The 57,671-nt window shown below is 72.8% G+C and carries 38 protein-coding genes, 1 tRNA gene, 1 rRNA gene and 1 pseudogene (1 of these 41 running past the window's edge); 29 read left to right on the forward strand and 12 right to left on the reverse strand.

Annotation, left to right across the window (positions count from 1 at the left end):
• Positions 1 to 134 precede the first annotated feature (134 nt).
• Together rrf and ACFWI8_RS21750 are read left to right on the forward strand one after the other, a co-directional pair.
• Positions 135 to 251 (forward strand): 5S ribosomal RNA (rrf, locus tag ACFWI8_RS21745).
• Positions 252 to 256: 5 nt separating this feature from the next.
• Positions 257 to 329 (forward strand) — tRNA-Thr (locus tag ACFWI8_RS21750).
• A 53-nt stretch (positions 330 to 382) separates the two neighbouring features.
• Here ACFWI8_RS21750 and ACFWI8_RS21755 read toward each other — a convergent pair.
• Positions 383 to 2,992, reverse strand: coding sequence for a SpoIIE family protein phosphatase (locus ACFWI8_RS21755; RefSeq protein WP_387094068.1), 2,610 nt, complete (start codon positions 2,990 to 2,992; stop codon positions 383 to 385).
• 241 nt (positions 2,993 to 3,233) lie between these two features.
• Here ACFWI8_RS21755 and ACFWI8_RS21760 point away from each other — a divergent pair, with 241 nt between their 5' ends.
• The 8 genes from ACFWI8_RS21760 (at position 3,234) to ACFWI8_RS21795 (ending at position 17,009) form a co-directional block, all read left to right on the forward strand.
• Positions 3,234 to 8,801 (forward strand): HAMP domain-containing protein, encoded by a 5,568-nt coding sequence (locus ACFWI8_RS21760; RefSeq protein WP_387094070.1) that lies wholly within the window; start codon positions 3,234 to 3,236, stop codon positions 8,799 to 8,801.
• A 412-nt stretch (positions 8,802 to 9,213) separates the two neighbouring features.
• Positions 9,214 to 9,888, forward strand: a complete 675-nt coding sequence (locus tag ACFWI8_RS21765; protein WP_387094073.1) for a response regulator — start codon at positions 9,214 to 9,216, stop codon at positions 9,886 to 9,888.
• Positions 9,889 to 9,968: 80 nt separating this feature from the next.
• A complete protein-coding gene (locus ACFWI8_RS21770) occupies positions 9,969 to 12,731 on the forward strand; it encodes a DNA translocase FtsK (RefSeq protein ID WP_387094076.1) in 2,763 nt (920 codons plus the stop codon).
• Positions 12,732 to 12,851: 120 nt separating this feature from the next.
• Positions 12,852 to 13,673, forward strand: a complete 822-nt coding sequence (locus ACFWI8_RS21775; protein ID WP_387094078.1) for a helix-turn-helix domain-containing protein — start codon at positions 12,852 to 12,854, stop codon at positions 13,671 to 13,673.
• Between the two features lie 88 nt (positions 13,674 to 13,761).
• Positions 13,762 to 15,282, forward strand: a complete 1,521-nt coding sequence (gene rimO / locus ACFWI8_RS21780; protein WP_387094081.1) for a 30S ribosomal protein S12 methylthiotransferase RimO — start codon at positions 13,762 to 13,764, stop codon at positions 15,280 to 15,282.
• Positions 15,279 to 15,947 (forward strand): CDP-diacylglycerol--glycerol-3-phosphate 3-phosphatidyltransferase, encoded by a 669-nt coding sequence (pgsA, locus tag ACFWI8_RS21785; protein WP_387094084.1) that lies wholly within the window; start codon positions 15,279 to 15,281, stop codon positions 15,945 to 15,947. The genes rimO and pgsA overlap by 4 nt, the downstream gene beginning before the upstream one ends.
• Positions 15,937 to 16,506, forward strand: coding sequence for a CinA family protein (locus ACFWI8_RS21790; RefSeq protein ID WP_387094087.1), 570 nt, complete (start codon positions 15,937 to 15,939; stop codon positions 16,504 to 16,506). The genes pgsA and ACFWI8_RS21790 overlap by 11 nt, the downstream gene beginning before the upstream one ends.
• Before the next feature lie 95 nt (positions 16,507 to 16,601).
• Positions 16,602 to 17,009 (forward strand): helix-turn-helix domain-containing protein, encoded by a 408-nt coding sequence (locus ACFWI8_RS21795; protein ID WP_387094090.1) that lies wholly within the window; start codon positions 16,602 to 16,604, stop codon positions 17,007 to 17,009.
• Between the two features lie 49 nt (positions 17,010 to 17,058).
• Here the strand turns inward: ACFWI8_RS21795 and ACFWI8_RS21800 are convergent, their stop codons facing one another.
• Positions 17,059 to 21,768: an ATP-dependent helicase gene (locus tag ACFWI8_RS21800; RefSeq protein WP_387094093.1), complete on the reverse strand. Its 4,710-nt coding sequence runs from the start codon at positions 21,766 to 21,768 to the stop codon at positions 17,059 to 17,061.
• Between the two features lie 81 nt (positions 21,769 to 21,849).
• On the opposite strand from ACFWI8_RS21800, the gene ACFWI8_RS21805 reads away from it, so the two are divergent.
• The 3 genes and pseudogenes from ACFWI8_RS21805 to recX form a co-directional block, all read left to right on the forward strand.
• Positions 21,850 to 22,044 (forward strand): DUF3046 domain-containing protein, encoded by a 195-nt coding sequence (locus ACFWI8_RS21805; RefSeq protein ID WP_311600656.1) that lies wholly within the window; start codon positions 21,850 to 21,852, stop codon positions 22,042 to 22,044.
• 176 nt (positions 22,045 to 22,220) lie between these two features.
• Entirely contained in the window at positions 22,221 to 23,357 is a 1,137-nt protein-coding gene (gene recA, locus ACFWI8_RS21810; RefSeq protein ID WP_387094097.1) for a recombinase RecA, read from the forward strand.
• Positions 23,252 to 23,965, forward strand: a pseudogene (gene recX / locus ACFWI8_RS21815) (recombination regulator RecX); the annotation flags it as partial. The gene recA and the pseudogene recX, both read left to right, overlap by 106 nt.
• A gap of 25 nt (positions 23,966 to 23,990) precedes the next feature.
• On the opposite strand, the gene ACFWI8_RS21820 reads toward recX, so the two are convergent.
• The 5 genes from ACFWI8_RS21820 to ACFWI8_RS21840 all read right to left on the reverse strand — a co-directional run bounded on the left by ACFWI8_RS21820 (position 23,991) and on the right by ACFWI8_RS21840 (position 29,029).
• On the reverse strand, positions 23,991 to 25,529 hold the full coding sequence (locus ACFWI8_RS21820) for an FAD-dependent monooxygenase (RefSeq protein WP_387094100.1): 1,539 nt from the start codon (positions 25,527 to 25,529) through the stop codon (positions 23,991 to 23,993).
• Between the two features lie 68 nt (positions 25,530 to 25,597).
• Complete coding sequence (locus tag ACFWI8_RS21825; protein ID WP_387094103.1) at positions 25,598 to 26,569, reverse strand: amino acid ABC transporter permease; 972 nt, start codon at positions 26,567 to 26,569, stop codon at positions 25,598 to 25,600.
• The gene (locus ACFWI8_RS21830) at positions 26,566 to 27,237 is read right to left on the reverse strand and encodes an amino acid ABC transporter permease (protein ID WP_387094106.1); all 672 of its coding nucleotides are present in this window, start codon (positions 27,235 to 27,237) and stop codon (positions 26,566 to 26,568) included. The genes ACFWI8_RS21825 and ACFWI8_RS21830 overlap by 4 nt, the downstream gene beginning before the upstream one ends.
• A gap of 84 nt (positions 27,238 to 27,321) precedes the next feature.
• Entirely contained in the window at positions 27,322 to 28,164 is an 843-nt protein-coding gene (locus ACFWI8_RS21835) for a glutamate ABC transporter substrate-binding protein (RefSeq protein WP_387094109.1), read from the reverse strand.
• Positions 28,165 to 28,240: 76 nt separating this feature from the next.
• Positions 28,241 to 29,029, reverse strand: coding sequence for an amino acid ABC transporter ATP-binding protein (locus tag ACFWI8_RS21840; RefSeq protein WP_311600669.1), 789 nt, complete (start codon positions 29,027 to 29,029; stop codon positions 28,241 to 28,243).
• A 250-nt stretch (positions 29,030 to 29,279) separates the two neighbouring features.
• On the opposite strand from ACFWI8_RS21840, the gene ACFWI8_RS21845 reads away from it, so the two are divergent.
• Both ACFWI8_RS21845 and ACFWI8_RS21850 read left to right on the forward strand, forming a co-directional pair.
• The gene (locus tag ACFWI8_RS21845) at positions 29,280 to 29,972 is read left to right on the forward strand and encodes a response regulator transcription factor (protein WP_387094113.1); all 693 of its coding nucleotides are present in this window, start codon (positions 29,280 to 29,282) and stop codon (positions 29,970 to 29,972) included.
• An 18-nt stretch (positions 29,973 to 29,990) separates the two neighbouring features.
• Complete coding sequence (locus ACFWI8_RS21850; RefSeq protein ID WP_387094116.1) at positions 29,991 to 31,430, forward strand: sensor histidine kinase; 1,440 nt, start codon at positions 29,991 to 29,993, stop codon at positions 31,428 to 31,430.
• Here ACFWI8_RS21850 and ACFWI8_RS21855 read toward each other — a convergent pair.
• Together ACFWI8_RS21855 and ACFWI8_RS21860 are read right to left on the reverse strand one after the other, a co-directional pair.
• Positions 31,396 to 34,464, reverse strand: coding sequence for an alpha-mannosidase (locus tag ACFWI8_RS21855; RefSeq protein WP_387094119.1), 3,069 nt, complete (start codon positions 34,462 to 34,464; stop codon positions 31,396 to 31,398). The two genes, ACFWI8_RS21850 and ACFWI8_RS21855, sit on opposite strands and share 35 nt — an antisense overlap.
• A gap of 76 nt (positions 34,465 to 34,540) precedes the next feature.
• Positions 34,541 to 35,530: a TAXI family TRAP transporter solute-binding subunit gene (locus ACFWI8_RS21860; protein WP_387094211.1), complete on the reverse strand. Its 990-nt coding sequence runs from the start codon at positions 35,528 to 35,530 to the stop codon at positions 34,541 to 34,543.
• 114 nt (positions 35,531 to 35,644) lie between these two features.
• Here ACFWI8_RS21860 and miaB point away from each other — a divergent pair, with 114 nt between their 5' ends.
• The gene (miaB, locus tag ACFWI8_RS21865; RefSeq protein WP_387094122.1) at positions 35,645 to 37,141 is read left to right on the forward strand and encodes a tRNA (N6-isopentenyl adenosine(37)-C2)-methylthiotransferase MiaB; all 1,497 of its coding nucleotides are present in this window, start codon (positions 35,645 to 35,647) and stop codon (positions 37,139 to 37,141) included.
• A gap of 34 nt (positions 37,142 to 37,175) precedes the next feature.
• Positions 37,176 to 37,901 (forward strand): hypothetical protein, encoded by a 726-nt coding sequence (locus ACFWI8_RS21870; protein ID WP_387094125.1) that lies wholly within the window; start codon positions 37,176 to 37,178, stop codon positions 37,899 to 37,901.
• Positions 37,902 to 37,929: 28 nt separating this feature from the next.
• Here the strand turns inward: ACFWI8_RS21870 and ACFWI8_RS21875 are convergent, their stop codons facing one another.
• Entirely contained in the window at positions 37,930 to 38,130 is a 201-nt protein-coding gene (locus tag ACFWI8_RS21875) for a hypothetical protein (protein WP_387094128.1), read from the reverse strand.
• Between the two features lie 142 nt (positions 38,131 to 38,272).
• On the opposite strand from ACFWI8_RS21875, the gene miaA reads away from it, so the two are divergent.
• From miaA to panD, 6 genes are all read left to right on the forward strand, one after another.
• Positions 38,273 to 39,220 (forward strand): tRNA (adenosine(37)-N6)-dimethylallyltransferase MiaA, encoded by a 948-nt coding sequence (gene miaA, locus ACFWI8_RS21880; RefSeq protein ID WP_387094131.1) that lies wholly within the window; start codon positions 38,273 to 38,275, stop codon positions 39,218 to 39,220.
• A 117-nt stretch (positions 39,221 to 39,337) separates the two neighbouring features.
• A complete protein-coding gene (locus tag ACFWI8_RS21885) occupies positions 39,338 to 39,838 on the forward strand; it encodes a hypothetical protein (RefSeq protein ID WP_387094213.1) in 501 nt (166 codons plus the stop codon).
• Between the two features lie 20 nt (positions 39,839 to 39,858).
• On the forward strand, positions 39,859 to 40,758 hold the full coding sequence (gene dapF / locus ACFWI8_RS21890) for a diaminopimelate epimerase (RefSeq protein WP_387094134.1): 900 nt from the start codon (positions 39,859 to 39,861) through the stop codon (positions 40,756 to 40,758).
• Positions 40,759 to 41,029: 271 nt separating this feature from the next.
• A complete protein-coding gene (locus tag ACFWI8_RS21895; protein WP_387094136.1) occupies positions 41,030 to 43,156 on the forward strand; it encodes a RelA/SpoT family protein in 2,127 nt (708 codons plus the stop codon).
• A 144-nt stretch (positions 43,157 to 43,300) separates the two neighbouring features.
• The gene (gene hflX / locus ACFWI8_RS21900) at positions 43,301 to 44,794 is read left to right on the forward strand and encodes a GTPase HflX (protein WP_387094139.1); all 1,494 of its coding nucleotides are present in this window, start codon (positions 43,301 to 43,303) and stop codon (positions 44,792 to 44,794) included.
• Positions 44,795 to 44,890: 96 nt separating this feature from the next.
• Positions 44,891 to 45,316, forward strand: a complete 426-nt coding sequence (gene panD, locus ACFWI8_RS21905; RefSeq protein WP_387094142.1) for an aspartate 1-decarboxylase — start codon at positions 44,891 to 44,893, stop codon at positions 45,314 to 45,316.
• 66 nt (positions 45,317 to 45,382) lie between these two features.
• Here the strand turns inward: panD and ACFWI8_RS21910 are convergent, their stop codons facing one another.
• A complete protein-coding gene (locus tag ACFWI8_RS21910) occupies positions 45,383 to 46,609 on the reverse strand; it encodes a trypsin-like serine peptidase (RefSeq protein WP_387094145.1) in 1,227 nt (408 codons plus the stop codon).
• 274 nt (positions 46,610 to 46,883) lie between these two features.
• Here ACFWI8_RS21910 and ACFWI8_RS21915 point away from each other — a divergent pair, with 274 nt between their 5' ends.
• The 4 genes from ACFWI8_RS21915 to ACFWI8_RS21930 are packed head-to-tail and all read left to right on the forward strand — an operon-like array spanning position 46,884 to position 53,350.
• Positions 46,884 to 48,818: an IucA/IucC family protein gene (locus ACFWI8_RS21915; protein WP_387094148.1), complete on the forward strand. Its 1,935-nt coding sequence runs from the start codon at positions 46,884 to 46,886 to the stop codon at positions 48,816 to 48,818.
• A 10-nt stretch (positions 48,819 to 48,828) separates the two neighbouring features.
• Positions 48,829 to 49,473, forward strand: coding sequence for a GNAT family N-acetyltransferase (locus ACFWI8_RS21920; RefSeq protein ID WP_387094150.1), 645 nt, complete (start codon positions 48,829 to 48,831; stop codon positions 49,471 to 49,473).
• A gap of 51 nt (positions 49,474 to 49,524) precedes the next feature.
• Positions 49,525 to 51,294, forward strand: coding sequence for an IucA/IucC family protein (locus tag ACFWI8_RS21925; protein WP_387094153.1), 1,770 nt, complete (start codon positions 49,525 to 49,527; stop codon positions 51,292 to 51,294).
• 43 nt (positions 51,295 to 51,337) lie between these two features.
• Entirely contained in the window at positions 51,338 to 53,350 is a 2,013-nt protein-coding gene (locus ACFWI8_RS21930; protein WP_387094155.1) for an ATP-dependent DNA helicase, read from the forward strand.
• A gap of 58 nt (positions 53,351 to 53,408) precedes the next feature.
• On the opposite strand, the gene lexA is transcribed toward ACFWI8_RS21930, so the two are convergent.
• Positions 53,409 to 54,152: a transcriptional repressor LexA gene (gene lexA / locus ACFWI8_RS21935; protein ID WP_387094158.1), complete on the reverse strand. Its 744-nt coding sequence runs from the start codon at positions 54,150 to 54,152 to the stop codon at positions 53,409 to 53,411.
• Positions 54,153 to 54,644: 492 nt separating this feature from the next.
• On the opposite strand from lexA, the gene nrdR reads away from it, so the two are divergent.
• A complete protein-coding gene (gene nrdR, locus ACFWI8_RS21940; RefSeq protein WP_387094160.1) occupies positions 54,645 to 55,160 on the forward strand; it encodes a transcriptional regulator NrdR in 516 nt (171 codons plus the stop codon).
• Between the two features lie 174 nt (positions 55,161 to 55,334).
• Positions 55,335 to 57,671, forward strand: partial view of a vitamin B12-dependent ribonucleotide reductase gene (locus ACFWI8_RS21945; protein ID WP_387094163.1) — the 5' portion only. The gene runs 561 nt beyond the window's last position; 2,337 of the gene's 2,898 nt are visible here — the first part of the coding sequence; its start codon is at positions 55,335 to 55,337; its stop codon lies beyond the right edge, outside the window.

The raw sequence follows: 57,671 nt of genomic DNA on the forward strand, positions 1-57,671 counted from the left end.
GTTGATAGGCCGGAGATGGAAGCCTTGTGAGAGGTGGAGTTGACCGGTACTAATAGGCCGAGGGCTTGTCCATAGATGCTCGCGTCCACTGTGAAATTCGCTGTATGACCAGCGTGAAGGTGCCCTTGTAGGGTTCCGGTGGTCATGGCGGTGGGGAAACGCCCGGTTACATTCCGAACCCGGAAGCTAAGCCTGCCAGCGCCGATGGTACTGCATGGGGGACCGTGTGGGAGAGTAGGTCGCCGCCGGACATATCGCCCCAATAGCTCAGTCGGCAGAGCGTCTCCATGGTAAGGAGAAGGTCAACGGTTCGATTCCGTTTTGGGGCTCCGCAGTACTGAATCATCAGAAAGGCCTCCGCCATTCGGCGGGGGCCTTTCTGCTATTCCGGGATCCGCAGGGTCAGGATGGCCATGTCGTCCGAGGGCGGGTTGGGGGCGAATCGCTCGACGGCGCGCAGCACCCGCGCGGCCACCGCGCCGGCGGTGAGACCGGTGCAGGGGGCGAGCACGTCCGCGAGGCCGTCGTCGCCCAACATCCGCGTGCCCTCCCGGCGTTCGGTGACGCCGTCCGTGACGCACAGCAGCACGTCACCCGGGTCGAGGGTGATGCTCTGCTCGAACAACTCCAGGTCGTCCATGACCCCCAGCAGCGGCTGCGGGCTGGCGGCCGGCTCCACGCGGCCGTCCGGGGTGAGCCGCAGCGGCAGCGGGTGGCCCGCGCAGACCATCTTGAGGAGCGCGCCGCCCTCGGGCTTCGGCCACAGTTCGCCGTAGAGCAGCGTCAGAAAGCGGCCGCGCGGCCCCTCTTCGAGAATGGCGGTGTTGAGCCGCTCCAGAACGGCGGGACCGCCGAGCCCCTCCCGGGCCAGCAGCCGCAGCGCGTGCCGGGCGAGGCCGGTGACCGACGCGGCCAGCGGCCCCGTGCCGCAGACGTCCCCGATGGCGAAGCCGTAGGCGCCCTCGCGGATGGGGAAGACGTCGTAGAAGTCGCCGCCCACCTCGTTGCCCTCGCCGGCGGCGCGGTAGATGACCTCCACGTCGACGCCGTCGATCTCCGGCAACTCCGGGGGCAGCAGGCTGCGTTGCAGGGACTGGCTGATGGCGGTGCGCTCGCTGTAGAGCCGGGCGTTGTCCAGCGCGAGGGCCGCACGCCGTGACAGGTCCTCGGCGAGCTCCAGGATGTCCTGGCGGAACCGTTCGTCGGTGGGCTTGCCGAGGGCCAGCAGGCCGATGACCCGGTTGCGGGCGATCAGCGGCAGCAGGATGGTCTCGCCGCCCACGGCCGCCGCGGTGCTCAGGCTGATGCCGGGCGGCTCGGACTCCGAGGGGAGCCGCCCCAGGCCGAGGCTGCGGAGCGAGGTGCGCAGCGCGGTGCTGCGTGCCGCCTCGGAGGGCGCCTGCCAGGGGCGCACGCCGAGCGCGATGTCCGGGTCGGGCGGCTCGACGCGCTCCAGGAGCGCCTTGATGCCGTCGATGCGGTCCTCGTCCTCGTGCAGCACGTAGGAGAGCACGGGCTCCGAGCCGGGCTCGGGGACGGTGTAGACGGCGCACCAGGTGGCCAGCGTGGGCACGGTCATCTGGGCCATCAGGGCCAGGGTCTGGTTGCGGTCGAGGGTGCCGGCGAGGAGTTCCGAGGCCTCGACGAGGAAGGCGAGCGAGCCGCGGCGCAGCCGCTCGAGCTCGGTCAGACGGGCGGACTCGACGGCCAGCGCGATCCGGTCGGCGGCGAACTGGAGGCGCAGCGCCTCCTCGTTGCTGTAGCGGCCGGGCGTCTCGGAGGCGACACCGAGCGAACCGGTCAGCCGGCCCTCGACCTTGAGGGGGACGGTGACCACGGCGTGCATGCCGGTGCCGGTGAGGAGCGGGACGGCGCCGGGGGCGCCGACCAGGTCGTCGTGGACGGAGGGCATGCGGGCGGATCCGTAGCGCCCGCTGCCGGTCTCGACGGGGACGCGGGCGAAGCGCTGCCGGGCGGACGGGAGGCCCGTGGTGGCGCGCACCTCGAGCTCGGTCTCGTCGTCGGTGGCGAGCAGCAGGAAGGCGGCGTCGCCGTCGAGCATGTCCCTGGCGCGCTCGACGGTGCGCTGGAGCAGGCTGTCGAGGTCGTCGGGGGGCGGGGAGCCGATGAGTGCGTCGAGCGGGTCGCCGTGGCCGCGGTCGAGGCCCTCGCCGCCGGACTGCAGGGGCAGCCGGATGGGGCTCTGCAGGATGGCGCGTTCCTGGTCGCGGACGATCAGACAGACGGTCGAGGGGTCGCCCTTGGCGTCGCGGACGCGCAGGTGGCAGGCGTAGACGGGGACGGTGCGGCCCTCGGAGTCGCGCAGCCCGTAGCTGCCCTCCCAGCGGGAGAGCGCCAGCGCCTCGGCGATGCCGGTGCCGGTGCCCGGCGTCTGGGGCCAGGCGGCGAGGTCGGCGAGCGGCTTGCCGACGACCTGGTCGGCCCGGTAGCCGAAGAGCTCGGCGGCGTCCTCGTTCCAGACGGTGATGGTGTCGGTGCGGTCGACCTGGACGACGCCGACCCGGACCCTCGTCTCGCTGACGGGCAGGGCCTCGTCGGGGAGCACGGGGCCGGCCGAGCGGGTGCCGACGGGCAGCACCTGCTGGTCGAGACGGAACCACACGCACTTCTCGGACGGCGTGTAGTCGACGCCCCAGCGGGCGGCGAGCGCGGCGCACAGCAGCAGGCCGCGGCCGCCCTCGCTGTTGAGGTCGAGCTGGCCCCGGGAGACCTCGGCCATCGGCAGCTCGCGCTCGGGGTGGCGGTCGACGACCTCGATGCGGACGCCTTCCTTGTCGCGCAGGCAGCGGACCTCGGCGGTCGTGCCCGCGTGGACCACGGCGTTGGTGACCAACTCGCTGGTGAGCACCACGGCGTCCTCGATGAGGTCGGCCAGGCCCCACCCCTGGAGGGTGTCCCGGACGAAGCCCCGCGCGGTCGCGACCGAGCGTCCAACCGGCTCGAAGGTGGCCGCAGCTCGCGCGGTGATCACGTCACTCCCCCAAAGAAGCTTGCTCGTTTCTGGCCTGGCGCCGCATGGCCGGCCGGAAGCCAGGTTACTGACGTCGGCGGCCACCTTGGACGGCGCATCCGATGATTTCCCCCGGACCGGGAAAACAGTGCTATGCGATGCTGCCGAACTGTTATCGCCCGGTCCGTGGAGAGTGAAACACTGGGATGGCCCGACGCGAAAGCCCGGGTGGAACGGTCGATCCTGCGGGAGGGACACAGTGGTGTCTGAGGGAGCAGCGGCGCGCGCCGGCACGCGTGCGCGAACGAGGAGGTCGCGGGGCAGCGGAACGGTCGAAGTCGACGCCGTGGCCCTGAACCGGCTGCTCTCGGCCTTGGAGGCCATGCGAGACGGCAATCTGCGCAAGCGGTTGACGGTCACGGGCGACGGGCCGATGGCCGAGATCGCCGCGGTGTACAACGAGGTGGCGGACCGGGGGCTGCACGTCACGGGTCAGCTGGCCGGGGTGCGCCGGATGGTCGGCCGGGAGGGCCGGCTGACCGAGCGGCTGGAGCCGGGCGTCTGCGAGGGCGCCTGGGGCAAGGCCATCGACGATGTGAACGGCCTGGTGGAGGACGTCACGGGGCCGCTGTCCGAGGTGGGCCGGGTGCTCTCGGCCGTGGAGGACGGCGATCTCGGGCAGCGGATGGAGCTGCGGGTGCCGGGGGACCGGCAGGGCACGTGGCGGCCGTTGCGCGGCGAGTTCCTGAAGACGAGCCGCACGGTCAACGGGCTCGTCGACCAGCTTTCCGCGTTCCACGACGAGGTCACGCGGATCGCGCGCGAGGTCGGCACCGAGGGCAAGCTGGGCGGTCAGGCCGAGGACCGCGGGATGTTCGGGCCGTGGCGGGAGCTGACGGACTCGGTCAACACGATGGCGTTGCGGTTGACTGCGCAGCTGCGTGACATCACCCAGGTGACCAAGGCGGTGGCCAACGGCGACCTGTCGCGCAAGGTGACGGTGCACGTCGCCGGCGAGATGCAGGAGCTGAAGGACACCGTGAACGGCATGGTGGACCAGCTCTCTTCGTTCCAGGAGGAGGTGACCCGGGTCGCCCGCGAGGTGGGCACCGAGGGTGTGTTCGGCGGGCAGGCGCGGGTGGACGGGGTGGACGGGGTCTGGAAGGACCTCACCGACTCGGTGAACTCGATGGCCGCGAACCTGACGGCGCAGGTGCGTGAGATCGCGCACGTGACGACGGCGGTGGCCAACGGTGACCTGACGCAGCGGATCACGGTGCGGGCGCGCGGCGAGTTCGCCCAGCTCGCGGACACGATCAACGGCATGACCGAGACGCTGCGCGCGTTCGCGGACGAGGTGACGCGCACGGCGACGGAGATCGGCACCGAGGGCGCCCTGGGGGGCCAGGCGCGGGTGCAGGGCGTCGCCGGCACGTGGAAGGACCTGACGGACTCGGTCAACACGGCGTTCCGCAACCTCACGGCGCAGGTTCGGGACATCGCGCAGGTCACCTCGGCGGTGGCCAACGGCGACCTGTCGCGCAAGGTGACCGTCGACGTCCGTGGCGAGATGCTGGAGTTGAAGAACACCGTCAACCGGACGGTGGACCAGCTGTCGTCGTTCCAGTCCGAGGTCACCCGGGTGGCGCGGGAGATCGGCGACGAGGGCGTGCTGGGCGGTCAGGCGTCGGTGCTGGGGGTGGCCGGGGCCTGGAAGGACCTGACGGACTCGGTGAACACCGCGTTCCGCAACCTGACGGAGCAGGTCCGCAACATCGCGCAGGTGACGACGGCGGTGGCCAACGGCGACCTCTCGCAGAAGGTCACCGTGGACGTGTCCGGCGAGATGCTGGAGCTGAAGAGCACGGTCAACCGGATGGTCCAGCAACTGTCGTCGTTCGCGGACCAGGTGACGCGGGTGGCCACCGAGGTGGGCATCGAGGGCCGTCTTGGCGGTCAGGCGCAGGTCGAGGGCGTCTCCGGCACCTGGAAGGCGCTGACCGACTCGGTGAACGAGATGGCGTCGAACCTGACGCGGCAGGTGCGGAACATCGCGCAGGTGACGACGGCGGTGGCGCGGGGCGATCTCTCGCAGAAGATCGACGTCGACGCGCGGGGCGAGATCCTCGAGCTCAAGAACACCGTGAACACGATGGTGGACCAGCTGTCCTCGTTCGCCGAGCAGGTGACGCGGGTGGCCCGCGAGGTGGGAACCGACGGGCGGCTCGGCGGCCAGGCACAGGTGTCCGGGGTGGCGGGCACGTGGCGCGCGTTGACGGACTCGGTGAACGGCATGGCCTCCAACCTGACCGACCAGGTGCGGGCGATCGCCCAGGTCGCGACGGCGGTGGCGCGCGGTGACCTGTCGCAGAAGATCACGGTGGACGCCAAGGGCGAGATCCTGGAGCTGAAGGACACCCTCAACACGATGGTGGACCAGCTGTCGTCCTTCGCCGAGGAGGTGACCCGGGTCGCCCGCGAGGTGGGCACCGAGGGCCGACTGGGTGGCCAGGCGAAGGTGGACGGCGTGGCCGGCACCTGGAAGGACCTCACCCAGTCCGTCAACGGCATGGCCAACAACCTGACGCTGCAGGTGCGTCAGATCGCGGACGTCACGACCGCGGTGGCCGAGGGCGACCTGACCAGGAAGATCACGGTCGACGCCCAGGGCGAGATCCTGGTGCTGGTCAACACGGTGAACACGATGGTGGACCAGCTGTCCTCGTTCGCGGACCAGGTGACGCGGGTGGCGCGCGAGGTGGGCACCGAGGGCCGGCTCGGCGGTCAGGCGCAGGTGCGGGGCGTCTCTGGCACGTGGAAGGACCTGACCGACAACGTCAACCTGATGGCGGCCAACCTGACCAGTCAGGTGCGGAACATCTCCGAGGTCGCCATGGCCGTGGCCGACGGCGAGCTGACCAAGAAGGTCACCGTGGAGGCCAGCGGCGAGGTGGCGCAGCTCGCGGACACCGTCAACCGGATGGTGGACCAGCTGTCGTCGTTCGCGGCCGAGGTGACGCGGGTGGCGCGCGAGGTGGGCACCGAGGGCCAGCTCGGCGGCCAGGCCGAGGTGCCCGGGGTCTCCGGCACCTGGCGGGACCTGACCGACTCCGTGAACGAGATGGCGTCCAACCTCACGGGGCAGGTCCGCAACATCACGATGGTCACCATGGCCATCGCGCAGGGCGATCTGACGAAGAAGATCGACATCGACGCGCGCGGGGAGATCCTGGAGCTCAAGGAGACCCTGAACACGATGGTCGACCAGCTGTCGCTCTTCGCCGACCAGGTCACCAAGGTGGCCCGTGAGGTGGGCATCGAGGGGCAGTTGGGCGGTCAGGCGCTGGTGCCTGGCGTGGCGGGGACCTGGAAGGACCTCACGGACTCGGTGAACGAGATGGCGGGGAACCTCACCCGTCAGGTGCGGGGCATCGCCCGGGTGGCGAACTTCGTGACCAGGGGCGACCACAGCGTGCGGATCGACACGGACGCGGCCGGCGAGATCCTGGTGGTGCAGGAGAACATCAACCGGATGGTGACCGACCTGCGCGACACCACGCTGAAGACCAAGGAACAGGACTGGCTCAAGAGCAACCTGGCCCGGATCTCGGCGCTGATGCAGGGGCGGCGCGACCTGAAGGACGTGGCCAGCCTGATCATGAGCGAGCTGGTGCCGACGGTCACGGCGCAGCACGGCGCGTTCTTCCTCTCGGTGCCGGCCGACGGTGACCTGGACGTGGTGGCGGGGCCGGTCGAGGACGGCAGCTACGAGCTGCGGATGATCGGTTCCTACGGCTACGCGGCCGGCGCGCACGGGATGTCGTTCCGGCCGGGCGAGTCGCTGGTGGGCACGGCGGCCGAGGAACGTCGGATGATCCTGTTCGGGCCGACGCCCGAGGGCTATCTGAAGATCTCCTCGGGGCTGGGCGAGGCACCGCCGGTGCACGGGGTGGTGCTGCCGGTGCAGTTCACCGACCGGGTGCTCGGCGTGCTCGAACTCGCGTCGTTCAAGCCGTTCACGCAGATCGAGCGGGACTTCCTCGAGCAGATGGCCGAGATGATCGCGACGAGCGTCAACACCATCAGCGTGAACACCCGGACGGAGATGCTGCTGAAGCAGTCGCAGGAGTTGGCCGAGCGGCTCCAGGAGCAGACCGGCGAGCTGGAGGAGCAGCGCAAGGAGCTCCAGGACCGGAACGCGGAGCTGCGCGAGAAGGCGGACCTGCTGGCGGAGACCAACCGGCGTATCGAGGTGAAGAACTCGGAGATCGAGGAGGCCAGGCGCGGACTGCAGGAGCGCGCCGAGCAGTTGGCCGTCTCGATGCGGTACAAGTCCGAGTTCCTGGCGAACATGTCGCACGAGCTGCGGACGCCGTTGAACTCGCTGCTGATCCTGGCGAAGCTGCTGGCGGACAACGCGGAGTCGAACCTGTCGCCAAAGCAGGTGGAGTTCGCGGAGACGATCCACGGGGCGGGCTCCGACCTGTTGCAGCTGATCAACGACATCCTCGACCTGTCGAAGGTCGAGGCGGGGAAGATGGACGTGAGTCCGACCCGGATCGCCCTGGTGCAGCTGGTGGACTACATCGAGGCGTCGTTCCGGCCGTTGACGGCGGAGAAGAACCTGGAGTTCTCGGTGCGGGTGTCGCCGGAGCTGCCGGCGACGCTGCACACGGACGAGCAGCGCCTGTTGCAGGTGTTGCGGAACCTGCTGTCGAACGCGGTGAAGTTCACCGACACCGGCTCGGTGGAACTGGTGATCCGGCCGGCGGGCGGCGAGGTGCCGGACGAGATCCGGCAGCAGATGCTGGAGAACGGCTCGGTGTTGACGGCGGACGCGCCGCTGGTGGCGTTCGCGGTCTCGGACACCGGGATCGGCATCGCGGCCAGCAAGATGCGGGTGATCTTCGAGGCGTTCAAGCAGGCGGACGGCACGACCAGCCGGAAGTACGGGGGCACGGGGCTCGGCCTGTCGATCTCCCGGGAGTTCGCTCGGCTGCTGGGCGGGGAGATCCACGCGGCGAGCGAGCCGGGGCGTGGTTCGACGTTCACGCTGTTCCTGCCGTTGCAGCCGACGGAGCTGCCGCCGCCCGGCTACGGGCAGTTGACGCCGGGGACGCTGGCGGCCGCGGAGCCGCGGGTCGAGTCGTCCGAGGAGGACGCGGCGGCCGAGGCGGCGCCCGAAGGCGGCGGTGCCGAGGGGCCGCGGGCGTTGCCGCCCGGTCCCTCCGCCGGGGGCGGCGCCGTGTTCGGCACGGCGGCCGACCGGGAGCGGGAGAGCCGCAAGGCGTCGATCGCGGCGGAGCGGGCGGCCGAGTCGCTGACCCGGCGGCACCGCGAGCGGTTCGCGGAGAACGGCGCGCAGGCCGCGGAGCGGCGGGACCGGCAGGAGGCGGTGGCCGAGGCGGCGGGTGACCAGGAGCAGGCGCGGCGCCACGCCTTCCGGGACTTCCGGGGCCGGAAGGTGCTGATCGTCGACGACGACGTGCGCAACGTGTTCGCGCTGACCAGTGTGTTGGAGCAGAACGGGCTGCGGGTGCTGTACGCCGAGAACGGGCGGGAGGGCATCGAGGTCCTGGAGTCCAACGAGGACATCGCGCTGGTCCTGATGGACATCATGATGCCGGAGATGGACGGTTATGCGACGACGGCGGCGATCCGGCGGATGCCGCAGTTCTCGGGGCTGCCGATCATCGCGCTGACGGCGAAGGCGATGAAGGGCGACGAGGAGAAGAGCATGGAGGCCGGCGCGTCCGCCCACGTCACCAAGCCTGTCGACACCGACCACCTGTTGGGCGTCATGAGCGAGTGGATGGAGGGGCCGGCCTGATCCGCGCCCCGCGCGGGCCGGCGGGAACTCCCCGGCTCGCGCGGGCGTTTCGGGTATGGGCGTGGCGGATCACAGGGGTGGCCCGTCGCGGCCGGACGGGTTCGCCGGTCTCGGGTGTGCGTGGTATCGTGACGCAGCGCAATGCGCTGATCACTGGGCGCCTTGCGTTTCTGGCCGCTGGACGAGTGGCCGGAGGGTTTCCTGGTGAAGCGGGGGTTGGGCCGGAGGGGTTCGGCTTCTCGCAACGACGCGAGGGCCCCCGGAATCCACCGCGTGCAGTGCGCGGCGGGCCGGGCTCGCTGGCATCGATGCCGGCGTGGATGCCAACATGTCCGGCATAGGACCGGGCGGCTGAGGTTGCCGTCCACAACGGCGACGCTCGGCGGCGTCGCAGGGGCGAGGAGGACGGGCCATGGTGCAGAAGGCCAAGATCCTCCTGGTCGATGACCGGCCCGAGAATCTGCTGGCGCTCGAGGCGATTCTCTCGGCGCTCGATCAGACGCTGGTCCGGGCATCGTCAGGGGAGGAAGCGCTCAAGGCGCTGCTCACAGAGGACTTCGCGGTGATCCTGCTTGACGTCCAGATGCCTGGCATGGACGGCTTCGAGACCGCGGCACACATCAAGCGGCGTGAGCGCACTCGCGACATCCCCATCATCTTTCTCACGGCCATCAACCACGGCCCGCACCACACCTTCCGCGGCTATGCGGCGGGCGCGGTGGACTACATCTCCAAGCCGTTCGACCCGTGGGTGCTGCGCGCCAAGGTGTCGGTCTTCGTCGACCTGCACATGAAGAACGTGCAGCTGCGCGAGCAGGCGGCACTGCTGCGCCTCGAGTTGGACGGCGGGCAGGCGCAGTCCGACTCCGAGCGGGGGTCGGGCGGTCTCCTCCCGGAGCTGTCGGCGCGGCTGGCCGCGGTGGAGGAGCAGGCCGAGGTGCTGTCCAAGGAACTGGCCGAGTCCGGTGGCGGGGCCGCGGTGTCGACGGCCGCCCACCTGGAGCGGAAGCTGGCCGGTCTGCGGAGCGCGCTCGACGCGTTGCAGCCGGGAGCAGGTGGGGCGGCGCCGGGCGACCCTTCGGCGTAGGGGCGATGGCGGGTCTGACGGCGTCTCAGGGGCGCGTGGGGTCCGTGCCCCGGCGGTGAGAGCCGGGTAACCTCACCCTCATGGCCTCACGTACGTCCGGCAAGGGTCCCCAGAACGCGCGCGCCGGGCAGAGCGGCGGGGGAGCGGCCAGGAAGTCGGCGCCGGCCAAGCGGGCGCCGGCGAAGAAGGCCGCGGCGCGGAAGCCGCCGGCGAAGAAGGCCGCGGCCAAGCCACCGGCGCCGGCGCCCAATATCGTGGTGCGTGTGCTGCGCGGCGTGTGGCTGGGCATCGCGCACCCGGTCGGCGCGCTGCTGCGTGGCATAGGGCGGGGCGCCAAGGGGCTCGACCCCGCCCACCGCAAGGACGGCCTCGCGCTGCTGCTGCTCGGCCTCACGCTGGTGATCGCGGCCGGCACCTGGTCGAACCTCCGAGGTCCGGTCGGCGAGCTGGTCACGATGCTGGTCACCGGCGCGCTCGGCCGGCTCGACCTGGTCTTCCCGCTGGTGCTCGGATACATCGCCGTGCGGCTGATCAGGCATCCGGAGAAGGAGGAGGCCAACGGGCGGATCGTGATCGGGCTCAGCGCGCTGCTGCTCGGCGTGCTCGGCCTGGTGCACGTCGCCGCCGGCGCCCCGGGCGCCAGCGAGGGCGAGCAGGCGGTGCGGAACGCCGGCGGTCAGCTCGGTCTGATCGCCTCCCGGCCGCTGATCCTGGCCATGGGTGAGCCGCTGGCCGTGGCCCTGCTGGTGCTGCTGACGGTCTTCGGGCTGCTCGTGGTCACCGCGACGCCGGTCAACGCGATCCCCAGGAGGCTGCGCGAGGGCGCCATCCGCCTCGGCCTGCTGACGGACGACCGGCCGCGGCACGAGCGTGGCGGCGACGACGGCTTCACCCCCGAGCGTTACTGGGACGACGACGAGCGGCCGGCCGCCCGAGGCGTCCCCGCCCCCGAGGAGGACGGTCAGGAGCGGGCCGAGCGGGCCGCGCTCGAGTCCCGGCGGCGCTCGCGGCGGTCCACCGGCCGCTCGTCCGAGGGGGCCGACCCGGTCGACGTGGCGGCCGCTGCCGCCGCCTCGCTGGACGGTGCGGTGCTGCACGGGGTGCAGCCCTCGCCGCTGGTCGCCGACCTCAGCAGCCGTGTCTCGGCCGGCGCGCGCCGCTCCCGGGCGAAGGGCGAGGAGCGCGACGACCACGCCGACGGCGAGCCGGCGGACGAGGCGTCCCAGGCGGTCGTGGAGCCGGTGGCGCCCCGGAAGGCCGGTCCGGGCGCGCCGGCCGGTGGGAGCACCGTCCCCGACCTGACCAAGAGCACGCCGGCGCCGGCTGAGCCGCTGCCGCCGCGCGCCGAACAGCTCCAGCTCTCCGGCGACATCACCTACGCGCTGCCCTCGCTCGAACTGCTGCGGCGCGGTGGCCCGGGTCGCAGCCGCAGCGCCGCGAACGACGCCGTGGTGGAGTCGTTGACCACCGTCTTCACCGAGTTCAAGGTGGACGCCCGGGTCACCGGTTTCACCCGGGGGCCGACGGTCACCCGCTACGAGGTGGAGCTCGGCCCCGCGGTGAAGGTCGAGAAGATCACGGCGCTGGCCAGGAACATCGCCTACGCGGTGGCCAGCCCCGACGTCCGTATCATCAGCCCGATCCCCGGCAAGTCGGCCGTGGGCATCGAGATCCCCAACAGCGACCGCGAGATGGTCAACCTGGGGGACGTGCTGCGCACCGCGGACGCGGTCGGCGAGGACCACCCGCTGGTGGTCGGGCTCGGCAAGGACGTCGAGGGTGGCTATGTGACGGCCGATCTGGCCAAGATGCCGCACCTGCTGGTGGCCGGCGCCACCGGCTCTGGCAAGTCGTCCTGCGTCAACTGCCTGATCACCTCGGTGATGATGCGGGCGACCCCGGAGGACGTGCGTCTGGTGCTGGTCGACCCCAAGCGGGTGGAGCTGACGGCGTACGAGGGCATCCCGCACCTGATCACCCCGATCATCACCAACCCCAAGCGGGCCGCCGAGGCGTTGCAGTGGGTGGTGCGCGAGATGGACCTGCGCTACGACGACCTGGCCGCGTTCGGCTACCGGCACATCGACGACTTCAACGCGGCGGTGCGCGCCGGCAAGGTCACGGCGCCGCCCGGCAGCGAGCGCGAGCTGGCGCCCTACCCGTACCTGCTGGTCATCGTGGACGAGCTGGCCGACCTGATGATGGTGGCCCCGCGCGACGTGGAGGACGCGATCGTCCGGATCACCCAGCTCGCCAGGGCCGCCGGGATCCACCTGGTGCTGGCCACCCAGCGGCCGAGCGTGGACGTGGTCACCGGTCTGATCAAGGCGAACGTGCCGTCGCGGCTGGCGTTCGCCACCTCCTCGCTCGCCGACAGCCGCGTCATCCTCGACCAGGCGGGCGCCGAGAAGCTGATCGGCAAGGGCGACGGTCTCTTCCTGCCGATGGGCGCGAGCAAGGCCGTCCGGATGCAGGGCGCGTTCGTCACCGAGGAGGAGGTGGCGGCGGTCGTCGCGCACTGCAAGGAGCAGATGGCGCCGGTCTTCCGGGACGACGTCACGGTCTCCTCGGGCAGGAAGCGGGAGATCGACGAGGACATCGGGGACGATCTCGACCTGCTGTGCCAGGCGGCCGAGCTGGTCGTCTCCACGCAGTTCGGCTCGACCTCGATGCTGCAGCGGAAGCTGCGGGTGGGCTTCGCCAAGGCGGGGCGGCTGATGGACCTGATGGAGTCGCGTGGCGTGGTGGGCCCGAGCGAGGGATCGAAGGCCAGGGACGTGCTGGTCAAGCCGGACGAGCTGGATGGCGTGCTCGCGCTGATCCGGGGGGAGACTCCCGGCTAGGTGGCGGCAAGAGGACCATCCTGTTGGCCCACAATTCAGGTCGGCCCGGTTGCTCGTTCCCTTTGCGCCGCCCCTAGACTTATAAGCACAGCACGTGGCTCACGCTCGAAAGGCGCCCCCGTGTCCAATGGCAACCCCTCAGCCGAGGACCGGCCTTCCGTCGGTCGTACCCTCCAACAGGCGCGCGTCGACGCGAAACTGACCGTGGACGAGGTCAGCGCGGCCACGCGTGTGCGTATCCCCATCGTGCAGGCCATCGAACGGGACGACTTCTCCCGATGTGGTGGCGACGTCTACGCACGCGGGCACATTCGCACATTCGCGCGAGCGGTGGGTCTCGATCCGGCTGAGGTGATCGCGCTCTACAACGAGCAGCAGGGCGAGCAGCCGCCGCCCACGCTCTCGTCCGGGCCGCTGTTCGAGGCCGAGCGGATCCGTCCCGAGCCGCGCCGGCCTAACTGGACGGCCGCCATGGTGGCCGCGATCGTCGCGGTCATCGGCTTCGTGGGCTTCACCTTCTTCAGCGGGAGCGACCAGGCCGACCCCGGCGCGGTGGCGGAGGGCGCCTCGACGCCCGGCGCCTCGCCCGAGGAGGAGCCCGAGCCCGGCGGCGAGCCGCAGGAGGAGGTCACGGAGGAGGAGCCCGATCCGTCGGAGAGCGCGGTGGCGGCCGCGCCCGACGACAAGGTGACGGTCCAGGCCACCGTCGAGGGCGGCTCCAGCTGGGTTTCGGCCAAGAACGGAAACGGTGAACTGATCTTCGAGGGCGTCCTCCAGGACGGGGACTCGCAGATCTTCACCGACGACGAGCAGATCGACGTGGTGCTCGGCAACGCCGGGGTCGTCTCGCTGCGCGTCAACGGCAAGGACATCGACAGTGACTTCGAGACGGGCCAGGTCCAGCGCCTGACCTACACCCCGGGCGACCCCGAGGAGGGGTGAGGCCCCCGCCGGCGCGGCCGGCCCGGGCCCAGGGCCGGGAAGCCCGGCCCCGGCGGGCGGCGTGGCCGGGACAAAGTAGGCTGACCCCATGTCCGATCGCCGTACCGTCGCCCTGGTCACCCTTGGTTGCGCCCGTAATGAGGTGGACTCGGAAGAGCTGGCGGGGCGCCTGGCCGCGGACGGCTGGGAGCTGGTGGACGACGCCGCCGACGCCGAGGTCGCCGTCGTCAACACCTGCGGCTTCGTGGAGGCCGCCAAGAAGGACTCCGTCGACGCCCTGCTCGAGGCCAGCGAGCTCAAGTCAGCGCCCGGCGAGGGCGCCGGGCGCACCCGCGCGGTGGTGGCCGTCGGCTGCATGGCGGAACGGTACGGCAAGGAGCTGGCCGAGGCGCTGCCCGAAGCCGACGCGGTGCTGGGCTTCGACGACTACGCCGACATCTCCGAGCGCCTGCGCACCATCCTCTCCGGCGGCGTGCACGCCCCGCACGTCCCGCGCGACCGGCGCAAGCTGCTGCCCATCAGCCCCGCCGAGCGGCAGAGCGCGGACGTCGCCCTGCCCGGCCACGGCACGGCCGCCATCGCCGACCTGCCGGTCGGGGTCGCCCCCGCGTCCGGGCCGCGGGCCCCGCTGCGGCGGCGCCTGGGCGGCGGGCCCGTGGCGTCCGTGAAGCTCGCCTCCGGGTGCGACCGGCGGTGCACCTTCTGCGCCATCCCGTCCTTCCGCGGCTCATTCATCTCACGGCGGCCCTCCGACGTGCTGGGCGAGGTCCGTTGGCTGGCCGAGCAGGGCGTCAGAGAGATCATGCTGGTCTCCGAGAACAACACCTCCTACGGCAAGGACCTCGGCGACATCCGCCTGCTGGAGACGCTGCTGCCCGAACTGGCCGCCGTCGACGGCGTCGAGCGGATCCGGGTGAGCTACCTGCAGCCGGCCGAGATGCGGCCCGGGCTGATCGACGTGCTCACCGGCACCGAGAAGGTCGCCCCGTACTTCGACCTGTCCTTCCAGCACTCGGCGCCCGGCGTGCTGCGCGCCATGCGGCGCTTCGGCGACACCGAGCGCTTCCTCGACCTGCTGGACACCATCCGGAGCAAGGCACCGCTGGCCGGCGTGCGCTCCAACTTCATCGTCGGCTTCCCCGGCGAGACCGAGGACGACCTCGCGGAGCTCGAACGCTTCCTCACCGCGGCCAGACTCGATGCCATCGGCGTCTTCGGCTACTCGGACGAGGAGGGCACAGAGGCGGCCGGCTACGCCGAGAAGAACCCGCCCGAGGTGGTGGCCGAGCGGCTGGCCCACGTCACCCAGCTGGCTGAGGAGCTGATCGGGCAGCGCGCCGAGGAGCGGGTGGGCGAGCGGTCCCGCGTCCTGATCGAGTCCGTGGAGCCGGAGGACGGCGTCGAGGGGGACGTGGTCGCGGTGGGGCGCGGCGAGCACCAGGCGCCCGAGACGGACGGCCAGATCCTGGTCACCGCCCCGGAGGCGGGCGCGGTCACGCCCAGGGTCGGGGACTTCGTGGACACCGAGATCGTCACCGCGCAGGGCGTGGATCTCGTCGCCGTGGCGCTGCCGGCCGTCGTCGGCACCGCCGCGGAGGGCGGAAGATGACGGACACGCCGACCTCGGCCGCCGGCAAGGGCCGTGCGGTCGACCCCCGCCAGGGCCCGCCGGCGCCCGGCGGTCGCCCGGGGCAGCCGGCGGCGAGCCTGTGGAACATCGCCAACGTGCTCACCATGGTGCGGCTGCTGCTGGTGCCCGGCTTCGTGCTGCTGATGCTGGCCGACGGCGGGCACGACCCGGCCTGGCGGTCGCTGGCCTGGGCCGCCTTCACCGTGGCCATGATCACCGACCTCTTCGACGGGGAGCTCGCCAGGCGGCACAACCTGGTCACCGACTTCGGCAAGATCGCCGACCCGATCGCGGACAAGGCGATCATGGGCGCGGCGCTGATCTGCCTGTCGGTGCTGTCCGACCTGCCCTGGTGGGTGACGGTGGTGATCCTGGTGCGCGAGCTGGGGATCACGGCGCTGCGGTTCTGGGTGATCAGACACGGGGTGATCCCGGCCAGCCGGGGCGGCAAGCTTAAGACCCTGGCCCAGGGGGTGGCGGTCGGGATGTACATCCTGTCGCTGACCGGGCCGCTGGCCACCCTGCGCTGGTGGGCGATGGCGGCGGCCGTCGCGCTGACCGTGGTCACCGGCCTCGACTACGTGCGGCAGGCGGTCGTGCTGCGCCGGGCCGGGCTCGCCAGGGAGCGCTCCGGTGGGCAGTGACCTCTCGGCCGTGGAGCCGGCCGTCGCCGAGCAGGTGCTCGAGCTGCTGAACCGCCGTGGGGAGACGGTCGCGGCCGCCGAGTCGCTGACCGGCGGCCTCGTCGCGGCGGCGCTGACCGCGGCGCCCGGCGCCTCGCGGTCCTTCATCGGCTCCGTGACGGCCTACGCCACGGCCGTCAAACGCGAGGTGCTCGGGGTGGCCGGCGACCTGCTCGCCGAGCGCGGCGCCGTGGACGCCGAGGTGGCCAGGCAGCTGGCCAGCGGGGTGCGGGGGCTGCTCGGCGCCGACTGGGGCGTCGCGACCACGGGGGTGGCCGGCCCCGAGCCGCAGGACGGCCAGCCCGTGGGAACCGTCTATGTGGCGGTTTCGGCGCCCGGAACCGGGGGAGTCGTGGCCCAACGGCTCAACCTGCGGGGGGACAGGTCGACGATCCGCGCGGAGAGCGTGCGGGCGGCCCTCGTCCTGCTGCGGAACGAGCTGGTTCAGCACGGGCACCGGGGCCCGCGGGCGGCACAGGATACGGAACAGAACGGAGACGATGGATGTTTGCAGCCCTGAGTGAACAAGACATCGCTCCCCGCGCGGTTGGAGTCCGAGGCGGTACGGTGGGGCATGAAGCAAGCGAGGCCAACGGTCCGAGGAGGGAGCCACCGATGATCCTGCTCCGTCGCCTGTTGGGTGACGTGCTGCGTCGGCAGCGCCAACATCAGGGCCGCACCCTGCGCGAAGTGTCCTCCTCAGCCCGGGTCTCGCTCGGATACCTCTCCGAGGTGGAGCGTGGGCAGAAGGAGGCTTCATCCGAGCTGCTGGCCGCCATCTGCGACGCGTTGGACCTGCGGATGTCGGAGCTGATGCGGGAGGTCAGCGACGAGCTGGCACTCGCGGAGCTGGCCCAGTCCGCCGCGAGCGACACGGTGCCGTCCCTCGGGGTGCCCTCTGGCCGGAGTCTGGCCGAGCGCCCCATGCTCAACCCGGTGCGGGTCACCTCCGTGACCCACCGTCCCGACGACCGCGTCACGATCAAGGCCCCGGCCGAGGCCGTGGACGTCGTCGCCGCCTGATCCATCACCCGGCCCGTCGCCCGCACCGGCGGGCCGGTCGAGTATTTCCCTATGCCCGCAGACGCAGCCCCTTGGGCGTCGCGTGGAAGCCGGCGCTCTCGAGCAGCCGGACCCAGAGCGGCTCGGAGAGTGCGGGGGAGCCGTTGACCCGCTCCACCGTCAGCGTGCCGAGCGCGCCCTCGCGCGCCGCCGCGGCCAGCACCTCGGCGGCCGGCCGCAGCGCCTCCTCGACGACCTCCGCCGGGCCCTCGGGCGCCCAGGCGAGCATCGACCGCCCGCCGCGCTCCAGGTAGAGCGCGAGCTCGCCCGCCACCAGCACGACGAGCGCGCCCGCCTTGCGGCCCGGCTTGTGCCCGGCGCCCCGCGGCGGCTCGGGCCAGGGCAGCGCGGCCCCGTAGGCGTTCGCCGGGTCGGCGGCGGCCAGCAGCACCGCGCGCCGGCCGCCGGCGGTGGGGGCGGCGGACTCGGCTGCCGAGCCGATCGCCCGCAGCCGGTCCACCGCGCCGTCCATCGCGAACTGGGCCGCGCCGAGCCCCTCGACCACGTAGCCGCGCCTGGCCTGGCCGCTCTCCTCGAAGGCGGCGAGCACCCGGTAGGCGGCCGCGAAGCCGCCCGGCACGCCCTCGGCCGCCACGGCGCCGCGCGTCACCACCCCGTGCCGGTCGAGCAGGGTGCGGGCCAGCGCGTGGGCGCGCAGCGTCGGGTCCTCCTCACGCGGCGGCAGCAGCGACCAGCGGCCCGAGACGGTCGGCGGCCCGCTCCTGGACGCCGTGGGGCGCCGCGCGTGGCCGGTGCCGACGGCAAGGGCGCCGTAGCGGCCGCGGGGGGTGGCCCGGCGGGCGCGGTGCGCGGTGGCGCCGGCGGTGCGGCCCGAGCCGAGCAGCGCGCGCAGCGGTCCTATGGTGTCGTTGGTCAGCCGCCCCGACCAGGCCAGGTCCCAGAGGGCGTCGGCCAGGGCGGCGTCCGACGCCTCCTCGCCGGCCGCCAGGACCTGCTCGGCGATCTGCCGGAAGAACAGCCCGTAGCCGCCGGCCAGCGTGGCGAGGACGGCGCGGTGCAGGGGGCCGAGCTCCAGCGGCAGCGGGGGCGGCAGCAGCAGTGGGGCGGCGTCCGCCGTGTAGAGCGAGACCCAGCCGTCCTTGCCGGGCAGCGCCCCGGCACCGGCCCACACCACCTCGCCGGAGGCCGTCAGCTCGTCGAGCAGCGGCGCGGCGAACCCCCGCACCCGGAAGGGCAGCACCAGGCGCTCGAGCGCCGACGCCGGCACCGGGGCGCCCTGCAGCTGCTCGACGGCCCGCACCAGGCCGTCGATGCCGCGCAGCTCGCCGGCTCCGCCCGGCCCGGCGAGGTGCTGCCAACGCGGCAGGAAGGCCGCCAGAGCGGCCGGCGGGACCGGCTCGACCTCCTGCCGCAGGGCGGCCAGGGAACGGCGCCGCAGGCGCCGTAGCACGCCGGGCTCGCACCATTCCTGGCCGGCCTCGCCCGGCCTGAACTCGCCCTGCACCAGACGGCCCGCCGCGGCCAGCCGGTGCAGCGCGCCGTCCGCCACGGCCGTGCCGAGCCCGAAGCGGGCGGCGGCCTGGGCCGAGGTGAAGGGGCCGTGGGTGCGGGCGTACCGGGACAGCAGGTCGCCCAGCGGATCGGCCACCGGCTCGGTGAAGGCCTCCGGCACCCCCACCGGCAGCGCGGCGCCCAGCGCGTCCCGCAGCCGGCCGGCGTCCTCGATGGCGCACCAGTGCTCCTCGCCGGCGATCCGCACCCGCAGCGCGCGCCGGGCGGCGGCGAGCTCCGCCGCCCACTCGGGGCGGGCGCCCCGGACGGTCAGCTCGGCGTCCGTCAGCGGGCCGAGCACCCGCAGCAGGTCGGCGACGCCCTCCACGCCGGAGATCCGGCGCTCCTCGGTCAGCCAGCCCAGCTCCCGCTCCAGCTCGGCGAGCACCTCGGGGTCGAGCAGCTCGCGCAGCTCGGCCCGCCCCAACAGCTCGGCCAGCAGCCGTGAGTCCAGGGAGAGTGCCGCGGCGCGCCGCTCGGCCAGCGGGGAGTCTCCCTCGTAGAGGTACTGGGCGACGTAGCCGAACAGCAGGGAGCGGGCGAAGGGCGAGGGCTCGCGGGTGGTGACCTCGACGAGCCGCACCCGGCGGGCCTGGATGTCCCCCATCAGCTGGGCGAGGCCCGGCACGTCGAACACGTCCTGCAGGCACTCGCGGACCGCCTCGAGCACGATCGGGAAGGACCCGAACTCGGAGGCCACGGAGAGCAGCTGGGCCGCCCGCTGGCGCTGCTGCCACAGCGGGGTGCGCCGACCGGGGTCGCGCCTGGGGAGCAGCAGCGCGCGGGCCGCGCACTCGCGGAACCGCGAGGCGAACAGGGCGGAGCCGCCCACCTGGTCGGTGACGAGGTCGTCGACCTCGCTCCGGTCGAACAGCACGTCCCCCGCGCCGACCGGGGCCTGGCCGTCGTCGAACGCCGCGTCCCCGGCCCCCGAGACCGGGCCCCCCGGGTCGAGGCCGGCCTCGGCGGCCAGCATTTCGGCGTCGGGCAGCCGCAGCACGATCCCGTCGTCCGCGTGCAGCACCTGGGCGTCCATGCCGAAGCGCTCACCGAGCCGCGCGCCGAGCGCCAGGGCCCACGGGGCGTGCACCTGGGCGCCGAAGGGGGAGTGCACCACGACGCGCCAGTCGCCCAGCTCGTCCCTGAACCGCTCGACGACGATGGTGCGGTCGTCCGGGACATGTCCGCAGGCCTGGCGCTGCTCGCCGAGATAGCCCAGCACGTTGTCCACGGCCCAGTCGTCGAGACCGGCGGCGGCCAGCCGCTCCCTGGCGGCCTCCGGGGACAGGGCGCCGAGCTCGCGCACGAACGCGCCGATCGCGCGGCCGAGCTCCAGCGGACGGCCCAACTGGTCGCCCTTCCAGAACGGCAGCCGGCCTGGCACCCCGGGAGCCGGCGTGACCAGCACCCGGTCCCGGGTGATGTCCTCGATGCGCCAGGACGTGGTGCCGAGGGTGAAGACGTCCCCCACCCGGGACTCGTAGACCATCTCCTCGTCGAGCTCGCCGACCCGGCCACCGCCCCGGCGCGGGTCGGCGCCGGCCAGGAACACCCCGAACAGACCGCGGTCGGGGATGGTGCCGCCCGAGGTGACGGCCAGCCGCTGGGCCCCCGGGCGGCCGGCGACGGTGTGTGCCACCCGGTCCCAGACGAGCCGGGGACGCAGCTCGGCGAAGGCGTCCGACGGGTAGCGACCGGCCAACATGTCGAGCACCGCGTGGTAGGCGGACTCCGGCAGCGCCGCGAACGGCGCCGCGCGCCGCACCAGGGCCAGCAGCTCGTCCACGTCCCAGGTGTCCATCGCGGTGATCGCGACCAACTGCTGGGCCAGCACGTCCAGCGGGTTGGCCGGGATCCGCAGCGCCTCGATGGCGCCGGCCCGCATCCGCTCGGTGACCACGGCCGACTGCACGAGATCGCCCCGGTACTTGGGGAAGACCACGCCGGCCGAGACGGCGCCCACCTGGTGGCCCGCGCGGCCGACCCGCTGGAGCCCGGAGGCCACCGAGGGCGGGGACTCGACCTGGATCACCAGGTCCACCGAGCCCATGTCGATGCCGAGCTCCAGGCTCGAGGTGGCGACCACGGCCGGCAGCCGGCCCGCCTTCAGGTCCTCCTCGATCAGGGCGCGCTGCTCCTTGGAGACCGAGCCGTGGTGCGCCCTGGCCAGGACCGCGGGGGCGCCCCTGGCGGCCCCCGAGCCGCCCATGAGCGCGGCGGGGGAGTGCTCCTCGGGCAGCGGCTCGCCGGTGGCGCGCTCGTGCGCGATCTCGTTCATCCGGTTGCACAGGCGCTCGGCGAGGCGGCGGGAGTTGGCGAAGACGATGGTGGAGCGGTGGGCGAGCACCAGGTCGACGATGCGCTCCTCGACGGAGGGCCAGATGGACGGCGGGCCGCCGGGGCCGCCGCCGGGGCCCGGGGCGTCGGGCACGGGGGAGCCGCCGAGCTCGCCCATGTCGGCGACGGGCACCACCACCGAGAGCTGGAACTCCTTGCCGGACGGCGGCTGGACGATCCTCGCCTTGCGCTGCGGCGAGAGGAACCTGGCCACCTCGTCCACCGGCCGGACCGTGGCGGAGAGCCCGATCCGCCGGGCCGGCCTGGGCAGCAGCGCGTCGAGCCGCTCAAGGGAGAGGGCCAGGTGCGCGCCGCGCTTGGTGCCGGCGACGGCGTGCACCTCGTCCAGGATCACGGTCTCGACGCCGGCCAGCGCCTCGCGGCTGGCCGAGGTGAGCATGAGGAACAGCGACTCCGGGGTGGTGATCAGGATGTCGGGCGGCCGGCGGGCCAGGGCGCGGCGGTCGGCCGCCGGGGTGTCGCCGGTGCGGATGCCGACCCGGATATCCGGCTCGGGGAGGCCGAGGCGGACCGACTCCTGCCGGATGCCGGTGAGCGGGCTGCGGAGATTCCGCTCCACGTCGACGGCGAGCGCCTTGAGCGGGGAGACGTACAGCACCCGGCAGCGCTTCAGCGGCTCGGCGGGCGGCGGGGTGGCCGCCAGCCGGTCGAGCGAGGCGAGGAAGGCGGCCAGCGTCTTGCCCGAGCCGGTCGGCGCGACGACCAGGGCGTCCGACTCCTCGGCGATCGCCTGCCAGGCTCCCACCTGCGCCGCCGTGGGCGCGTGGAAGGCTCGGCCGAACCACGCCCTGGTGGCCGGCGAGAACCCGTCGAGCGCCGCCTCCGCCCCCGATGCCGCATGTCCGTCCATGTCCCTCATCGTGACACCCGGCACCGACAGTCGGTCCCGGGGACCTTCGGGCACCCTCGGCGCCGGCGGGATACTGGGGGTATGCGGTTGACGGACTTCTGGCAGCGGATGGCGGAGCAGTTCGGTCCTGCCTACGCGGACTCCTTCGCTCGGGACCACGTGATGGCCGAGCTCGGGGGAAAGACGGTGAACGAGGCGCTGGCCGCCGGCTGGAGCGCCAAGGAGGTCTGGCGGGGAGTCTGCGTGGCCATGGACGTGCCCTCGCACCTGCGGTGATGGCGCTGAACAGGCATTTTCCCGGTTGTCCACAGACCGGGCCGGTCGCTTGACACGAAAATCGAACAGCCATTCTTATGGGGGTGCGGAACGGCGTCCCGGTCCTCGATTGTCAGTGGCGGGCGCTAGCGTCCGTGGATGTGAAGCGATCGAATCAGACGGACCGGGTGGCACCCATGGCAGGTACGGACCGCGAGAAGGCGTTGGACGCCGCTCTCGCACAGATTGAGCGGCAGTTCGGAAAAGGCGCCGTGATGCGCCTGGGCGAGCGTCCTGACGAACCGGTCGAGGTCATCCCCACCGGTTCCACCGCCCTCGACGTGGCCCTCGGCGTGGGCGGGCTGCCGCGCGGCCGGGTGGTCGAGGTGTTCGGCCCGGAGTCCTCGGGAAAGACGACCCTGACCCTGCACGCGGTGGCGAACGCGCAGCGCGCCGGCGGCACGGTCGCCTTCGTGGACGCCGAGCACGCGCTCGACCCGGAGTACGCCAAGAAGCTGGGCGTGGACGTGGACCAGCTGATCCTCTCCCAGCCGGACAACGGCGAGCAGGCGCTCGAGATCACCGACATGCTGATCCGCTCCGGCGCTCTCGACCTGATCGTCATCGACTCGGTGGCGGCCCTGGTGCCGCGCGCCGAGATCGAGGGCGAGATGGGCGACTCCCACGTCGGCCTCCAGGCCCGACTGATGAGCCAGGCCCTGCGGAAGATCACCGGTGCGCTCAACCAGTCGAAGACCACGGCCGTCTTCATCAACCAGCTCCGCGAGAAGGTCGGCGTGATGTTCGGCTCGCCCGAGACGACCACGGGCGGCCGGGCGCTGAAGTTCTACGCCTCGGTGCGGCTCGACATCCGCCGCATCGAGACCCTGAAGGACGGCACCGACGCGGTGGGCAACCGCACCCGGGTCAAGGTCGTCAAGAACAAGGTGGCCCCGCCCTTCAAGCAGGCCGAGTTCGACATCCTCTACGGCATCGGCATCAGCCGCGAGGGCGGCCTGATCGACATGGGCGTCGAGCACGGCTTCATCCGCAAGTCCGGCGCCTGGTACACCTACGAGGGCGACCAGCTGGGGCAGGGCAAGGAGAACGCGCGGAACTTCCTGCGTGACAACCCCGACCTGGCCAACGAGATCGAGAAGAAGATCAAGGAGAAGCTGGGCATCGGGCCCAGGACCGAGGTGCCCGAGGGCGAGCCCGGCAAGGACGCGGCGGGCACCGCGGCCGCTCCGGCCGCCGCCCCGGCCGCCGTCGCCTCGCCCACGCCCGCCAAGGGTGGGAAGGCCAAGCCCGCGGCCGCCGCGGCCAAGAGCTGACGGTGACCCGGCGCACCGACTGGCCGGAGGGCGCGGGAGAAGAAGACGGCGGTGGCCCTGCCGCGTCGAGGGCCGGGGCAGGGCCACCGCACCCCCCGAGGAGCCCGGAGGAGCGGGCGCGGGCGATCTGCCTGCGGTTGCTCACCGGGACTCCGCGGACACGGCGGGAGCTGGCCGACGCGCTCCGCGCCGGGGAGGTGCCCGAGGAGGTGTCGGCGGCGGTCCTCGACCGGTTCGAGGAGGTGGGGCTGATCGACGACGCCGCCTTCGCGGCGGCCTGGGTGGAGTCAAGGCACCACGGGCGGGGGCTCGCCCGGCGGGCCCTGGCGCGTGAGCTGCGCACCAAGGGGGTGGCCTCCCCCTCCATCGACGAGGCGATCGGTCGACTTGACGCCGAGCGCGAGGAGGAGACGGCCCGGGCGTTGGTGGAGCGCCGGCTGCGGGCCACCCGGGGCCTCGACCGCGACCGGCGGCTGCGGCGCCTCGTCGGGGTGCTGGCCCGCAAGGGCTACCCGGAGGGCATGGCCCTGCGGGTGGTCAGGGAGGCCCTGGCCGCCGAGGGGGAGGACCCGGGCGAGGAGGCCGAGCTGCTGGGGGGCGGCCTCTGACCCGGCGGGGGCGCCCGGAAGGGCCTCAGGCCCCGGTGGCGCCGCGCAGGACCCGTCCGCACTCGGCGAGACCTGCCAGGTCCGTGCCCGGCAGCGCGGCGGCCAGGTGCCCGTCGGGGCGGACGACCAGCAGGGTGTGGGCGCTGACCCCCGGATACTCCTCGGTGACCATCAGCTCCGCCGGCAGCGGCAGGGTGCCGACCGCCGCCGCCAGCCGGGGCATGAGGCCGGCGGTCAGCCAGTGCCGCGCGTCCCACACGCGGGAGCCCGGGGCCGTCAGCACCAGCAGCAGTGGGCCGCCGAGCCGCTCCCTGAGCCAGCCCTGAGTGCCGTTCAGGGTGGTCACCGGAACGTCGTCGACCAGGGTGCCTGGCGGGTCGGCCGGGGTGGCCCGGGGCGCGGGGCTGGCCAGCGGTGACGCCGGATAGCCGGCGGGCGTCCCCAGCGCGCCACGGCCCAGGTGGGCGTCGGCGAGCAGGGTGAGCCGCCCCCGAGCGCGCCCGGCGAGGCGTCCGGTGAGCCCTCCGCCGCGCACCAGAGGCAGCGCCTGGTCCACCGCCCGCAGCCGGTCGGCGACGGCGGTGCGGCGCTCGGCCTCGTAGCTGTCGAGCAGGGCCTCGGCGTCGCCCTCCCGGCAGGCGATGGCCAGCTTCCACGCCAGGTTGTCCACGTCCCGCAGCCCCTCGGCGACCTGCTGGGTGCCGAGAGAGCCCAGCAGATGCGCCGCGTCCCCCGCGAGGAAGGCGCGCCCGGCGCGCCAGCGGCGGGCCAGCCGCTGGTGGCAGACGTGCACGCCCGCGTCCAGCAGTTCGTAGGGCGGGAGTTCGCCGTCGTGCCAGGCGGTGAGCGTGGCGTGCACCCGCTCCAGCATGGCGTCCGGGGTGACCAGGGCGCCGTCGGGTGGCAGCGGCCAGTCGAGCCGCCACTGGTCGCCGGCCAGCGGCCTGGTGATGACCTCGGCCTGCGGCACCCCGCGGTGCAGCCCGGCCTCGCCCGGCCAGGGCAGCTCGGCGCGGAGCGCCGCCACCGCGTAGCGCTCGACGCCGGTGCGGCCGGGGAAGGCGATGCCCAGCAGCTTGCGGGCGGTGGAGCGAGCCCCGTCGCAGCCGACGAGGTAGCTGCCGCGGAAGGTCCTCGCCTGGCCGCGCTGGCCCTCGGGGGCCCGGCGCACGGTGTGGGCCAGGATCTCGCGGTCGTGCTGCTCCAGGTCCGTCAGCCGGTGCCCGGCCGCGATCCTGATCAGCTCCTCGTGCCCCGCGGCCTCCCGCAGGGCGCCCTCGAGGACGTGCTGGGGCAGATGCCGTGGCGCCCCGCCTCCGGGGAACTCGTGGCGGAAGACGGCGCGCCCCCGGACGGTGGTGCGCCACGCCGCCCACACCCCGGTGTCCGGGGCGAGACCCGGCAGCGCCGCCCACCTGGACAGGTCGGGCGGGAGCACGCAGCTGCGGGCGAGGCGTCTGGGGGCCGGTCCCTCTCCGCCGTCGAGTATCACGGAGGGGACGCCCTGCCCGGCAAGGGCAAGCGCCAGCGCGAGCCCGATCGGGCCCGCGCCGGCAATGATCACGGGCAGCACAACACGTATGCAACCCAGCGGCTGATCGGGCGTCAAGTCCGCCCGGTCCCCGGTGATCGTCAGGTGGTCGCGTCGGAGGTGGCCGCGCCTGTCGAGGACCGTGGCGCCGCCACGCTCTCGGGCTGCGGGACCCGGACGTTGGGGATCAGCGCCGCTCCGGACTGGTCCATCAGGTCCGTGGGGTCGTTCTTCACCACTACGCCGGTGCCCCGCTTGCCGCGCCGCAGCCGGTTCTCCAGCCAGGCGGCCAGGCTGGTGAGCAGGAAGTTCAGCGCGATGAAGAGGATCGCGGCCACCGTGTAGGCGGCGATGGTGTTGGCGTAGTTGGTGGACACCAGTCGCGCGTTGGACAGCAGCTCGCTGTAGCCCAGCATGGCGCCGCCGAGCGTGGTGTCCTTCACGATGACCACCAGCTGGCTGACGATCGCCGGCAGCATCGCGGTCACCGCCTGGGGCAGCAGCACGTGGACCATGGTCTGGCCCTTGCGCAGACCGATCGCCCGGGCCGCCTCGCCCTGGCCGCGTGGCAGCGTCAGCACGCCGGCCCGCACGATCTCGGCGAGCACCGAGGCGTTGTACAGGACCAGGCCGGTCACCACCGCGTACAGCGGGCGGACGTCGCGGTCCACGTCGGACCACATCGCGTACGCCTCGTTGGCGAAGATCATCATCAGCAGCACCGGAACGGCGCGGAAGAACTCGACGATGACGTCGCAGGGCCGGCGGATCCACCAGTGGTCGGAGAGCCGGCCGATGCCGAACACGACACCGAGCGGCAGCGCGATGACCAGCGACAGGGCCGCCGCCCTCAGCGTGTCCTGCAGGCCGGGCCAGAGGAAGGTGGTCCAGACCCGGGAGTCGGTGACGAAGACGTCCCACTTCTCCCCGTCGAGCTGGTTCTTGTCGTCGAGCGCCTGGTAGACCCACCAGAGGAAGGCGCCGAGCACGGCAACAAACAGCACGGCGTAGAGCACGTTCCGCCGCTTGGCCCGGGGGCCCGGGGCGTCATACAGAACGGAGAGGTTGGTCATCGCTTCACCGCCACGCGCTTGGCCAGCCAGCCGAGGAACAGCCCGGTCGGCAGGGTCAAAATGATGAAACCGAGGGCGAACAACAGGGCGATCGGGATGAGGTTGGCCTCGTTCTCGATCATGGTCCGCATCAGGGCGGCGGCCTCGGCCACGCCGATGGCGGCCGCCACCGTGGTGTTCTTGGTGAGCGCGATCAGCACGTTGGCCAGCGGGGCCACCACCGAGCGGAAGGCCTGCGGCAGCACCACGATGCGCAGCACCTGCCCGAAGCTGAGGCCGAGGGCCCGCGCCGCCTCGGCCTGGCCCACCGGCACGGTGTTGATGCCGGAGCGCAGCGCCTCACAGACGAAGGTCGAGGTGTACGCGATGAAGCCGAGGACGGCCAGTCGGAAGCCGGTCGTGTCGAGCTCGTCGGAGAACATCGTCATGCCCAGCGTCTGGCCGAGGCCCAGGGAGCAGAAGACGATGATCAGGGTCAGCGGGGTGTTGCGGAAGAGATGGACGTAGGCGGTGCCGAAGGCGCGCATGATCGGGACCGGGCTGACCCGCATGCCCGCCAGGATCGTGCCCCAGATCAGGGAGCCGATCGCGGAGTAGACGGTGAGCTGCACCGTCGTCCAGAACGCGCCGAACAGGTCGTACTGTTCGAGGTCTAGGAAGTCGAACACGGAGTCTCTCAGTCTCGACTAGAGGGTGCGGAATGGGTGCGGCGCGCCGCCGGTCGGGGCGGCGCGCCGCGGGGACCCGGTGGGTCAGCTGGCGGCCTCGATCTCGGGGGCCGGCTCGTTCTCGTAACCGGCCGGGCCGAGGTTGGCGTCGACCGCCTCCTGCCAGGCGCCGGAGTCGACCATGCTCTGGATCGCGTCGTTGATCTGCCCCTGGAGCTCGGTGTCGTCCTTGGGGATACCGACGCCGTAGTACTCGTCGCTCAGTTCGAGACCGGCGAGCTCGAACTTGCCCTGGTTGGCCTCCTGCGAGGCGTAGCCGGCGAGGATCGAGTCGTCCGTGGTCAGGGCGTCGACCGCGCCGTTCTCCAGGCCGGTCAGGCACTCCGAGTAGGTGCCCATCTCCTGGAGCTGGGCGTCCGGCGCGAAGTCGTTCTGGACGTTCTGCGCGGAGGTGGAGCCGGTGACCGAACAGAGGGTCAGCTCGTTGATCTCGTCCGGCGAGGAGACCGTCTCGCCCGTCCGCATCAGCAGGTCCTGGTGCGCGAGGAAGTACGGGCCCGCGAAGCTGACCTGCTGCTCGCGCTCCTCGGTGATCGAGTAGGTGGCCACGATGAAGTCCACGTCGCCGCGCTGGAGCATGCTCTCGCGGTCGCCACTCGGCGACTCGACGAACTCGATCTGGTCGGGCTCGTAGCCGAGCTCGCCCGCGATGTAGGTGGCGACGTCCACGTCGAAGCCGGCGTAGTCGCCGTCCGGGGTCTGCAGGCCGAGACCCGGCTGGTCGAACTTGATGCCGATGGTGATGCTGTCGCCGCCGCCGCTTCCGCCCTCGCTGCCATCCTCGTCGTCACCGGAGCCGCACGCCGTGGCGGCGAGCGAGAGAGCGAGAACGGAGGCGGCCAGCGCGCTTGCCTTGCGGAGTCTCATTGCATGATCCCTTGTTGTCGTAAAAGTGGTGCGGGTCCGTGGGCGACCGAGCTGGTCGCGTCGTGAGTCGCGAGCGTCAGTGCTTGAGGATCTTCGAGAGGAAGTCCTTGGCCCGGTCGCTGCGGGGGTTGTCGAAGAACTGGTGCGGGGCCGCCTCTTCGACGATCCGGCCGTCCGCCATGAACACCACGCGATCGGCGGCGGAACGGGCGAAGCCCATCTCGTGGGTGACGACGACCATCGTCATGCCCTCCCTGGCCAGCTGCTGCATGACCTCGAGGACCTCGTTGATCATCTCCGGGTCGAGCGCCGAGGTGGGCTCGTCGAAGAGCATCACCTTGGGCTGCATGGCCAGCGCGCGGGCGATCGCCACCCGCTGCTGCTGACCACCCGAGAGCTGGGCCGGGTACTTGTCGGCCTGGGTGCCGACGCCGACCCGGTCGAGCAGCTCACGCGCCCGGGTCTCGACCTCATCCTTGTTCTGACGCCTGACCTTGATCGGACCCAGCATCACGTTCTCGAGCACGGTCTTGTGCGCGAAGAGGTTGAAGGACTGGAAGACCATGCCCACGTCGGCGCGCAGCCGGGCCAGACCCCGGCCCTCATCGGGCAGGGGATCACCGTCGATGGTGATCGATCCCGCGTCGATGGTCTCCAGGCGGTTGATGGTCCGGCACAGGGTCGACTTGCCGGAACCCGAGGGACCGATCACGACGACCACTTCGCCGCGCTTGATCGTCAGGTTGATGTCCTGGAGCACGTGCAGCGCACCGAAGTGCTTGTTCACGCTGTCCAGGACGACAAGGTCTTCCGCCAGGGGCGCGGCCTCCTCAGCGGCATCCTTGGTCAGCGGCACATTGCTCATCGTGGCTTTGCTCCGTCCTCGTCGGTTGACGGGACCTTAGCCAGCGCTTACAAGCACCGTCAGCAGATCTGAGCGGAAATTGAGGGTCACGATGTGATCGCGGTCTCGTTGCGCTCGGTGTCGTGGCCACCGCGTTCGGTGAGAACCGGGTAACGGAACCGTTCAGCCTCCCCCGACCCCCTTGACGCCGGCCGCGTCCATCGGCATGGATGCGGGGATACGCTTCAACTGCCGTGGGAGGAATGCGCGGGTGAGACTGCTCCTGGTCGAGGACGACGAGCATGTCGCCGCCGCCCTGGTCGCCGTGCTGACCAGGCACGGCTTCGACGTGGCCCGCGCCCGCGGCGGCGAGGAGGCCATCACGCTGGTCCGCGACCGCACCTTCAACGTCGTGCTCCTCGACCTCGGGCTGCCCGACGTGGACGGCTTCGAGGTCTGTGGTCGGATCCGGCGCGTGGCCTCGGTGCCGATCATCATGGTGACCGCGCGCAGCGACGTCCGCTCCCGCATCCATGGCCTCAATCTGGGGGCCGACGACTACGTCGTCAAGCCCTACGACACCGGCGAGCTGCTGGCCCGGATACACGCGGTCAGCCGCCGCAAGGCCCACGAGGAGGAGCCGGCGGGCCCGGAGCCCGACCCCACCGGGGTACTCAGCCTCGGCCCCATCACCGTGGAGCTCGCCACCCGCCAGGTCTCGGTGGACGGCCGGCAGATCTCCCTGACCCGTAAGGAGTTCGACCTGCTCGCCCTGCTGGCCCAGCGCCCCGGCGTCGTCTACCGCCGGGAGCAGATCATCAGCGACGTCTGGCAGACCAGCTGGGAGGGGACGGGCCGCACGCTCGAGGTGCACGTCGCCTCGCTCCGGGCCAAGCTGCGCCGGCCCGGGCTCGTCGAAACCGTCCGCGGCGTCGGCTACCGGCTGGCGCTCCCCACCGTCTGACCCCACCCCCACTCCCTCATGCGCTCACGTCTGCTCCCGCTGCTCATCGTGCTGCTGGCCGGTGTGCTGCTCGCCCTCGGCATCCCGCTCGCCGCCAGTCAGGCGCGCAGTGAGCAGCAGCGCGTCGTCGTCGACCGGATCGACGACACGGCGCGCTTCGCCTCGCTCGCCCAGTTCGCCGCCGGTGACGCCGGCGGCGAACAGCTCGTCGCCCTCCAGCAGGAGCTCGACACCTACTTCGAGGTCTACGGCATCAGCGCCGGCGTCTTCCAGCGCGGCGGCGAGTCGATGGCCGCGGCGCCGGAGGGCTGGCAGGTGCCGGGCGGCAAGTACGCGCAGGAGTTCGCCGAGGCGCTGGCCGGCCGGCGCAGCGAGGGCCCGAGCCAGGTCTGGCCGTGGAACACCGACCGGACCCTGGTGGTGGCCTCGCCGGTGATCAGGGACGGCGACGTGATCGCGGTGGTGGTCACCGAGTCGCCCACCGGCCCGCTGCGTGCCCGCATCCTCAGCGGCTGGATGCCCATCGTGGCCGGCCTGGCCGCGGCCACCCTGCTCGCCGTGGCCGCCGCGATCCAGCTCACCAGCTGGGTGCTGCGGCCGGTCCGGGTGCTCGACCGGGCCACCCACGAGATAGCCACCGGGCGGCTCACCGCCCGCGTCGCTCCCTCGGGCGGACCGCCCGAGCTGCGCCGGCTCGCGCACTCCTTCAACGAGATGGCCGACAACGTCGAGCAGGTGCTCGAACAGCAGCGCGCGTTCGTCGCCGACGCCTCGCACCAGCTGCGCAACCCGCTGGCCGCGCTGCTGCTGCGGATCGACCTGCTCGGTCTTGAGCTGCCGGAGGACAACGCGGAGATCGCCTCCGTCCGGGCCGAGGGCAAGCGTCTCGCCACCGTCCTCGACGGCCTGCTCGACCTGGCCCTCGCCGAGCACAGCCCGGCCGACCTGGCGACCACCGACGTCGCCGCGCTGGTCACCGAGCGCCTCGCCGCCTGGCAGCCCGTCGCCGAGCGGCGTGGCGTCGACCTCCGCTTCACCGGGCCCGCGGCCGTCACTGGCTGGGCCGACCCGGTCGGCCTCTCCAGCGCGCTGGACGCCATCGTGGACAACGCGCTCAAGTTCACCCCGAGCGGCGGCGAGGTCTCGCTCACCGTCACCGCGAGCGGCGAGCAGGTCAGCATCGTCACCGCCGACACCGGTCCCGGCCTCGACGACACCGAGATGGAGCGGATCGGCGACCGCTTCTGGCGCAGCGGCCGCCACCAGAACATCAACGGCTCCGGGCTCGGCCTGTCCATCGTCGGCGCCCTGCTCAACGCGGCCGGGGCCGCGGTCGCCTACGAGCACAACCGGCCGCACGGCCTGCGGGTGACCATCACCCTGCCGCGGTACGGCCCCGAGCAGCCGGGCGAGGACCTGCCGATCAGCCTGCCGAGGCAGGCGTCAGCCGCAGAGTGACGACCTGGAACGGGCGCAGCGTCAGCGGCACGCCGCCCGCCGCGTCGATCGCGCACTCCGGGGCCAGCGGGCCCGCGGCCAGGGGGCGCTCCAGCAGGTCGGTCGTGGTCACCGAGGCCAGCGGGAAGCCGGTCACCAGGCGCCCGCTCGACCGGCCCCCCGTCGCCTCGTAGAGCCGGACCACCACGTCGCCGCCGCGGTCGTCGGCCAGCTTCACGGCCGCCACCACCAGGCCCTCGCCCGCGACCGTCACCAGCGGCTCGACGGCCGCCGAGCCCGGCACCTCGCGCTCCGGCAGGTTGATCCGGTGGCCCTCGGTGACCGCGTCGACCAACGAGGCGCCCGGCACCAGCGCGTACCGCAGCAGGTGCTCGCCCTGGTCGGTCTCCGGGTCCGGGTAGCGCGGGGCGCGCAGCAGCGAAAGGCGCACCGTCGTGGTCTGCCCGCCGTCCGGACGCACCTCGCGCGTCACGTCGTGCCCGTACGTCGAGTCGTTCACGACGGCCGCGCCCCAGCCGGGCTCGGCCACCCGCAGCCAGCGGTGCGCGCAGATCTCGAACTTGGCCGCGTCCCACGAGGTGTTGGTGTGGGTGGGCCGGTGGACGTGCCCGAACTGGGTCTCGGCCGCCGACTGGTCCGCCTTCACGTCCAGCGGGAACGCGGCCTTGAGGATCTTCTCCCGCTCGTGCCAGTCGATGTCGGCCGCCGCGTCCAGCACCCGGGCGCCGGCCCGCAGCGTCAGCCGCTGCGTCACCCGCGAGCCCGCCCCGAACGAGCGGGTGACCGCCACCGTGGCCGCCTCGGCCGAGGCGGCCTCCAACGTCAGCTCGTCCACCGCGACCAGGTCGGTGACCCGGTGCCGGTAGAAGGAGTCGATGTCCCAGGCGTCCCACAGGTTGGGCAGGTCGGGGTGGAGCTGGAGCAGGTTGCCCGCGCCGCCCGGCGCGATCGCCTCCCGGCCCGACGCCAGCTCGACCGCCGAGACCACCAGGCCGCGCCCGTCGACCACCACCCGCAGCAGCCCGTTGGCCAGCGTGAAGCCGCCGGTACCGCCCTGCTCCGCCGTGACCCGCTCCACGGTGACCGGCTCGGTCGCCGGCGCCAGCTCGGCGCGCGGCCGGGCCCCGCCGGCCGGGACCCCGCCCCGCCCGTGCGGCGCCGCGTTGAACACCACCGTGCCCGGGCCGCCGCCGGCCAGCGCCCGTTGCGCCTCGTCGACCAGCGCCAGCAGCTCGTCCCGCAGCCGCGCGTAGGTGGCGCGTGCCTCCCGGTGCACCCAGGCGATCGACGAGCCGGGCAGGATGTCGTGGAACTGGTGGAGCAGGACGGTCTTCCAGATCGCGTCGAGACGCTCGTACGGGTACGCGTACCCCGGCACCCGCACCGCCGCCGTCGCCGCCCACAGCTCGGCCTCCCGCAGCAGCGACTCGCTGCGCCGGTTGCCCTGCTTGGTCTTGGCCTGGGAGGTGTAGGTGCCGCGGTGCAGCTCCAGGTACAGCTCGCCCACCCACACCGGCGCGTCCCGGTACTCGGCCGCCGCCTTGGCGAAGAACGCCGCGGGCCGCTCGATCTCCACCCGCGGCGAGCCCTCCAGGTCCCGCAGCCGCCGGGCGCGCGCCAGCATCTCGCGGGTGGGGCCGCCGCCGCCGTCCCCGAAGCCGAACGGCACCAGCGAACGCGAGCCCCGCCCCTTCTCCCGGTAGTTGGCGGCGGCGTGGGCCAGCTGCTCGCCGCCGAGGTCGGAGTTGTAGGTGTCCACCGGCGGGAAGTGCGTGAAGACCCGGGTGCCGTCGATCCCCTCCCACCAGAACGTGTGGTGCGGGAAGGCGTTGGTCTGGCTCCAGGAGATCTTCTGAGTCAGGAACCACTTCGAGCCGGAGAGCCGCACCAGCTGCGGCAGGGCCGCCGTGTAGCCGAACGAGTCCGGCAGCCACACCTCCTCGGTCTCGCTCCCGAACTCCTCCAGGAAGAACCGCTTGCCGTGCACGAACTGCCTGGCCATGGCCTCGCCGCCGACCATGTTGGTGTCCGACTCCACCCACATGCCGCCCACCGGCACGAACGAGCCGTCCGCCACCCGCTTCTTGACCCGTGCGTACACCTCAGGACGGTGTTCCTTCAGCCAGGCCAGCTGCTGCGCCTGCGACATCGCGAAGACGAACTCCGGGTGGTCGTCCATCAGGGCGACCACGTTCGCCGACGTGCGCGCCACCTTGCGCACCGTCTCGCGCAGCGGCCACAGCCAGGCCGAGTCGATGTGCGCGTGGCCCACCGCGCTGACTCGGTGCGCCGAGGCGTGCGCCGGAGCGGCCAGCACCCCGGCCAGCGCGGCCCGCGCGGCGGGCGCGCTGCCGACGACGTCGTCCAGGTCCAGCGCGTCGAGCGCGCCCTCCACGGCCCGCAGGATCGTCCACCGCCTGGCGTCCTCGACGGCCAGCCGCGTCATAAGACCGCCCAGCACCTCGAGGTCCTGCACCAGCTCCCACACCTGGGGCTCGAAGACCGCCAGGTCCATCCGCGTCACCCGGTACAGCGGCTCGTCGCCCGCGGTCAGCCGGTCGCCGAGCGGGCCGGGCCCCTGCTCGTTGAGGATGGGGTTGGCGGCCGCCTCCACCAGCAGTTCGACGCGCTCCCCGCCGGCCGCCGCGTCGGCGATCCGCACCCAGTCGTTGCTCGGGTGCAGCCCCTTCACGGCCTCGCCGTCCGGCCGGTAGACCAGGCCCTCGCACTGGAACCCCGGCATCCGCCGGTCGAAGCCCAGGTCGAGCACCGCCTCCACGGTGCGGCCCGCCCACGCGGCGGGCACCAGACCCGTCACTCGGAACCAGGTCGTGCCCCAGGCCGGCCCCCAGGCGTCGCCCACCGCGGCCGGGCGGTAGGTGGCGGCGAGCCCCTCGGCCACCGGCACCGGCTCGCCCGGGGCGTCCCAGCGCTCCAGGGCCAGCTCCACGGCGGGACCGTGGACGGCGGGCCTGATCCGCTCGGTCAGCACCCGGTGCAGTCGCTGTTCGACGAGGTTGCGGTCATCGTGCATGCTCGGCTGACTCCCTTGTCGTGGCGCGATGGACGATGGTGGGACGTGACGACGGCGGGACCGGGGATTTCGCGGCTCAGGGCTTGACGGAGCGGTAGTAGTCGCGGGCGCCCGGGTGCAGTTCGAGCGGCTGGGTGTAGATGGCCGTGCGCCGGTCCACGCGCTGCGCGGCGTGCACCGCCTGCCCGATGCGGTCCCGGCCGTTGATCACGGACCTGGTCACCTGCTCGGTCAGCGCCTCGTCCACGCTCTCGGTGGTCAGCAGCAGGTTGGCCACCGCCAGGGTGTCCACCACCTGCGAGCCGAGGATGGCCGGGTAGGCGTCGGGCGGCAGCCCGGCCGCCCGGTAGTAGGCGTTCTGCGGGCCGAGCGCCGTCATGGCGGGCAGCAGGTCGCCGAGCGGTACCAGGCGGATGTCGGTGTTGGCCGCCAGCTGCTGCACCGCCGAGGTGGGCAGCCCGCCGGACCAGAAGAAGGCGTCGAGGCGGCCCGCCTCCAGCATCGTGGGCATCGCGTCGATCCCGGAGCGGATCGGGACGATGTCCTCCTCCATGTCGAGGCCGGCCGCCTCGAGCAGCTGCCTGGCCGCCGGCTGCACCCCCGACTGGTCCTGGCCGACACCCACCCGCAGGCCGACCAGGTCCGCGGCGTCCCGTACCGGGGAGTCGGCCGGCACCACCAGCTGGATGTAGTCGTCGTAGAGCCGCGCGCACGCCCGCAGCCGGTCGGCGCCCTCGGGGTCCGCCGCCCGGTAGGCGGCTATCGCGTCGGCGGTGGCGATGGCGAAGTCGGCCTCCCCGGCCACCAGCCGCTGGATGTTCTGGACCGAGCCCTCGCTCGGCTTCAGCGTTATCTCCAGATCCGGGGCGTCCCGCGCGAGCTGGCCGCGGAGCAGCTCACCGTAGCGGGAGTAGACCCCGCTGGCGACGCCGGTGCTCATGGTCACCGAGCCGGTCGGCCGCGGGTCGGAGCCGAAGAGCGGCCGCCACAACAGGCCGGCCAGCACGACGAGCGCGACCGCCACACCGAGCAGCACGGGCACCGGCCGGCGGCGCAGCGTACGCATGGAGAGCAGGCGGCGGTCCTGCGCGCTGGGAGCCACCCGAGCAAGCTACCAGCGGAACGTAGACTTGGGGACTGCCTCTAGCTGGTCCCGGATCGATTTGGATTGAGTTCTCGCATGCCGGAAGTCGCGCGCACATACCAAGTCAGGACGTTTGGCTGCCAGATGAATGTCCACGACTCGGAGCGAATGGCCGGGCTGCTCGAGGCCGCCGGCTACGTCGCCGCCGAGCCGGGCGCCGACGCGGCCGACATCGTGGTGTTCAACACGTGCGCCGTCCGGGAGAACGCGGACAACCGGCTCTACGGCAACCTGGGCCAGCTCGCGCCGAAGAAGAGCGCCCGCCCCGGGATGCAGATCGCTGTCGGCGGCTGCCTCGCCCAGAAGGACCGGGACACCATCGTGCGCCGCGCCCCCTGGGTCGACGTCGTCTTCGGCACGCACAACGTGGGCAGCCTGCCCGTGCTGCTCGAGCGCGCCAGGATCCAGCGCGAGGCCCAGGTCGAGATCGCCGAGTCGCTCGAGGCCTTCCCCTCCACCCTGCCGACCCGCCGCGAGAGCGCCTATGCCGCCTGGGTCGCCATCTCCGTCGGCTGCAACAACACCTGCACCTTCTGCATCGTGCCCGCGCTGCGTGGCAAGGAGAAGGACCGCAGGCCGGGCGACATCCTCGCCGAGATCGAGACGCTGGTCGCCGAGGGCGTCAGCGAGATCACCCTGCTCGGCCAGAACGTCAACGCCTACGGCTCGGACATCGGCGACCGGCAGGCGTTCTCCAAGCTGCTGCGCGCCTGCGGCGGCGTCGAGGGCCTGGAGCGGGTCCGGTTCACCTCCCCGCATCCGCGTGACTTCACCGAGGACGTCATCGAGGCCATGGCCGAGACGCCCAACGTGATGCCGCAGCTGCACATGCCCCTGCAGTCCGGCTCCTCCCGGGTGCTGCGCGCCATGCGCCGCTCCTACCGCCAGGAGCGGTACCTGTCCATCATCGAGAAGGTCAGGTCGGCCATCCCGGACGCGGCCATCACCACCGACATCATCGTGGGCTTCCCCGGCGAGACCGAGGAGGACTTCGAGGAGACCCTGCACGTGGTGCGCGAGGCCCGCTTCGCCCAGGCCTTCACCTTCCAGTACTCCAAGCGGCCCGGCACCCCGGCGGCCGAGATGGCGGGGCAGATCCCCAAGGAGGTCGTCCAGGCGCGGTACGAGCGTCTCGTCGCCCTCCAGGAGGAGATCTCCTGGGCGGAGAACAAGAAGCAGGTCGGCCGCACCGTGGAGGTGCTGGTCGCCGAGGGCGAGGGCCGCAAGGACGACGCCACCCACCGGCTCTCGGGGCGGGCCCCCGACAACCGCCTGGTCCATTTCACCCGCCCCGCCGAGCCGGTCAGGCCGGGCGACATGGCCACCGTCGAGATCACCTACGCCGCCCCGCACCACCTGTTGGCCGAGGGCGAGGTCAGGGCCGTCCGCCGCACCCGCTCGGGGGACGCCTGGGAGCGGCGCACCGCGGCCCCGACCGGTGACGCCAAGCCGGCGGGCGTGATGCTCGGCCTGCCGGGCGTCGGCGTCCCCGCCCCGCTGCCGGAACCGGCCGGTGGCTGCGCGGTGTCCTGACCGGCCCGCCGCTACCCGGGGTTAGGCTCGCGACATGCTCGTCGCCGCCGCCGTCTGTCCCTGCCCACCGCTGCTGGTCCCCGAGGTCGCCGGGGGTGCCGCCCACGAACTCGACGCGGCTCGCGCCGCGTGTTACGACGCGCTGGCGGTGCTCTCCGCGGCCCGGCCCGAGCGCCTCGTGGTCGCGGGCCCCGCGGCCGGCGACGGCCTCGCACGCCTGGCGGCCGGCGCCCGGGGCACGCTGCGCGGCTTCGGGGTCGGCGTCGAGACCGTGCTCGGTGCCCCGGGCCCCGGGGCCGCGGGCGACTCGGGGGAGCCCGAGCTGCCGCCCTCACTGACCGTGGGGTCGTGGCTGCTTCAGCGTGTCGGCTGGCGTTCGGCCCCCGTGGCGGCGCTGGCCGTGGGCGAGGAGTTGGAACCCGAGCGGTGCGCGGCCGCCGGCCGTGAGCTCGCCGGCGGCGAGGAGCGCCTCGCGCTGTTGGTCATGGGCGACGGCAGCACCTGCCGCTCGCCCAAGGCGCCCGGCTACTTCGACGAGCGCGCGGCGGACTTCGACGCGGCCGCCGCGCGCGCCCTCGGCGCGGCCGACCTGGCCGCCCTGCGCCGCATCGACCCCGCGCTGGCGGCCGAGCTCGGGGCTGCCGGCCGATCCGGCTGGCAGCTGCTCGCCGCCGCGGCGGAGGGCGCCGGCCTCGCCGGCCGGCTGCTCTACGACGACGCGCCCTACGGGGTCGGCTACTTCGTCGCCTCCTGGACCTGACGCCCCGAGCCCGGGGGGAAGCGCGCCGCTACGCTCGGGCGCCCTCCCCGGCCTCGCTGGCCTCCTTGGTCCCCCTGGTCTCGTTGTCCGCCGCCTCGGCCGCCGCCGTCTGCTTGGGAATGCCGACCGACTCCGCCGCGGCGCCGGCGTCCTCCGCCGACTCCGGTCCCCCGCCGGCGGGCGGCTCCTCCTCGGCGGCACGGCGACGCAACCAGCTGAACACACCCATGGACCTCTCCTGACCTGACGACTCACGGGCGATGATCGGCCGGAAGGCCGGCGGTTCGCCCTCGGAACCCCAAACGACCCCAAAGCCCCCGCGTCACGTCGCTCGTTCGAGGACCGGCCGGCCGGTCTGCGAGACTGCCCGGGTGAACACCCCAGCCTCAGCCCCGCAGGTCATCGCCGTCGTCGGGGCGACCGCGGCCGGCAAGTCCGACCTCGGCGTCGCGCTGGCCGAGCGCCTCGGCGGCGAGGTGGTCAACGCCGACTCGATGCAGCTGTACCGCGGCATGGACATCGGCACCGCCAAGCTCACCGAGGAGGAGCGCCGGGGCGTGCCGCACCACCTGCTCGACGTCTGGGACGTCACCGTGACCGCGAGCGTCGCCGAGTACCAGCGGCTGGCCCGGGCCACCATCGACCGGCTGCTCGCGGCCGGCCGCACGCCCGTGCTGGTCGGCGGCTCCGGCCTCTATGTGCGCGGCGCTGTCGACGCCCTGGAGTTCCCCGGCACCGAGCCCGCCGTCCGCGCCCGGCTCGAGGAGGAGCTCGCCACCGTCGGCAGCGGCGCCCTGCACGCCCGGCTGGCCGCCGCCGACCCCAGGGCCGCCGAGGCCATCCTGCCGAGCAACGGCCGCCGGATCGTCCGCGCCCTGGAGGTCATCGAGATCACGGGCCGCCCCTTCACCGCCCAGCTGCCGGGCCCGGGCGTCGACCCCACCGTCTATCCGACGCTGCAGCTGGGCGTCGCCGTGGACCGCCCCGAACTCGACGCCAGGATCGCCGACCGGGTGGACCGGATGTGGCGTGCCGGGCTCGTCGACGAGGTGCGCGCCCTGGAGCGGGTCGGGTTGCGCTCAGGGCGCACCGCCTCGCGTGCCCTCGGCTACCACCAGGTGCTCGCCGCTCTGGCCGGCGAGTGCGGCGAGGACGAGGCGCGGGAGGAGACGGTTCGCGCCACCCGGCGGTTCGCCCGCAGGCAGGAGAGCTGGTTCCGCCGCGACGCCCGAGTGCACTGGCTCGACGGGTCGCGGGAGGGGCGCGAGGGACTCGTGGAACGGGCGTGGAAACTGCTCGAACGGACGGTCACATCCTGATCACGTGATGGCATCGGGACGCTCCAAGCGGGCGGGAGCGGCCATCACGCGTGCCATCATCGAGCAATGTCGCAATGGCCGTGAACCGTTGGAACCAGGTAGGGAGGGCGCGTGGCGATGGAGGCCAGCCCTCGCGAAAGCAACGGCACGGCGGAGGACGTTCCCGCGCCCCCGTCCCGCCTCGACCCCGGTGCCGAGGCCGAGCTCGACATCGACGCGGGTCCTGTCGCCGGAGACGACTACGCGGAGACCACGGCGCTGCCCGACCCCGCGGCCGGCGGCGAGTCCTACGAGGAGCTGCGTCCGCCGCGGCGGCTGAAGCTCGTCCTCTTCGCCCCCATCGTGGTGCTGAGCCTGCTCGGCGCCCTGATGTTCGCGTTCCCGCTGGCCTTCGCCTTCGACGGCGCGGGTGCCGTGGTGGCCATGCTGGGCCTGTTGATCGGCTGCAGCGCCGCCGGCTGGGGCATGATGGCCGCCGGCCGGGCCGGCTTCACCTGGCCCGGGCTGCCGCCGCGCGGCTCGGGGCGCCGCCCTGACTGGCGGGTCCTCGCGCTCTACGGCCTCGGCCTCGCCCTCTTCGCCCTGCTCGCCGTCTGGCGCGTCGCCGGCCTGCGCTGACCCCGACTACGATCGGACGGGTGAGCACCACCACGCAGCCCGTGCCGTTCCTCAAGGGCCACGGCACGGAGAACGACTTCGTCATCATCCCCGACCCCGAGGGTCGGCTCGACCTCACGCCCGCCACCGTCGCCCGGATCTGCGACCGGCGCGCCGGCGTGGGCGGGGACGGTGTGCTGCGCGTGGTGCGCTCCGCCGCGGAGCCGGCCGCCCGCGCCCTGGCGGGCGAGGCCGAGTGGTTCATGGACTACCGCAACGCGGACGGCAGCGTGGCCGAGATGTGCGGCAACGGCGTCCGGGTCTTCGCGCACTACCTGCGCCACGCCGGCCTCGTCAAGGACGGCACCGCCGCCGGCGGGGCGGGGGAGTGGCTGCCCGTCGCCACCCGGGCCGGCGTGCGCCGCGTCCGCTTCGCGGAGGGCGGAGACGTCGTCGTCGACATGGGGGCCGCGCGGCTGCCCGCCGGACCGGAGCCGGCCGCCACCGTCGCCGTGGGGGAGCGCAGCTGGCCGGCGCTCCAGGTCGACATGGGCAACCCGCACGCCGTGGCTTTCGTCGGCGACCTGGGCGACGCCGGGCGGCTGTTCGACCCGCCGGCCGTCGCGCCGGCCACCGCCTTTCCCGCCGGCGTCAACGTCGAGTTCGTCGTGGACCGCGGCCCACGCCACGTGGCCCTCCGGGTGCACGAACGCGGCTCGGGCGAGACCCGCTCCTGCGGCACCGGCGCCTGCGCCGTGGCGGTCGCCGCCGCCCGCCGCGACGGTCTCGACCCCGCCAGGGACGGCGAGGCGGCGGTCTACACCGTGGACGTGCCCGGTGGCCGACTCGTTGTCACCGAGTTCCCCAACGGCACCATCACCCTCACCGGCCCCGCCGTCCTGGTGGCCGAGGGCACCCTCGAACCGGCCCTGCTCGGCTGACCCGCCCGCTCCACGCCCGCCCCCACGTGCGCTGATGTGCGCCCGTCGTGCGCCGGATGGTTCCTGGCCTGACGAGCCATCGCTTTCGGCCACCTTTCCCCGGACATACGTCACTCGCCTGGGTGATCCACCACGTTAGGGGCGCCCGGTGGTCGGAGCGGCGTGCTGGGCTCGGTAGCATCAAGCACCGGCGCCGCTGCGGGATCACAGGTCACGGGGATCACTGGGATGAGCCGCGGTCCGGTCCGGAGACCGCGGGAGGTGCCACCCCATGAGCGCAGAGGCGACAGCACCGAGGGGCCGGCGGGGACACCGCCGGGACGTGCTGAGGCTGCGTCAGCTCGGCCGCGCTGCTCTCTTCGGAACGGCCGTCAACAACCGGTTGCCCGACGCCATCGAGCACGTCGCCCAGGTCCACCGCCGCCACCACCCGGGCGCCGACCTGGACACGCTGCGCCGCGCCTACCTGCTGGCCGAGTCCGCGCACCGCGGCCAGACCCGCAAGAGCGGCGAGCCGTACATCACCCACCCGCTGGCCGTGACCCTGATCCTCGCCGAACTCGGCGCCGAGACCACCACGTTGACCGCCTCACTGCTCCACGACACCGTCGAGGACACCGAGGTGACGCTCGACCAGGTGGGCGCCGCCTTCGGCGACGAGGTCCGCCACCTCGTGGACGGGGTCACCAAGCTGGAGAAGGTGGACTACGGCGCGGCAGCCGAGCCCGAGACCTTCCGCAAGATGCTGGTCGCCACCGGCAGCGACGTCCGGGTCATGTCCATCAAGCTCGCCGACCGGCTGCACAACATGCGCACCCTGGGCGTGATGCGCCCGGAGAAGCAGGCGCGCATCGCGCGGGTCACCCGCGACGTGCTGATCCCGCTGGCCGAGCGCCTCGGTGTGCAGACCCTCAAGACCGAGCTGGAGGACCTGGTCTTCGCCGTCCTGCACCCGGAGGAGCACGCGCAGGCCAGGGCGTTGATCCGGGAGCACGCCCAGCGCCCCGACCCGCTCGCCGCCGTCGCCGAGTCCGTGCGCGAGGTGCTGCGCGAGGCCGGCGTCACCGCCGAGGTCCACATCAGGCCGCGGCACGTGCTCTCCGTGCACCGGGCCCGCCGCAAACGCGGCGAACTCGGCCCCTGCGACTACGGCCGGCTGCTGATCCTGGTCGCCGAGGACGCCGACTGCTACGCGGTCCTCGGCGAGCTGCACACCTGCTTCACCCCCGTCGTCTCGGAGTTCAAGGACTTCATCGCGGCGCCCAAGTTCAACCTCTACCAGTCGCTGCACACCGCCTTCCTCGACGACGGGGGCCGGCTCGCCGAGGTGCTGGTGCGCACCCACCGGATGCACAGCGTCGCCGAGACCGGCGTCGTCGCCCTGGGCGACCCGCACCGGTCGGCCGACGGCGAGGCCGCGGGGGACGACAGCGAGCGCGCCGACCCGACCCGACCCGGCTGGCTCTCCCGGCTGCTCGAATGGCAGCGGCAGGAGCCGGACCCCGACACCTTCTGGAGCTCGCTGCGCGACGAGCTCGCCAGCGACCGCGAGATCACCGTGTTCGCCGAGCGGGCCGACGAGGGCCCGCTCCAGCTGCCGGCCGGCGCGACCTGTGTGGACGCCGCGTACGCCCGGCACGGCAAGGCCGCGCACGCCTGCCTCGGCGCCCGGGTCAACAGCCGGCTCGCCAGCCTGCGCACCGTGCTGCGCGACGGGGACACGGTGAGCCTGCTGCTCGCCCCTGACGGCGGCTCGGGACCGTCCCCCGAGTGGCTTGACTACGCCGTCACCCCGGCCGCCAGGATCGCGATCCGCCGCTGGCTCGACGCGCGGACCCCGGAGACGGAGGGCGAGCCGGAGCGCTCCGCCCCGGCCGCCGGGCCACGCGCCCGGGTGCCGGCCCCCGCCGCCGAGCCCGGCGCGGGACCCGAGACCGCGGCCGAGGCCCAGGGCGCCGTGGTGACCGACGCGCCCGGCGCGCCGGTCAGGCTCGCCCGCTGCTGCACCCCGGTGCCGCCGGACCGCGCCCTCGGATTCACGGTGCGTGGTGGCGCCGTCACCGTGCACCGGGAGAGCTGTCCCTCCGCGGTCCGCATGGTCGGCGCCGGGCGACAGCCGCTGGCCGTCGGCTGGCGCTCGGGGGCCGTGGAGGGCCGCGTCACGCTGCGCGCCGAGGCGCTGGGCCGCGCCGAACTCCTCGCCGACCTCACCGAGGCCATCGCGGCCCAGGGCGCCGCCGTGGTGCACGCCGAGGTCGAGCCGCCGCGCGAGCAGCGCGTGCGGCACACCTACACGCTGCGACTTCCCGACGCCTCACGGCTACCGGGTCTGATGCGGGCGATGCGGCGGGTCCCCGGCGTCTACGACGTGAGTCGCGCCGTGCGCACCGGGTCCTGACGCGGAGCCGACGACGTCCGACACCACCGCCAAACCCGGATGACGGGGCGGTGCCAGCGTGCCACCATGGTGCGGGCGGCGGGAATTCTCCGGTTCGCCCGGGCGTTCCCCGGACAGTCATCGCAGTCGACTCTAAGGATCGAATTGACCTTCTCCTCTCTTCCTCATGACCCTCAGGACCACCAGCGCCGCACCGCCGGCCGCCGGGCCGACGCCCTGATGGACGAGGACGTCGCCTGGAGCGGTATCGACGAGGAGCGGGACGGTGAGCAGTTCGACCGCGAAGACCGCGCCGCGCTCCGCCGGATCGTCGGCCTCTCCACCGAGCTCGAGGACGTCACCGAGGTCGAGTACCGGCAGCTGCGCCTGGAGCGCGTCGTGCTGGTCGGCGTCTGGACCTCGGGTACGGCCAGGGACGCGGAGAACTCGCTGGCCGAGCTGGCCGCCCTCGCGGAGACCGCGGGCGCGCTCGTGCTCGACGGCGTGATCCAGCGCCGTGACAAGCCGGATCCGGCCACCTACATCGGCTCGGGCAAGGCCCAGGAGCTGCGCGACCTGGTGCTCGAGACCGGCGCCGACACCGTGGTGTGCGACGGTGAGCTGAGCCCAGGCCAGCTGATCCACCTGGAGGACGTGGTCAAGGTCAAGGTGGTCGACCGCACCGCCCTGATCCTGGACATCTTCGCCCAGCACGCCAAGTCCCGTGAAGGCAAGGCCCAGGTGTCGCTGGCCCAGATGCAGTACATGCTGCCGAGGCTGCGCGGCTGGGGCCAGTCGCTCTCCCGGCAGATGGGCGGCGGCGGTTCCAGCGGTGGCGGCGGCATGGCCACCCGCGGTCCTGGTGAGACCAAGATCGAGACCGACCGGCGGCGGATCCGCGAGAAGATGGCGAAGATGCGCCGGGAGATCGCGGAGATGAAGACCGGCCGCGAGGTCAAGCGCCAGGAGCGCCGCCGCAACAAGGTGCCCTCGGTCGCCATCGCCGGTTACACCAACGCCGGCAAGTCCTCGCTGCTCAACCGGCTCACGGGCGCCGGCGTCCTGGTGGAGAACGCGCTGTTCGCCACCCTCGACCCGACGGTGCGCCGCGCCGAGACCCCGAGCGGGCGGGCGTACACGCTGGCCGACACCGTCGGCTTCGTGCGCCACCTCCCGCACGACCTGGTCGAGGCGTTCCGCTCCACCATGGAGGAGGTCGGCGAGGCCGACCTGATCCTGCACGTGGTGGACGGCTCGCACCCCGTCCCCGAGGAGCAGTTGGCCGCCGTGCGCGAGGTGATCGGCGAGGTCGGGGCGCGCGACATCCCGGAGATCGTGGTCGTCAACAAGGCGGACGTGGCTGACGAGTTGGTCCTGCAGCGGCTGCTGCGCGCCGAGCGGCGGGCGATCGCCGTGTCGGCGCAGACCGGCCAGGGCATGGCCGAACTGCTGGCCACCATCGACGCCGAGCTGCCGCGACCGGCCGTCGAGCTCGAGGCGCTGGTGCCCTACACCGAGGGCGCGTTGGTCTCCCGGGTGCACGCGGAGGGCGAGGTGCTCGCCGAGGAGCACACCGGCGACGGCACGCTGCTCAAGGCCCAGGTCCACGAGGAGCTCGCGGCGCTGCTCGCGCCGTACGTGCCGGCGGCCAGGGGCTGACCGGACCGGGAGGGACGCGCGGCCGCCCGCGTATGCTGGTGGCGGCGCGTATCCCTCCCGGGAGCGCGACCCCTCTGACCAGGGAGAACGTGCATCGTGTTGCGCACCATGTTCAAGTCGAAGATCCACCGTGCCACCGTCACCGAGGCGGACCTGCACTACGTCGGGTCGGTCACCGTCGACGCCGATCTGATGGACGCGGCCGACCTGTTGCCCGGCGAGCTGGTCCACATCGTCGACATCGACAACGGAAACCGTCTCGAGACCTATGTGATCGAGGGCGCCAGGGGCAGCGGCGTCATCGGCATCAACGGCGCGGCGGCCCACCTCGTCAAGCCGGGCGACCTCGTCATCCTCATCAGTTACGCGCAGGTGGACGACGCCGAGGCCCGTGAGCTGCGGCCCACGGTCGTCCACGTGGACGGCGCCAACCGCGTTGTCCGGCTCGGCAACGACCCGTCGGAGCCGGTGCCCGGCAGCCGCACCGAGCGGAGCCCGAGCGCCGTCGCCGCCGCCAGCTGACCAACACACGGAAGGGGCCGGTGTCCGCTCGCGGACACCGGCCCCTCGTCGTCGCTGGGTGCCGGATCAGCCGGCCTGCTGGCTCACGTACTCGAGGACGTCACGCGCCTCCACGTCCAGCCGCGGTCCCGCGAGCCAGGTGCTCTCGAACGGGCCGATGGAGTTGACCGAGATCAGCTCGGCGTTGCCGTCGTCGCCCGTCCGCAGCCAGGGGCCGCCGGACGAACCGCCGGTCATGGTGCAGCCGACCCAGTAGAGCACCGGCATGGTGGCGTCGATGGACAGCCGGCCCGGGTCGCCGTTGCAGTTGTACATCAGGGCGCCGTCGTAGGGCTCGGCCGCCGGGAAGCCGTAGAGCGAGACGGTGCCGAGACCGGAGACCGCCGGGGCGTCGAAGTTGACGGGGACGGACGCGCCGACCGTCTCCTCGAGCGAGAGCCCGCTGCCGTCCTCCGGCTCCACGGACAGCACCGCGAAGTCGCCGTGGGCGCCGTCGCCGCCCGTGGTGGTGCCGTTGTCGATCCAGTACTGGGTGGTCGACACGTAGTTGGCCCAGAAGACGCCGTAGGGCGCGACCTCCTCGGCGTTGGCCGGGTCGTTGGCCTCGGCCGCGCTCAGACCGTTGTTGTTGTACGCCGGCACGAAGCTGATGTTGCGGTACCAGCCGCCGCCGACGCCCGCGTGCACGCAGTGGCCCGCGGTGGCCACCAGGTTGGAACGGCCCGGGTTGTTCGGGTCGCTGACCACGGTGCCGGAGCAGACCATCGGTCCCTCCGGGCTGTCGAAGAACACCTTGCCGATCGGCGCGCCGTTCTCCGTGTACGGGGTCTGCACCGGGACGGCCTCGACGGGCAGCGGCTCGGGGTCGGTGATGCCCCGGTCCGCCATCGGGTCGTCGGCCTCAGGCGCGTTCGGGTCCTCCTGGATCTGGTCGTCGTCGATCGACTGGTCGGGGTCCTCGGCCTGACCCATGCGGTCCGGGTCCCACAGGCCCTCGATGATCGGGTTGACGAAGTCGCCGACCTCGCGGAGCCAGGTGTCCTGGTCCCAGTTCTCCCAGCCACCGTCGAGCCAGGCGTCGACGTCGAAGTCGAACGGCAGGTTGTCGATGATGTCCTGGAGTTCACGGCCTCCCTCGGTGCCTTCCGAGGAACTGTCGGTCGGCGCCTGGGCATCCTCACTCGACTCGTCGTCGCCGTTGCAGGCGGTGGCGGTGAGCGCGAGACAGGCGGCCATCGCCGTGGCTGCGAGCGCGGCGCGGCGACGTGAAGATCGCCTGCGTATCGATGACATGGGTGAACTCCCCCTGGGTGGTCTCACTGGTATTGCTCGGTGGTGCTCGGAGCATCTGCCCGGCACACCGCCGGCGCGGAGGGCGGACCCCCACTATGCCGGTGACCAACTGGACGGCGGCAGCCGGGTCCCCGGTTCCACCGGGGCGCGAAGGGGCGGCCCACGGCGCGTGCTTCGCGGATCGCCAAAGGATCTTGCCACAGGCCGTGTTCCCGCCCGCACGCGATCGTTACTACGGATGGAGCAGCGAAGCACCAGCACAGACAGGTGAGAGATGAACGGACGCCCTCGTCCCGACCGCAGCCCGGGCCGCGAGCGCCAGCCCGTCCGTCGCCGGTCGGCCCGGCTCATGGAGCCGGCCATCCCGCGGCAGCCGAGGGGCGAGCGGTCCCAGCCGGCCGAGCAGGAGGGGGCGCCGGCGGCGGACGCCGCCGATCCGCTGGAGCATCCGCTCGCCGAGGCGGCGGCCGACGCGGCCACCGTGGAGAGCCTGTTGCGCTGCTGGATCAGGGAGACCGGCGCGGCGAGGCCGACCGGGCGCACCCTGCTCGTCCCGCTCGCCGCCTCGGGCGTCGTGCTCCGCGTCGGCCTCCGGTACTGGTCGGCAACCGGCTGGCACCGTTTCGGCGCCGTGCGCATCGAGGGCGCGCCTCCGGCCGCCGCTCCCGTGGACGCGGTCACGTTGGCCGCCCTGCTCGGCCGGGAGGCGGCGCACCGGGGCGGCGCCGGCCGGGGCGGCGCCGAAGCCACCGCGATGGTGGGCCGGGTCGCCGACTCGGTGCGGCGGACCGCCGGCTTCCTGGCCGAGCGGCGCCGCGCCCCGGGGCCTTCCGCGCACGGCCACGCCTTCCTCGACGCCGAGCAGTCCCTCCTCCTCGGCCACCCGCTGCACCCCACCCCCAAGAGCCGCGAGGGCCTGGCGGGCCACGAGTCCCGGCGCTCGTCACCCGAGTTGCGCGGCTCGTTCCCGCTGCACTGGATGGCCGTCGACCGCTCGGTGCTCGCCGCCGACTCCGCGTGGACGGAGCGCGGCGAGACGGTGCCGGCCGAGGTGCTCGCCGCCCGTCTCGCCGGCCCCGGGCTCGCCCTCCCGCCCGGCACGGTTCCGCTGCCGCTGCACCCCTGGCAGGCCCGCGACGTGGTCCACCGCCCGTCCGTGGCCGCGCTGTTGGGCGCCGGGCTGCTGCACGACCTCGGCGAGCACGGCGAACCGTGGTACCCCACATCCTCGGTCCGCACCGTGCACCGGCCGGGCGCGCCCGCCATGCTCAAGCTCTCGCTCGCCCTCCGTATCACCAACTCCCGCCGGGAGAACCTGCGCAAGGAGCTGCACCGGGGCGTCGAGGTGCACCGGCTGCTCTCCAGCGGGCTCGGCGCGCAGTGGCGCGCCGCCTTCCCCACAGGGCCGGGGTTCGACATCGTGCGGGACCCGGCCTGGCTCGCCGTGGACGACGTGCAGGGCCGGCCCGTGCCAGGGCTCGACACCGTCCTGCGGCACAACCCGTTCGGGCCACGGGACGACGCCCTGTGCCTGGCAGCGCTCACCGGTCCCCGGCCCTGGCCCGGCCGCCCCGAGGCCGAGCTGCGCTCCCGCCTGGCCGACGTGGTGTGCGCCATCGCCGACCGCACCGGGCGCGGCACGCCGGCCGTGGCCGCCGAGTGGCTGCTCCGCTATCTGCGCGCGGTGGTCCGGCCGCTGCTCTGGCTCGACGCCCGGGCGGGCGTGGCGCTCGAGGCCCACCAGCAGAACACGCTGGTCCTGCTCGACGCCGAGGGCTGGCCGGCCGGCGGTCGCTACCGGGACAACCAGGGGTACTACTTCCGCGCGTCGCACCGCGAGGTCCTGGAGCGCCGGCTGCCCGGGATCGGCGCCAGTTCCGACACCTTCGTGGCCGACGAGGTGGCGGACGAGCGGTTCGCCTACTACCTCGGCATCAACAACGTGCTCGGCCTCATCGGCGCCTTCGGCGCGCAACGGCTCGCCGACGAGGGCCTCCTGCTGGCCGCGTTCCGCCGCTTCCTGACCGAGGAGGCCCGTGGTGCGGGGGGCGATCCCGTGTCCTCGCTGGTGGCCCACCTGCTGGAGTCGGCGACCCTGCGCTGCAAGGCCAACATGCTCACCCGCCTGCACGGTCTCGACGAGCTCGTCGGCCCGGTGGACGGCCAGTCCGTCTACGTGACGGTCCCCAACCCGCTGGCCACCGCCTGAAGGAGCCGCCATGTCCGACGCCCAGCCCCAGGCCGGGGGCGCCGCCACCGCCGAGGCCGGAGGAGATCAGGACGCCGAGGGAGAGTGTGCCGAACCGCTCCACCCGGTCGGCCGGATCGCCGACTGGGGGCCGACCGACACGCCGGCCGGGGAGCTGCGGCTCGTGCCCGTGGTCCCGGCCCGTGACCTCGGACTCCTCACCTCCTGGATGAACGATCCGGTGGTCGACGCCTTCTGGTCGCTCGCCGGGCCGCCCGAGCGCATCGCGGCGCACGTCCGGGGCCAGCTCACGCGGGGCGGCGGCCGGAGCGTGCCCTGCGTCGGCGTGCTCGACGGGCGGCCGATGAGCTACTGGGAGATCTACCGGGCCGATCTCGATCCGCTCGCCCACCACTACCCGTCCCGCCCGCACGACACCGGTCTGCACCTGCTGATCGGCCGTCCCGAGGACCGCGGCCGCGGCGTCGGCGCCGCCCTGCTGCGCGCCGTCGCCGACCTCGTGCTGCGCCACCGGCCGTGCTGCGGGCGCGTGGTCGCCGAGCCCGACGTGCGCAACGCGGCCTCGATCGCGGCCTTCCGCGCCGCCGGCTTCCGGCGGGTCGGCGAGGTCCTGCTCCCGGAGAAACGTGCCGCCTTGATGCTCAGGGAGCGCTGAGCGCCCGGTGGCCGGCCCGACCCCCGCCCCCGCGACCGAGGAGGAGAGCCCGTGTCCCCGTTTCCCGCCAGGCCGGCCAGCGCCGGCCAGACCGTCTGGGAGCTGGCAGCCCGCGGACTGCTGGCCAAGATGATCGGCGAGTTCGCCTACGAGGGCATCGTCACCCCTCGCCCGGACGGCCCGCCGGCCGACGCCTACCACCTGCGCGTCGCCGCCGACCTCGGCTACCGCTTCCGGGCCAGGCGCGGCGCCTACGGCCACTGGAGCGTGGATCCGGCGAGCCTGCCACCCGGCGCCGACCCGCTGGAGTTCGTGGCGCGAGCCCACGACACGCTGCTCGGGCTCTCCGGCGACACCACGGGCCATCTGATCCGCGAGCTCACCGCGACCCTCAGCGCCGACGTGGCCCTGGCGGCCGACCCGATCAGCGCCGCGGAGCTCGCCGACCTGGACCACGCCGCGCTCGAGGGGCGCCAGACCGGCCACCCGTGGCTGGTGGCGAACAAGGGCCGCCTCGGCTTCTCCGCCACCGACGCCGCCCGCTGGGCCCCCGAGTCCCGCACCCCCCGCCCACTGCCCTGGCTCGCGGCACACCGCGAGTTCGCCCACTACCGGGGCATATCCGCGCTGGCCAGGCCCGAGGCGCTGTACGCCGACGAGCTGACCGGCGCCACCCGCGAGGCGTTCGCCCGCACCGTCGCAGAACAGGGACGCGACCCCGCCGACTACCTGTGGCTGCCCGTCCACCCCTGGCAGTGGGACGAGACGATCGCGACTCTCTTCGCCCCGCAGCTCGCCTCCCGCGCGCTGATACCCCTGCCCACCGACGGCGACCTACGGCTGCCCCAGCAGTCCGTCCGCACCTTCCTCAACGCCAGCCGCCCGCACGGCCGTACCGTCAAGCTGCCGCTCTCCATCCTCAACACCCTGGTGTGGCGCGGGTTGCCGACCGAGCGCACGCTGGCCGCCCCCGCCGTCACCGGCTGGGTGCACGCGGTGCGCGACGGCGATCCGTTCCTGGCCGAGGAGACCAGGCCCGTGCTGCTCGGTGAGATCGCCTCCGTCACCGTCGAGCACCCCCTCTACGACCGGCTCCCCACCGTCCCCTACCAGTACCGGGAGTTGCTCGGCTGTATCTGGCGGGAGCCGATCGGGCCCGACCTGGGCGCCGGGGAGCGGGCCCGCACTCTCGCCGCCCTGCTCTGGACCGACGCCACCGGCCGGTCCCTGACCGCCGAGCTGGTCGAGCGCTCGGGGCTCTCGGCCCGCAGCTGGCTGCGGAGCCTGTTCGCGGCGCTGCTGCCGCCGCTGCTGCACTTCCTCTACCGCTACGGCACGGTCTTCTCGCCGCACGGTGAGAACGCGTTGGTGGTCTTCGACGAGCGGGACATCCCGGTCAGGCTCGCGGTCAAGGACTTCGTGGACGACGTCAACCTGAGCGCCGAGCCGCTGCCCGAGTTCGACGCGATCCCGCGGCAGGTGCGCGAGGTGCTGCTCACCGAGCCGCCCGCGTTTCTCCCGCAGTTCATCCACTCCGGCCTCTTCGTCGGGGTCTTCCGTTACCTGGCCCCGCTGTGCGAGCGGGAACTCGGCGTCCAGGAGGGCGACTTCTGGTCACTCGTCCGGGCGGAGATCCTCCACTACCAGCACCGCTTCCCGGAGCTCAAGCACCGGTTCGAGGCGTTCGACCTGCTCAGCCCGCGCATCGAGCGGCTGTGCCTCAACCGCAACCGGCTGCACCTGGACGGCTACCGGGACCGGCCGCAGCGCCCGCACGCCGTGGTCCACGGGACTGTCGCGAATCCGCTGCACTGCCCCTGAGCGGGACGAGAGTGTCAGTGGAGCCGCGTAGGGTGTCAGCCCTATGACTGCCACATCAGGGAAGCCCACCCTCACCGATCTGCTGCACGCCGCCGTCGCCGCCGTGGGAGGTGCCGAGCGGTCCGGGCAGGTCGCGATGACGGAGGCGGTCGCCGAGGCGTTCCAGGACGGCACGCACCTGCTGGTCCAGGCCGGCACCGGCACGGGCAAGTCGCTGGGCTATCTGGTGCCGGCCATCGCCACGGGGGACCGGGTGGTGGTGGCCACCGCCACCCTCGCGCTCCAGCGGCAGCTGATCGAGCGTGACCTGCCGCGCACGGTGGAGGCGCTGCATCCGCTGCTCCGCCGCCGACCCGAGTTCGCCACCCTGAAGGGCCGGTCCAACTACCTCTGCCTGCACCGCCTCCACGAGGGCGTGCCGCAGGACGACGAGGAGGGCCTGTTCAACCAGTTCGAGGTGGCGGAGTCGACCGGCGGGCCCACCAGCAGGCTCGGCAAGGACCTGCTGCGGCTGCGGGACTGGTCGGACGAGACGGAGACGGGGGACAGGGACGACCTGGCCCCCGGCGTCTCCGATCGGGCCTGGGCCCAGGTGTCGGTCTCCTCCCGGGAGTGCCTCGGCGCCAGCAGGTGTGCCTATGGCGCCGAGTGCTTCGCGGAGGCGGCGCGGGAGCGGGCCAAGCTGGCCGAGGTGATCGTCACCAACCACGCGCTGCTGGCGATCGACGCCATCGAGGGCGCGCCGGTGCTGCCCGGGCACGACGTGCTGATCGTGGACGAGGCGCACGAGCTGGTGTCGCGGGTGACCGGGGTGGCGACCGGTGAGCTGACGCCCGGCGGCGTCGGGCGGGCGGTGCGCCGGGCCGCCAAGCTGATCGACGAGAAGACGGCCGACCGGCTGGCCACGGCGGCCGAGGGCTTCGAGCGGCTGATGGAGCTGGCCCTGCCCGGCCGGCTCGAGGAGATCCCCGAGGACCTGGGCTACGCGCTGACGGCCCTGCGCGACGCGGCCCGCGCCGCGATCACCGCCCTGGGGAACACCAGGGACGCCTCCGTGGCCGACGAGGACGCGGTGCGCAAGCAGGCGCTGGCCTCGATCGAGACGGTCCAGGAGGTGTCCGAGCGCATCGTGCAGGGCTCGGAGTTCGACGTCGTCTGGTACGAGCGGCACGACCGGTACGGTGCGTCGCTCCGGGTGGCGCCGCTGTCGGTCTCCGGGCTGCTGCGGGAGAAGCTGTTCGAGGACCGCTCCGTGGTGCTCACCTCGGCGACGCTCAAGCTCGGCGGGGACTTCAACGGGGTGGGCGCCTCGCTCGGCCTGGCGCCCGAGGGGCAGCACGACGAGGAGTTCCCGGAGTGGAAGGGTCTCGACGTGGGCTCGCCCTTCGACTACCGGAAGCAGGGCATCCTCTATGTCGCGCAGCACCTGTCGCCGCCCGGGCGGGACAGCAGCCGAGCGGACATGATCGACGAGCTGGCCGAGCTCGTGGAGGCGGCCGGTGGGCGCACGCTGGGGCTCTTCTCGTCGATGCGTGGCGCGCAGACGGCGGCGGAGGAGCTGCGGGGGCGCCTCGACGTGCCGATCCTGCTGCAGGGCGAGGAGACGTTGGGCGAGCTGATCCGTACCTTCGCGGAGGACGCGCGGACCTGCCTCTTCGGCACGCTCTCGCTCTGGCAGGGGGTTGATGTGCCGGGGCCGAGCTGCCAGCTCGTGGTGATGGACCGGATCCCCTTCCCCCGGCCGGACGACCCGCTGGTGAGTGCCCGGCAGAAGGCGGTGGAGGAGGCCGGCGGCAACGGCTTCATGGCCGTGGCCGCCACCCATGCCGCGCTGCTGATGGCGCAGGGGGCCGGCCGGCTGGTGCGGGCCACCGGGGATCGAGGCGTGGTCGCGGTGCTCGACCCCAGGCTGGCCAAGGCGCGCTACGGGGGCTTCCTGCGGAGCTCGATGCCGGACTTCTGGTACACCACCGACCGGAATCAGGTGCGGCGCTCGCTCGCCGCGATCGACGCGGCCGCGCGGGACGCGGCGGTCGAGGGCGCCACCGCGTCATAGGGCACGGCGTCACAACGGGCACCGGGCGGCCCGGGGGGCGGTGAACCGGCGGAGGCGGTCAGATCCGCCGCATCACGGCGACGACCTTGCCCAGGATGGTGGCGTCGTCCCCCGGGATCGGCTGGTAGGCCGCGTTGTGCGGGAGGAGCCAGACCTGGCCGTCCTCGCGCTTGAACCGCTTGACGGTGGCCTCGCCGTCCAGCATCGCGGCGACGATGTCGCCGTTCTCCGCGACCGGCTGGCGGCGCACCGTGACCCAGTCGCCGTCGCAGATGGCGGCCTCGATCATCGAGTCCCCGACGACCTTGAGCACGAACAGCTCGCCGTCCCCGACCAGCTGCCGGGGGAGCGGGAACACGTCCTCGACGGACTCCTCGGCCAGGATCGGGCCACCGGCCGCGATCCGGCCGACCAGCGGCACATAGGAGGCCGCCGGCTTGCCCGCAGTGTCGGTGACCTGGGGGGCCGGGGTCTCGGCGCCGCGCACCTCGTAGGCGCGCGGGCGATGCGGGTCGCGCCGCAGGAAGCCCTTGCGCTCCAGGGCCATCAGCTGGTGGGCGACGGAGGAGGTGCTCGACAGGCCGACCGCCTGGCCGATCTCCCGCATGGACGGTGGGTAGCCGCGACGCTGCACCGAGTCGCGGATGACCTCGATGACCCGGCGCTGGCGATCGGTGAGCCCCGAGCTGTCGGCTCGGATGCCGGGAGGTCGGCCGGGCATCGAACGGGGGGCCCCGGGCGCCGCGATGCGGTCATGGCGGCGCTCAGCGGCGGTGATGGCGTCGTCTGCTGCGGTGGTCATGTCGGCCCCTTCTCGGTGGTACTCCCTAGTCAGACAACGGTAGTTGCTATCGAAAGGTTGCGCCAAACACACGTTCGAGTGAAAAATCGCTGATCAGCTGACGTGATCAAGAGGGTGGGTGTAAAGAGCTCGCGTCGGCCGGGGTCGGCCGCGAACGGTTACCGGGCCATGCGATAGCCTCCCATGCGTTCGCCGGCCGCTCGCGCGCGGCCCGCACTCGGTCCCGGCCGTCCCGCAGCGACACGCGCGGCGATGATGTTGACAGCCTACCCCCCGCCACCCCTAGATCTAGTGGTCTGCTGTCAAAACGATCCCAGAAATTGTGGTCTCGCGTCATCCTTGGCGAGGGAAATCGCCTATGCTTGGCAGTGTCCCCCGGGGAGCGCCGACGGCGCGGCCCGGGTGGTGGAGTCGTGCCGCCATGTTCGTGTGAGCACGCTCCGTGATCGAGGCTCGCATGAGTCGTCAGCGCCGTGAGGAAGGGAGTGAGCGATGCACTGCCCCTTCTGCAGGCACCCCGACAGCCGCGTCGTCGACAGCCGCACCGCGGACGACGGGACCATGATCCGCCGGCGTCGGCAGTGTCCGAGCTGCTCGCGGCGGTTCACCACGGTGGAGACGGCCTCGCTGATGGTGATCAAGCGCAGCGGCGTGACGGAGCCGTTCAGCCGGGACAAGGTGATCGCCGGCGTCCGCAAGGCGTGTCAGGGGCGTCCCGTCACGGAGGACGCGCTGGCGCAGCTCGGCCAGCGGGTGGAGGAGGCCGTGCGCGCCACCGGCAGCGCCGAGCTCTCCACCCACGACGTGGGCCTGGCGATACTCGGCCCGCTCCGCGAGCTCGACCTGGTCGCCTATCTTCGCTTCGCCTCGGTCTACCGTGCCTTCGACTCCCTCGAGGACTTCGAGGCCGCCATCGCCGAGTTGCGCCAGGGCTTCGCGCCCGAGCGACCACCCGCCGACGCGGGCGCGGCCCCCCTCCCCGAGGGCCGACCGGCGGCCGCCGGCTAGCGCCCGGCACCTCAGGCGGCGAGGCGGGGCACCACGCCGGCCGCCGTCCCGGGCGGACGACACACACAGAGAGCTTGACCGAGGCGCATGGTCGCGCTCCGGCCATCAGAACAGAACGCGCGATCCGGTGCGAACCGGATGGCACAAGGGCGCATGCCCGTACAGGGAGGCGGAATGACAGAGACGACGAGCGGCCCGGCACGAGGATCCCGCGCCAGGGGCGGCAAGGGCGCCAAGGGCCTGCGGATCGAGCGCATCCACACCACTCCCGGGGTCCACCCCTACGACGAGGTGGTGTGGGAGCGTCGTGACGTCGTCATGACGAACTGGCGCGACGGCTCGGTCAACTTCGAACAGCGGGGCGTCGAGTTCCCCGACTTCTGGTCGGTGAACGCGGTCAACATCGTCACGAGCAAGTACTTCCGCGGCGCCGTCGGCACCCCGCAGCGGGAGACCGGCCTCAAGCAGTTGATCGACCGCGTGGTCAAAACCTACCGCGCGGCCGGTGAGGAGCACGAGTACTTCGCCTCCCCGGCGGACGCGGAGATCTTCGAGCACGAGCTGGCGTACGCCCTGCTGCACCAGATCTTCAGCTTCAACTCGCCGGTGTGGTTCAACGTCGGCACCCAGCAGCCGCAGCAGGTGAGCGCCTGCTTCATCCTCTCCGTCGACGACTCCATGGAGTCGATCCTCGACTGGTACAAGGAAGAGGGGATGATCTTCAAGGGCGGCTCGGGCGCGGGGCTCAACCTCTCGCGGATCCGGTCCTCCAAGGAGCTGCTGTCCTCGGGCGGCAACGCCTCGGGGCCGGTGTCCTTCATGCGTGGCGCGGACGCGTCGGCCGGCACCATCAAGTCGGGCGGCGCCACTCGCCGCGCGGCCAAGATGGTCGTGCTCGACGTGGACCACCCGGACATCGAGGCCTTCATCGAGACCAAGGTGAAGGAGGAGGAGAAGATCCGCGCCCTGCGGGACGCGGGCTTCGACATGGACCTGGGCGGCGACGACATCACGTCCGTCCAGTACCAGAACGCCAACAACTCGGTGCGGGTGAACGACGAGTTCATGCGCGCCGTCGAGTCGGGCTCGAAGTTCGGGCTGCGGGCGCGGACCACCGGCGAGATCATCGAGGAGGTGGACGCCAAGGCGCTCTTCCGCAAGATGGCCGAGGCGGCCCACGCCTGCGCCGACCCGGGCATCCAGTACGACGACACCATCAACCACTGGCACACCTCGCCGGAGTCGGGGCGGATCAGCGCCTCCAACCCGTGCAGCGAGTACATGCACCTGGACAACTCCTCGTGCAACCTGGCCTCGCTGAACCTGATGAAGTTCCTCAACGACGACGACCAGGGCAACCAGTCGTTCGACGCCGAGCGGTTCGTCAAGGTCGTGGAACTGGTCATCACGGCGATGGACATCTCCATCTGCTTCGCCGACTTCCCGACCCGGAAGATCGGCGAGACGACCAGGGCGTTCCGGCAGCTGGGCATCGGCTACGCCAACCTCGGCGCCCTGCTCATGGCCACGGGCCACGCCTACGACTCGGACGGCGGCCGGGCGCTGGCGGGCGCCATCACCTCGCTGATGACCGGGACCTCCTACCGCAGGTCCGCCGAGTTGGCCGCGGTGGTCGGGGCCTACGACGGCTACGCGCGCAACGCGGACGCGCACAACCGGGTCATGCGGCAGCACGCGGAGGCCAACGCGGCGGCCAAGCGCATGGACGACCTGGACAGCCCGGTCTGGGCCGCGGCCACCGAGGCCTGGCAGGACGTGCTGCGGCTCGGCAAGAAGAACGGTTTCCGCAACGCGCAGGCCTCCGTGCTGGCCCCGACGGGCACCATCGGCCTGATGATGGACTGCGACACCACGGGTGTGGAGCCGGACCTGGCGCTGGTGAAGTTCAAGAAGCTCGTCGGCGGCGGCTCCATGCAGATCGTCAACAACACGGTGCCCAAGGCGCTCAAGCGGCTCGGCTACCAGCCGGAGCAGATCGAGGCGATCGTCGCCCACATCGCGGAGCACGGCAACGTGGTGGACGCGCCCGGGCTCAGGCAGGAGCACTACGAGGTGTTCGACTGCGCGATGGGCGAGCGCTCCATCGCGCCGATGGGCCACGTGCGGATGATGGCGGCGGCCCAGCCGTTCCTGAGCGGTGCCATCTCCAAGACGGTCAACATGCCGAGCACCAGCACGGTGGACGACGTCGCCGAGATCTACCTGGAGGGCTGGAAGCTCGGCGTCAAGGCGCTGGCCGTCTACGTGGAGAACAGCAAGGTCGGGCAGCCGCTCTCCGCGAAGAAGAAGGAGTCGGAGAAGGCCGAGGCCCCGGCGGCGGTGGCCGTCGAGCCCGAGAAGGTCGTCGAGTACCGGCCGGTCCGTAAGCGGCTGCCGAAGGGCCGTCCGGGGATCACCACCTCATTCACGGTGGGCGGTGCCGAGGGCTACATGACGGCCAACTCCTACCCGGACGACGGCCTCGGCGAGGTCTTCCTGAAGATGTCCAAG

Origin of the sequence: Streptomyces sp. NPDC127098 (assembly GCF_042722465.1) — a bacterium.
In the GTDB taxonomy this organism is placed as follows: Bacteria; Actinomycetota; Actinomycetes; order Streptomycetales; family Streptomycetaceae; genus Streptomyces; species Streptomyces millisiae.

Excerpts from the sequence above, each read along its gene's own strand:
- ACFWI8_RS21850 (WP_387094116.1), top strand. The coding sequence starts at position 29,991 with ATGCGCTCACGTCTGCTCCCGCTGCTCATCGTGCTGCTGGCCGGTGTG.
- ACFWI8_RS21860 (WP_387094211.1), bottom strand. The coding sequence starts at position 35,530 with ATGCGTACGCTGCGCCGCCGGCCGGTGCCCGTGCTGCTCGGTGTGGCG.
- ACFWI8_RS21800 (WP_387094093.1), bottom strand. The coding sequence starts at position 21,768 with ATGGACGGACATGCGGCATCGGGGGCGGAGGCGGCGCTCGACGGGTTC.
- nrdR (WP_387094160.1), top strand. The coding sequence starts at position 54,645 with ATGCACTGCCCCTTCTGCAGGCACCCCGACAGCCGCGTCGTCGACAGC.
- ACFWI8_RS21805 (WP_311600656.1), top strand. The coding sequence starts at position 21,850 with ATGCGGTTGACGGACTTCTGGCAGCGGATGGCGGAGCAGTTCGGTCCT.
- ACFWI8_RS21765 (WP_387094073.1), top strand. The coding sequence starts at position 9,214 with ATGGTGCAGAAGGCCAAGATCCTCCTGGTCGATGACCGGCCCGAGAAT.
- ACFWI8_RS21910 (WP_387094145.1), bottom strand. The coding sequence starts at position 46,609 with ATGTCATCGATACGCAGGCGATCTTCACGTCGCCGCGCCGCGCTCGCA.
- pgsA (WP_387094084.1), top strand. The coding sequence starts at position 15,279 with ATGACGGACACGCCGACCTCGGCCGCCGGCAAGGGCCGTGCGGTCGAC.
- ACFWI8_RS21795 (WP_387094090.1), top strand. The coding sequence starts at position 16,602 with ATGATCCTGCTCCGTCGCCTGTTGGGTGACGTGCTGCGTCGGCAGCGC.
- ACFWI8_RS21770 (WP_387094076.1), top strand. The coding sequence starts at position 9,969 with ATGGCCTCACGTACGTCCGGCAAGGGTCCCCAGAACGCGCGCGCCGGG.
- ACFWI8_RS21840 (WP_311600669.1), bottom strand. The coding sequence starts at position 29,029 with ATGAGCAATGTGCCGCTGACCAAGGATGCCGCTGAGGAGGCCGCGCCC.
- ACFWI8_RS21875 (WP_387094128.1), bottom strand. The coding sequence starts at position 38,130 with ATGGGTGTGTTCAGCTGGTTGCGTCGCCGTGCCGCCGAGGAGGAGCCG.
- ACFWI8_RS21895 (WP_387094136.1), top strand. The coding sequence starts at position 41,030 with ATGAGCGCAGAGGCGACAGCACCGAGGGGCCGGCGGGGACACCGCCGG.
- ACFWI8_RS21870 (WP_387094125.1), top strand. The coding sequence starts at position 37,176 with ATGCTCGTCGCCGCCGCCGTCTGTCCCTGCCCACCGCTGCTGGTCCCC.
- ACFWI8_RS21920 (WP_387094150.1), top strand. The coding sequence starts at position 48,829 with ATGTCCGACGCCCAGCCCCAGGCCGGGGGCGCCGCCACCGCCGAGGCC.
- ACFWI8_RS21825 (WP_387094103.1), bottom strand. The coding sequence starts at position 26,569 with ATGACCAACCTCTCCGTTCTGTATGACGCCCCGGGCCCCCGGGCCAAG.
- rimO (WP_387094081.1), top strand. The coding sequence starts at position 13,762 with ATGTCCGATCGCCGTACCGTCGCCCTGGTCACCCTTGGTTGCGCCCGT.
- ACFWI8_RS21855 (WP_387094119.1), bottom strand. The coding sequence starts at position 34,464 with ATGCACGATGACCGCAACCTCGTCGAACAGCGACTGCACCGGGTGCTG.
- lexA (WP_387094158.1), bottom strand. The coding sequence starts at position 54,152 with ATGACCACCGCAGCAGACGACGCCATCACCGCCGCTGAGCGCCGCCAT.
- miaB (WP_387094122.1), top strand. The coding sequence starts at position 35,645 with ATGCCGGAAGTCGCGCGCACATACCAAGTCAGGACGTTTGGCTGCCAG.
- recA (WP_387094097.1), top strand. The coding sequence starts at position 22,221 with ATGGCAGGTACGGACCGCGAGAAGGCGTTGGACGCCGCTCTCGCACAG.
- ACFWI8_RS21930 (WP_387094155.1), top strand. The coding sequence starts at position 51,338 with ATGACTGCCACATCAGGGAAGCCCACCCTCACCGATCTGCTGCACGCC.
- ACFWI8_RS21835 (WP_387094109.1), bottom strand. The coding sequence starts at position 28,164 with ATGAGACTCCGCAAGGCAAGCGCGCTGGCCGCCTCCGTTCTCGCTCTC.
- ACFWI8_RS21885 (WP_387094213.1), top strand. The coding sequence starts at position 39,338 with ATGGAGGCCAGCCCTCGCGAAAGCAACGGCACGGCGGAGGACGTTCCC.
- ACFWI8_RS21915 (WP_387094148.1), top strand. The coding sequence starts at position 46,884 with ATGAACGGACGCCCTCGTCCCGACCGCAGCCCGGGCCGCGAGCGCCAG.